This is a genomic window from Agrobacterium tumefaciens, assembly GCF_009649785.1.
In the GTDB taxonomy this organism is placed as follows: Bacteria; Pseudomonadota; Alphaproteobacteria; order Rhizobiales; family Rhizobiaceae; genus Agrobacterium; species Agrobacterium tumefaciens.
Genome location: NZ_WJOK01000019.1, coordinates 56,409 through 103,233 on the forward strand (window position 1 = coordinate 56,409; position 46,825 = coordinate 103,233).

Sequence of the window (46,825 nt, forward strand, 5' to 3'; positions counted from 1 at the left end):
GCCGAGCGGAGTCTTGTTGACGATGTACCAGAAGGCGAACAGCAGCACCGACGTCACCGCCATGATGATGAACTGCTTCAGCGAGACGGTGATGGAGCCGAAATGGTAGCTGTCCGTCACCATTGACGGGATCGGCTTGTTACGCGGACCCTGTGTCACCTGGATGAAGTTGGACAGCGCGATCGACATGCCGATGGCGGTGATCAGCGGCGCAAGGCGGAACGAGCCTCTGAGCGGACGGTAGGCCACGCGCTCGATCACCCAGTTCCACAGGCCGGTCATCAGCATGGCGACGACCATCATCAAAATCAGAAGAAGCGCCACCGGAATACCGGCAAAAAACGATGTTGCGATCAGAAAAACGATCAGCGCGGCGAAACCGCCAAGCATGAAAATATCGCCGTGAGCGAAGTTGATCATGCCGATGATGCCGTAGACCATCGTATAGCCAATTGCGATGAGGCCGTAGATCGATCCAAGAGTCAGCCCGTTGATGAGCTGCTGGATAAAATACTCCATGTCTTTCCCCTGGGCATGACCTCTAATGAGCCACGCCTCGTTTATGTTAATTATAGGGAGAACCTTTTCGATTAGCCCCCACCTGCAAAATGCATATCGTGTTCGCTAAAAATGTGAAGTCAAAAACGGGCGATCCTGCACAAAATTTGGAATTTCCACATTCGTTGCCGTTTTCCCGATCAGAATAGCCAGGATTTCGGCAGTAAGTGCTAAAAAAATGGCGTTCGAATGCTTATTTCAGTGTTGCCTGACGCATTGTTTGACGGGTGGCGGGCAAAAGAGTAGCGAAATAGAGGGGCAAAGGATCCCCGGCACGAAATGGCAACGGCAACAAGATGATCGACATATTGACGAAAGCGGCGCTGGACGCCGGGCAGGCAATCATGGTGGTCCATCGCGCCGGGCCACACGTATCGTACAAGGACGATTGCTCACCCGTGACCGAGGCAGACCAGCGGGCGGAGGTGATCATTCTGCAGGCACTGGCTGCGCATTTTCCCCAAATCCCGGTCATTGCCGAAGAAGCGGTCTCGAACGGCATTCTGCCGGAGACAGGCACGGAATTTTTTCTGGTCGATCCGCTGGATGGGACCAAGGAATTCATTTCCGGCAAGGATGATTTCACCGTCAATATCGCCCTGATCAGAAACGGCGTGCCGGTTGCAGGCGTGGTTTACGCCCCCTGCCGCGGCCAGGCCTGGACCGGCAAGGACAACAGCGCCGAAAAGCTCGCAATATCAGGCGAAGGCGCGATCCTCGCGCGCCACCCCATCCGGGCACGCCAGCGCGGCGCCTCCCCCGTGGCGCTGATCAGCCGCTCGCACTGTACCGCGAAAACGGAAGCCTTCGTGGCCGAACACGGCCTGAAAGACTGCATTTCCGTCGGTTCCTCACTGAAATTCTGCATGCTGGCGGAAGGTGCTGCCGATATCTATCCCCGCTTCAGCCGCACCATGATGTGGGATACGGCGGCAGGCGACGCCGTACTGCGCGCCGCCGGTGGCAGAACGCTGGATTGCGAGGGGCGGCTGCTTGCCTATGAGGTGAGAGGCGATGGTGAAGATGCACTCGCCAACCCGGATTTCATTGCCGAGGGCGCAATGGCAGCGACGGTGGAAATTGCGACATAAGCCTGCGAGGAGACCGCTAGACCTCCTTCGGTGATCAGGCGTTTTTAGGCGTTCGCTGCGGTGTCTGCGGCTTACCCCCCTTTGCCCTGCCGGGCATCTCTCCCACAAGGGTGGAGATCGACTCGTGGCGGGGTCCCGCCAATCTCGACGTTTGAGAACGAAGCGGGGGTAGCGATCTTGCTGATCTCCCTCCTTGTGGGGGAGATGCCCGGCAGGGCAGAGGGGGGTGAAGCCGCAGGCACCTGAGGCCCCTTGCCAACTCATGCCATCTCAGCAACCACGGAATGCACTCCCTACCGAAGCCGCAAAAATAATTTCATCCCCGCTCATCCCCGCCCCGCCGCGCCGCATCACAATCGCCGGCGAACAGCCACGGAGCGCGGAAGAGACATCATGACTGAACAGACGGCGAGACTTAGGCTTCCTTATATCCTGCCCTCGCAGGCACAGAAACACGTCACCCACAACGAGGCGCTGCAGCGGCTGGACGCGATCGTCCAGCTGGTCGTCAAGGACGTGGTCGCCGCCCCGCCCGACAATGCGCCGGAGGGAGACTGCTTCCTGCTCTCGCTTGACGCCGCTGGCGACTGGGCGGGCAAGGGCGGGAAGCTTGCCTTCCGGCAGGACGGTGCATGGCTGCTGATAGCGCCGCAACCCGGCTGGACGGCATGGTTTGCCAGCGAGGGTAAACATCGCGTCCTGCGGGACAGCGCATGGCGGGACGTGCCGCTGCCTGCCGCAGCGACCCTCGAAAGGCTTGGCATTGGCACACAGGCCGATGCCACCAACCGTCTGGCGCTTGCCGCCCCCGCCAGCCTCTTCACCCACACAGAAGAGAACGGCAACCACCGCATGGCGATCAACAAGGCGGCAAAGGCCGATACTGCCTCGCTGCTGTTCCAGTCCGGCTGGAGCGGCCGGGCGGAAATGGGCCTTGCAGGCAATGACGGTTTTTCGATCAAGACCAGCGCCGACGGCATTTCCTGGCACACGGCCCTTTTGTGCAGCGGCGACGGCAGGGTCACGATGCCGAACCGGCCCGTGGTTCTGGCCAGCCTGCCTTCGGGCACGACGAGGCCGGCCAACGGCTCGGCTTCGGGGTTTTCGATGCTCTTCATCGATGAGGGTGGTTTCGTTCTCGGCGACGCGGTCGGCACAGGCGGCGGAAGGGAACTCGTCGTTCCCGTGAAAGGTCTCTATCTGGCCACCCTGTCGCTTGCTGTGGTGTCCTCATCCGGGCACCGGGTTTCGCTTGCCGTCAACGGCGCGGCTGGCGGCCTCACTGTAGCGGGCAACGCCTCCAATGCCGGCACCTCGCAGTCGACGACCCTTATCCTGCCCCTCAATGCCGGCGATCGCCTGCGGCTGGTGCATGAGGGAACCGCGGAATTTGTCCACGGCAGCGGGAAAACGTGCCTTTCGCTTGCGGCGTTGTGAGGAAAACAACCGATGGACGATAAAAAACACGATTTTTGGAAAAATTTTTTCCCGACAAAATAAGGCGACTCGAACAAATCGGGCGAAACCGTTCAAATTCTTAATAAATTGTCACGAACTGCTTAGGCAATTTTTAAAGGTACGGGGCTAAAGTTCCCGTCATATGGTCTTGAGTTTGTATAGAGTGTCCAATGACCGAAATGATACGCCCACGAGTTAAATATGTCATCGGCCCCGATGGCAGCCCTCTGACGATTGCGGATCTTCCGCCGTCAAATACCCGTCGATGGGTTATTCGCAGAAAGGCAGAGGTCGTCGCCGCCGTGCGCGGAGGACTTCTGAGCCTTGAGGAAGCCTGCGAGCGTTATACGCTCACCGTCGAAGAATTCCTGTCCTGGCAGTCGTCGATTGCCGATCATGGCCTTGCAGGCCTGCGCACGACGCGCATTCAGCAATATCGCCACTAAACCAGTGCGCCGGCGCGGCAACGCGCCCAAACCGAACTTCCAAAACGCCCCGTCGCATCGACGGGGCTTTCGGTTTGATTTTGGATTTCCCCTGAAAATTGCCAGACACAGCCGGTGACTGTCACCGGTTTGTGTCCACTGCGTTCGCTATCCCGCTGTTTCAATTCAGGCGCAGGCCGTTACAGTGGAAAAAACGAAAAGCAATGCGAAGGCAGAGATCATGGATATCAAGACAACCGAAACCGGATCGCGCGGCGAATATTCGGCAACCATCGACGGCCACAAGGCCGAGATGACCTATTCGCGCACCTCCCCTTCCCTCATCATCATCGACCATACCGGCGTGCCCGATGCACTGCGGGGCAAGGGTGTCGGCCAGGCGCTCGCCGCCCATGCCATCGATGAAGCGCGCAAGGGCGGCTGGAAAATCATTCCGCTCTGCCCCTTCTTCAAGGCTCAGACGCTACGCCACCCTGACTGGGCAGATGTTATCAAGGGGTAACTAGCCAGACGGGCTGAGGCTTGGGACAAACCTCAAGTTTGTTTTTTAGCGAAAGCGGAGCCCACACGCTCCGTCACCCCGGCCAAGAGCCGGGGTCCAGCCAGCTCAAATTCTTGAGCTTAAGGGAATCTTCCGCCGCGCAGACGCGCGTCGGTTGGATGCCGGATCAGGCCCGGCATGTCGACGGATAGGTTTCAGGCTGCCAGCAATCACGCCACCTTCAGCGGCGGTGTTCCTGCATGTATGCTCCTTCGAACTTCGGCCCGAAATTCCGGCGTATCCTCGGCGCCATGCACTGCCACGGCATGTTGAACCGCCGCTTCCATGAGCTCCTCCGGCGTATCGGCTGAGATGGCGATCGAGCATTTGCTGTCGCTCGGGAATTCGCGGCAATCGATATATTGGCGGGCCATTTGTTTCCTCCCCGCTTCTGGCCCACCCGCGTCCGCGCAGGGCGCGCGTGGGACAAGCCTCCGGCTCTTGGTCGGAACTTCACCAAATTACGCCTTTCCCCGGCCCCGGACAATCGAAAACGCAGGGATTCCCTGCATCCCTGCCGCGCAAGAAACCGACCGGGCAAGGCGCTGCGGTGCGCCAAAGCAAAAGGCCGCCAACGAGGGGCGGCCTTCCAGAAAAAAGCATGGGCATCCCGTCATTGAAAGCCGCCTCCTGATCCACCGGCAGCCGTCAATGAGGACGATCCCTATAAGATCTTGCGCCAATACCTAGGCGCGGGCGCGGATCGCTCCGTCGCGGTTTTCCAGTGCCGCCGCCTTTTCATATTCGGCCTGCACCTCTTCCAGAGAAGCCTCTGCGGCTTCCTGCTGGGTCTTCAGCTCCCGGATCGAGACCTGAAGATTGTCCGCACGCTGACGCGCGGCCTTGGCGAAGGTCGGATATGCGAAGTGGGTCGGATCGGTAATGCCGGACTTGCTCTCTTCCAGCGATATCTGATGCACCAGTTCCTTTGCCATCCGCTCAAACTCGGACATCATCTGCTGCAACTGGCTAAGTTGCCGGCGTTTTTCATTAACCTGAAATTCTTTCAGGCGAACCAGGCTGTCACGCGACTTCATACGCAATACTCCATGGATAGCGAGACCCGGATCAAAAAGGCACTATGCCCCCTCGATCGGCCCGTTTAACCCGCCCGCTCAACCGGCCCGGTTAACCCGTTGTGCCGGAATGATTCCCAAAAGTTACCCGGCGTTAATAAAAAAACGCCGCCGTTAACCTTTCGTTTACGGGCATCGTTAATGATAAACACGATCATTTAAGGGTCGGTAAATGCCAGGTCCAAAAAAACGGGCCCGACGATGTAAGAGTCGATTGAATCACTTAGCGAGATATCCTCACGTTAAGCTTCAATTTTGGCGATGGTGGATTCACGTGCAAAAACAGCGAAATGCCAACTTTGCTTAATAAATTCGATACACCTTGCCAAAGGCAATTAGAATTTGTTAACCATTTGGTGGCAGCCTGCAAATCAGGCAACGTCTGGATCCGCATCGCGCGAGGCAATGATTTACCAATCTGCGGGCGGCAAAGGGGATAATTATGCGGGTTCTACTTATTGAAGACGACAGCGCAACAGCGCAGAGCATCGAACTGATGCTAAAGTCGGAAAGTTTTAACGTCTACACGACCGACCTCGGCGAGGAAGGCGTGGACCTCGGTAAACTCTACGATTACGACATTATTCTTCTCGATCTCAACCTGCCCGACATGTCGGGTTACGAGGTCTTGAGAACCTTGCGCCTTTCCAAGGTCAAGACACCCATCCTCATCCTCTCCGGCATGGCCGGTATCGAGGACAAGGTTCGTGGTCTCGGCTTCGGCGCAGACGACTACATGACGAAGCCGTTCCACAAGGACGAGCTTGTTGCCCGTATTCACGCAATCGTCCGCCGTTCCAAGGGCCATGCGCAATCGGTCATCTCCACCGGCGAGCTGATCGTCAATCTCGATGCCAAGACGGTTGAAGTGGGCGGCCAGCGCGTTCACCTGACCGGCAAGGAATATCAGATGCTTGAGCTGCTTTCGCTGCGCAAGGGCACGACGCTGACCAAGGAAATGTTCCTGAACCACCTTTATGGCGGCATGGACGAACCGGAACTGAAGATCATCGACGTCTTCATCTGCAAGCTGCGCAAGAAGCTCGCAAATGCCGCAGGCGGCGCAAACTACATCGAAACCGTCTGGGGCCGCGGTTATGTCCTGCGCGAGCCTGATGGAGCCACGGAATTTCTCGAAACCGCCTGATCCCCTTCAGGATATGGCAGTTTTTAAAAGACCCGCTGGCGACAGCGGGTTTTTTGTTGCGATTTCATGATTGGATAGTGCCATGGACCATTCTATCCCCACCCTCAGAACGGAACGCCTGATTTTGCGCCCGCAGATCATGGCGGATTTCCCCGCCTATCGCGACTTTATGGCGTCAACCCGCTCCATCGGCGTCGGCGGACCATATGACCTGCCGTCAACCTGGGGCGTTTTTTGTCACGATCTCGCCAACTGGCATTTTTTCGGCCACGGGGCGCTGATGATCGAACTTGGCGAAACCGGGCAATGTATCGGCCAGGTCGGCATCAATCACGGCCCGCTATTTCCCGAAAAGGAACTGGGCTGGCTGCTTTATGGCGGCCAGGAAGGCCACGGTTATGCTGCGGAAGCGGCCTCTGCACTGCGCGACTGGGCATTCGAGACCCTGAAATTGCAGACGCTCGTCAGCTATATCTCGCCGCGCAACAGCAAATCAGCAGCAGTTGCACAGCGCCTCGGCGGTGTTATCGACCCATTGGCACCACGGTCTGATCCCGAAGACCTTGCCTATCGGTATCATCCGCAAAAAGTGACCTGAAGGATCGGGACGTCGCGCAACGGTTCATCGAGACGTCCCGAACACCTGTCTTAATGCATTTCTACGTTCAGGAAGCCGACAATCGCCTCCGCGATCTGCCGGTGGATGGTCAGGCGGCCCCTGCCCCCGCCGTCACGGCAGACGAAACCTTCCTCCGGTGAAAGCTCCTCGACGATTTTTTCGCCGTTTGGCTTGCATATCTGCATGAAGCTGAAATGGCTGGCATCCGGTATTTCGCGATAAACTGTGGTCGCCTTTGGCAGATTGCGGGCGATATATTCCGAATCAGCCTTGATGGCGGCAATCTCGGGCGTTTCCACACCGGCGGCCAGAACCAGAACCGGTACATCGACACGTTTCAGCGTTTCCGGCAGGAAACCGGCAGCCGGGCCAGCGTCGAGCGCAATCACCGCGCGGATGCGAGCATCGCGCAAATCCATCGAAAGGCGTGGATCGGCCTTGCCGCCGTTAACGATTCCGACCTTGGCCAGCAACCGTGGCGCCTTGCATTGCGGCAGAGCCTTCTCCGCATTGCAGTCTTTTAGCGCGAGATCCGCGCTGTAGCGGGCGCCAGTCAGCTCCATGGCGGTCCAGCCGAGAGAATGGCCGATGACCGCGATGCGTGCCCTGTCTATTTTGCCAGCCAGTTGATCGTTATCGAGCAACGCCGTCAACGTTCGGCTGATGTCGCGCGGGCGTTCCCATAACGGCACGATCTCCATCGCATTCTCTTCAGTGAATGATTCGCCCGCGTGATCCGGCGCGGCCACGATATAACCCTGCTGAACAAGCTCACCGGCGATCCAGTTCAGATTGCGCCAGCTTCCGCCAAATCCGTGTGACAGCAACACCAAAGGACGGGAACCGGCCAGAAACGACGCATCAGGTTGAACCTCGAGACCATAAAAGGCAGCGTTTTCGCCCACCGTCTCAGTTTTTCCCGATGGTGCGGACGGATACCACAATGACAGGTTCAGCGTTCGCGTGCCCGAATCATCGGACAATTCCAGCTGTCTGAAACCAATCGCGTTCTCCGCCATCACGGGCGCAGCGGTGGAGAGGATGGCGATGGCGACCACAAGAAAATAGCGCATGTGAAGCTCCAAAAATTGATCTTGGATCAACCCTTGGTTCAAACCGCCACCGTCCGAGACCTCGAACAGGTTTCAGGACGCCCTGAAACGCGATTGAGACGGCACGGTGGGAATGCGCAGTACTAAACCCCCACCACCCGCTCGAAAAGCCGGATGGGATTGCCCCGGAATGTCGAATCGCGAAACAGGCGGAAGCCGAAACGGGCGGCGATGACGAGCGAGGGGGTGTTGAGTGGATCAATCATGCAGACGGTCCGCTGCGAAATTCCGCTGCGATCAAACCACCCTGTTGCCGCCGCCACCGCCTCGGTCGCGACGCCCTTGCCGTTCAGATCAGCATCGATTTTCCACATCGCTTCTGGCACGCCATCGAAATCGGTGCCGTTTCCACGGCGCATATGGGCAAAGCCCACCTCGCCGACGATACGCCCGGAGCTTGCCTCCTCCACGACAAAGGGACCGAAGCCGAAGACCGACCAATGGCCGATGAAGCGCAAAAGACGGGCAAAGGCGATTTCGGGGTCCAGCGGCGTAATCGATGTGACCCCTTCGATGGGCCGGACATCCGCGCTCCAGAACGCACAATAAAGCGCTTCATCCGTGATGGCGTGCGGCCGCAGGACGAGGCGCGCGGTTGTCAGACGTGTCATGAACCTCTTCCCCAAAAGCAAAAAAGGCCGGCGCGTCGGAAAACGCTACCCGGCCCTTTCACAAAACTACCTCTGCAACTGAACGATCACGCGGCAACCGTTTTTACGGTAAACACGATGCGATCCTCATGCACCTTGTATTCCACGGCCATATCGGCCTCCTCCGCCAGAAGCAGCGTGTAATAGGGCTGTACGGAATGGGCGTCGACCGCCTCTTCCAGCCTGCCTTCGTAGATCTCGGCGAATTTGGCCGGAATGCGCATCATCTTGCCCTTGACGGTGATTTCGAATTTCGCGTCACCCTCAGGGTCTTCCAGCACCACATCCACATTACCACCGCGCGGGATCGCGCTGTAGGACACGAGAAAGAGGTTGAGCAAAAGTTTGACACGATTTTTCGCGACGATGGCGCGTGGGCCGTTCCAGGTCACTTCGGCCTTCTTTTCGGCGGCAGCGAAATCCTTGGCGGCTTTTTCAGCCTCGCCGGTATCGATCGAAGCGCCAGCGGAGCCGGACGCGCCGAAAGCAAGGCGGGCGAACTTCAGCCGCACGGATGCGTTAAGAGCGGATGTGCGGATGAGATCCAGCGCATCGTCATCGGTGCCGCCCTCGTCCAGCAATTCGAGGCCGTTATTGATGGCGCCGACAGGAGAGATCACGTCATGGCACACACGACTGCACAGAAGAGCTGCCAGATCGGGGCCGGACAGCGTGATATTGAGTTTGCTCGTCATAAAATTCTCTCCTGCGCAAGGGAGGCGCGGACGGTGTGGAAATTGTTAAGCCATAATGACACCATATTTGGTAAACCGATTGTTAATAGGATGGTTTCAAAATGCCAAATGCCTTAACAGGCCACCCTGGAGCGCCCTGCGTCCGTTCGGACGTATAAAGGATGCTCTGGAACTTTGAATCTTCGCATGGGCCCTGCCGAAAATCGATTCGGATTTTCGGGCTGATGCACCAACGAACAGACGGACGGACATGACGATGCGCCTTACGAAAACCCGCACCATTGCACGCCTCGGACTGGGAAAGATTTTTGCGCTCCTTGCCAGCCTTTTGATGTGGGCCGCACCGGCCTCGGCCCAGAACAGCGATCAATATTCTTTTCAGGAAGTCGTGGATGCAGGCCACGGATTCTTCGGTGAAACCACCGGCGGCCTCGCCAAGGTGGTGGAACGCGCCTTCCAGCAATACGGTCTTCCGAACGGTTATATTCTGGGGCAGGAAGGTTCCGGCGCTTTCGTCGCGGGCCTTACCTATGGCGAAGGCACGCTTTATACCAAGAATGCCGGCCAGCATCCCGTCTTCTGGCAAGGCCCGTCGCTCGGCCTCGATTACGGCGGCCAAGGCACCCGCGCCATGATGCTGGTCTACAATCTGCCTTCGGTCGATTCGCTTTATCGCCGTTACGGCGGCGTCAGCGGCTCGGCCTTCATCGTCGCCGGCGTCGGCATGACCTATCTGAAAAGCAGCGATGTCACGCTGGCACCCATTCGCACCGGCATCGGCGCGCGCCTCGGCATCAATGTCGGCTACCTGAAGCTTACCCAGGAACCGACCTGGAACCCCTTCTGACGCTGAGATGGGGAGGCACTCTTGCGGCTCCCCGCGCAATTGCCTTGGCGATACCCCTCCCAACGGTTGCAATAATAGCGTAACGTGCTCTCGCGCTCCTCTTTCCGAATGCGCGCGTATCTGAGTTTCGGAGACTGTCTCGCGTGATTGAATATGCCATTCTTTTCGGATTGGGTTTTCTCACCGCAACCCTGCTGGCCTTGCTGATCGCGCCCGCGATCCATCGCCGCATCGTTGCCTATACGGAAAACCGGCTGCGCGCGACAATGCCCATCAGCCCCCAGGAAGTTCGCGCCCAGAAGGATATGGCACGCGCGCTCTATGCCGCCGAAAACGCCAAGGTTCGTCAGGAACTGGACACCGAACGGGAAAAGAACACCTCGCTCCGCCTCGCCAACGAGGCAGCATCCAGCGACGCCTATCGCCTCGGCGAGCAGAACCGCGGCCTTTTGCTGAAAATCGAGGAATTGACGCTGGAAATCGGCGAATTGCGAGGCGCACTCGACGCCAGCGAGGAACGCGCGAGCGCAATACAGGCAAACCTTCTGGAGCAGGAACAGGCCGCAAATGCGCGTGCCGGCCAGATGTCTGAGATCACCGCTCGCCTCACCAATCTGACCCGCGAGCTGGATGATTCGAAAATCCTCGCCGCCACCCGCGATCTGGAGGCCGAGCAGGCAAAACAGACCGCCTCGCGTTTCCGCAAGGAGGGCGAAACGGCGACCCGCGAATTGCAGGATGTCGCTGCCCGCAACAAGGAGGCCATGACGGCGGTTGCGCGCGAAAGCCGCAAGGTCACCCGGCTGGAAGAACAGATCGCCAGTGTCATGGCAAAAAATGCCGATCTCGACACAATGCTCACCCTGCGCAATCAGGAGGTTGCCCGCCTGAAGGAACAGCTTGCCGCAACCGGCGGCCGCGCCGACGACATGATCATCCGTCTGCCCAACCCCGCCGTATTGAACGGGGAAACCGCAAGCCAGCCGCAAAAGGCGCCCGTCCTGCCCGAAATCGCGCCCGTGGTCGCGGCAGACATTCCACCGGTCTCAACCGCCATGGAACCGGCAGCGACGCCGCCGGAAGGTCTGGAGCAGGAGATCGAGGATATCCGCAATCAGGGAACGGCACTGACCGAACGCCTGCTGAATGTGCGCGGCACCGGCAACGACGAACCGATCCGTCGCGAAATCGCCCGCATCGCCGCCCAGATGATCGCGCTCACCGCAGCGCAGGAGGGCGAGAAATCGCCGATCCCGGGGCTGCTTGCGAAAGCCACCGCCTCGACCGGCCGTGAGAGCCTTGCGAAGCGGGCGAGTGTGTTGATGGAGAAGCGGAAGGGTTGATACCTCTACGCCTTTGCGTATGCGGCTCACCCCCTTATGCCCGGCAGGGCAGAGGGGGGTAAGCCCCACGCGCAAAGGGTAAACCTAAACCCGCCCTATCGCCCCCGCCATCTGATAAAGCGCCAGCCCCGAAGCCGTCCCCGCATTCAAACTGTCCAATTGCGGCGACTGCGCAATCCGGGCGGTATGGAACCGAGACAATACCGATTGCGGCAACCCCTCACCTTCCGTGCCGATGACCAGCGCCATGCACTCCGAACGTGGAATATCGCGAATCTCGGTCTCGCCATTCGGCGAAAGGCTCCAGATTGCAAAACCGGCCTGCGAAAGCCGCTCCAGCATCTGCACCGCACCACCGCCGCGATGATAGGGAACCGAGAGAACGGAACCGACGGACACCCGGAGCGCCTTGCGATAGAGCGGATCGCATGAAGTCTCGTCCAGAAACACCGCATCGGCATAAAAGGCCGCGGCGTTGCGGAACATCGCACCCAGATTGTCGTGGTTGGAAATGCCGCAGCCCACCAGCACCAGCGACGAGGCGGGAAGCGCTTCCGTCAACCCGTCCAGCGTAATGTCACGCACCCGGCGGCCGAGCGCCAGAATGCCGCGATGCAGGTGAAAACCGACAATGCCATCCAGCACCGGCGCTTCCGCCACATAGACCGGCACATCGGGCGGAAAATCGGCAAGGATATCCGCGACGCCGGAAAGCCGGTTCTTGAGGATGAGAATGCTTTCCGCCGCAAAGGCTCCACCCGCCTTGTGGGCGGCGGCCAGCATGCGCAACACAACCGTGCCTTCCGCGATGAAACGGCCCTGGCGACCGGTGAGATCACGCTCGCGAATATCGCGAAAGGCGGCAATGCGCGGATCGGCCGGGTCTTCGACCGGGATCAAAGCCCGACCGTCCAGGAGCGCATGCGCGCCCGCCGGATCAATATGCTCACTGGGCATCGACCGTCACATCGGCGAGAAACCGGCCGGCCGCGACGTTGAAGACCAGCGCCTTGCGGGTGCCGTTGGCAAGCTTGCCGTAAAACAGCATGTCACCGCCGGAATAGCTGACATTGTCGATTGTAAAGCCCTGCGGCAGGCTGGCGGTCACGGCAAGCGGTCCGTTGCCGGTGGGAACCGCCAGATTTTGCGGTACGCTCTGCGTTACAACGGTTTTCGATGGTCCTACCGCCTTGTAGACAACCGCGCCGAACACAGCCATAAGGCTGATGAACATCACGGAGCCCGACACGATCTGCAAACGGATCATCTTGCGGCGAACTTTATCCATGGCCGGATCAAGCGGCTTGTCTTCCTGTTCGTCTTGCTCGATGTGCGTCATCGGGTTCCCTAGAATGCTGATTGATCGGAAAAATAAGAATGAACGACCCCTTTAAACAAGGCGGAGACGCAAGGAAAGTCCTGATTGCCGGCGAAGACGCCGAAGGCCGCATCGATGTGTGGCTGGCGGGCGAAGTTGGCGGCGATCTGTCGCGCAGCCGCCTGAAAGCCCTGATCGAGCAGGGTGCCGTTTTATTGAACGGCACGCCGGTGACCGAGCCGAAAAAGAAGGTGCACCCGCACGACCGCGTCGAGATCGTCATGCCGGAGCCGGAAGACCCCGAACCCAAGGGCGAGGATATCCCGCTCGATGTGGAATATGAGGACGACGACCTGATCGTGCTCGTCAAACCCGCCGGTCTCGTCGTGCATCCCGGCGCCGGCAACTGGACCGGAACGCTGGTCAACGCCCTCATTTATCATTGCGGTGACAGCCTCTCCGGCATTGGCGGCGTGAAGCGCCCCGGCATCGTGCATCGGCTGGACAAGGAAACCTCCGGCGTCATGGTCGTGGCGAAAAACGACAATGCACACCGCCATCTCGCCGCGCAATTTGCCGATCACGGCCGCACTGGCCCGCTGGAACGCGCCTACAAGGCCGTCGTCTGGGGCCGACCGCGCACGCTGCGCGGCACCATTGACGCCGCACTCGGCCGCGGCGCCGACCGCACCAAACGCGCCGTCAAGCGCGAGGACACGGACGATGCCCGCGAGGCGATAACCCATTACGAGGTTATGGAACGTTTCCATGAAAAGGCGGACGCGTCCTGCCTCGCCTCGATGGTGGAGTGCCGTTTGGAAACCGGCCGCACCCACCAGATCCGCGTGCACATGGCCCATATCGGCCATCCGCTGATCGGCGACCCCGAATATGGCGCGGCCTTCCGCACCAAGGCGAACCTGCTTGAGGAACCGGCAAGAAGCACCGTCAACCGCTTTCCGCGACAGGCGCTGCATGCCTATCTCCTGGCCTTCGAACACCCCCGCACCGGCGAGGTGATGGAATTCGAAACAGACATGCCTGATGATATGGAAGAACTGCTCATCGCCCTGCGGAGCTGAAAATGCCGCACGGCGAGGTCAAAAAAACCACGCCGTGCATCTTGCCGGAAGCCACGGAAAATAAAAAGAGATTAGCGGATAGCGATATTCCCCACATGGTCTTTCTTGTAGACCGCCCCAATTCCGCTTCAATCGTCGCACCTCTTCGAACCCCGGAAAGCTTGAAATCGTCACCGCGAATGCCGTGGCCGGACCTCTGGCTTGCCGAAAGACAGACGTTGCAAGGAACGCCGTTTTATCCGCAGAGCTGAACGGAACCGGCATGACGACGGGATCTATCGCGCATGAACACCGATGAACGCCAGTTTATCTTTCAGGAATTACGAAGCGTCGAAGGCTATATCGACCCACCCGACGCGCTTGTCTTCAAGGCGCTGCTGCAGGCGCAGACAAGGGACGGCCTGAAGGGCGGCATGGCGGAGATCGGCGTCTATTATGGCCGCTCCTATTTTCTGCTGCGCAAATTCGCGCAGCCGCAGGAAAAGGTTCTGGGCGTCGACCTGTTCGAACTCGACCCACCCTCGGACGGAAGCCTCGACCAATATGAGCGCCTGATGGAAAACGGCAGGCGGTTGGGTTTTGCGATGGATGAGGACTTGATCATCAAGGGCGATAGCACCCGGCTCGCACCCACAGATATTACGTCGCGGACCGGTCCCGTCAGGTTCTTCAGCATCGACGGCGGGCACCACCTGCACCATGTGCTGGCGGACGCGAAACTGGCGCTGGAGGTGATCGCCCCGCACGGCGTCATCGTCTTCGACGACACCTTCAACCCCGCATGGCCGGAAGTGACCGTTGGCGTCGCCGATTTTCTGCGCACCCACGGCCACAGCCTCGCCTGCTTCGCCATGACGAAATACAAGACCTATGTCTGCCGCCGCGAATTTCACGCTGTCTACGCGGACGCGATTGCCTCTGGCCCCGACTTGCAGACACTCGATCATGTCGAAACGGAGTTTCTTGGCTCCCGGGTCGTTCGCCTGCACAACCCCACCCGCAGGCGGGTCATGTATGAGTTGATGGTGCGCTCCGGTCTCGGTGGTTTTTCGGAACGAATTTACCGTTCGAAAGTTAAACAGGTCAAAGAAGGTGTCGCCGGGACATAACGCATGTGTGAACGCTGTGTTCGCTTGAAACGCGGCGGGTGCATACATATTTGTTACGTGGGTTCGTGCGGGGTCGGTAACGACCCGCCACTAGCGGTGTGCCTTGGGCGAGTAATCGCCAATCGATGAGGGTGCCGTTCCAGACCATAGATAAGGGGGTGCTTTATGGCCCGCAATAGTTTGCCTACAATTACGGCCGGCGAAGCCGGTCTCAATAGATATCTCGACGAAATCCGTAAATTCCCGATGCTGGAGCCGCAGGAAGAGTACATGCTTGGCAAGCGTTACGCCGAGCATGGCGACCGCGACGCCGCTCACAAGCTCGTCACAAGCCACCTGCGCCTTGTTGCAAAGATTGCCATGGGTTACCGCGGTTACGGCCTCCCGATTGGCGAAGTCGTGTCCGAAGGCAATGTCGGCCTGATGCAGGCGGTGAAGAAGTTTGATCCGGAACGTGGTTTCCGTCTGGCCACCTACGCCATGTGGTGGATCAAGGCTTCGATCCAGGAATATATCCTGCGTTCGTGGTCGCTGGTGAAGATGGGTACGACTGCCAACCAGAAACGCCTGTTCTTCAACCTGCGCCGGCTGAAAGGCCGTATCCAGGCGATCGACGATGGCGATCTGAAGCCGGAACACGTCAAGGAAATCGCCACCAAGCTGCAGGTTTCCGAGGAAGAAGTGATCTCGATGAACCGCCGCCTGCATGGCGACGCATCGCTGAATGCGCCCATCAAGGCATCCGAAGGCGAATCCGGCCAATGGCAGGACTGGCTGGTGGACGACCATGAAAGCCAGGAAGCCGTGCTGATCGAGCAGGACGAGCTGGAAACCCGCCGCCGCATGCTGGCCAAGGCCATGGGCGTGCTGAACGATCGTGAACGCCGCATCTTCGAGGCCCGCCGCCTTGCCGAAGATCCGGTGACGCTGGAAGAACTCTCATCCGAGTTCGATATCAGCCGCGAACGCGTGCGCCAGATCGAGGTTCGCGCCTTCGAGAAGGTTCAGGAAGCGGTGCAGAAGGAAGCCCTCGAAGCCGCCCGCGCGCTGCGCGTGGTGGATGCGTAAGGCTCGGTCTTTTTAAGAGAGCGGGGCTGAACTTATCGGCTACGTCATCCTCGGGCCTGTCCCGAGGATGACGTCGGAGTAATTGGCTCGACTGCCATCCCATCTCACTCCCCTTGGTGTCCGGCGTGACGAGAGAGTGAGATTCGTTGCCAGTAAATTTCTAAGCCCGCAGATCGCGAGATCTGCGGGCTTTTTATTTGCAAGACATAAGGAAGAAATGAGGGGACCGGCTTTAGCCGATCCCCAAGATCATCACTGACCGGTCGCGGGCTTTGCAGCCGCCCATTCGCGCAGCGCCGTGTCGAAGGCGGCGATGCCGTCATTGCCCTTTTGCAAGGTCAGAAGCGCACGGCGGCCGTTGCGGTAGGAAACCGGGATGTCGATCCAGTTGCGGCTCTTCAACAGCTCCAGATTGGTCTTCATCGCATCCGGGAAGTCGTTAAGCGCGATCATGTGGAAATCGTCGGTGATTTTGGCCGGAACCGCGATCAGGGCGTTACCACGATCCTGCTCCGTGCTCTTCATCGCGATACGCTGGACGCTGTCGATCGCGCCGCCTTCGAAGCCGGGCGAAACCGAGAAGACGATCTCGATCAGATGGCTTGCCGGAAGCGAAGGATCGGTGTTGCGCTTGAAGGTGATGAGCGCGCTGAGGCCACGGCCGGGAACCGTGATCTGGCCCTGCACCGTTGCGGACGGACGACCCTCATTGTCGTTTTCCTGCTGCAAGGACCAGGAAACGCTGCCCTGAATGGCGGTCGGAACCGTCTGGCCCAGCACTTCCTCGTAGAGGAACATGCGGTCGCCCGTGGCGGCAGCGGCCGCAGCAGGCGGCTGTGCCGGCGGCGTACCAGCCGGAGTACCCGCAGCGGTATTGGCCGGAGCCTCACCTGCAGGCGGCGGCGCAACATTCTGCTCATAGACCGACTGGCCTTCCGCCGTGACGGGCTGGCCATTGGCGCCCGGCGCCGGCCCCTCGTCGCGCTCGGTTCCGTCGGCCAGAAGCCGCTGGGTGAACTTCGTGCCGGTGACGGACCCGTCATCGGCATGCGGCTGCGCCTGATGATTGGTGGGGCTTGTCGTCGGCTGCTGCCCGCTGGCAGGCGGCTGCTGAGCAGCTGGCGGTGTGGATGTCGGCGTCTGCGCCGTATTGGCTGGAGGCGTCTGGGTGCCGCCATCCTTCTGTGCCGATTGCACCAGGCCGCCGACCATGTCGTTCAGCGCATCACGGTTCAACCAGAGCGCATAACCACCACCGGCAAGAAGCCCGGCGCCCAAAAGCGCAAGTACCAGCGAGGCATAATTCCGGCGCGGCTTCTTCTTGACCATGTAAGCGGGCGTCGCGGCACCAGCACCGAGAGCGGGCATTTCGTTCGTCGTTGCCCGGCTGGAAGATGACGCGCCGTCATAACCGATCAGCTCATCCAGATCGTCCCAGGGCGTGCGCTCCTTATTGTCCTTGGAGGCACGGTCATCGAAGGGATCGTTATCGGCGCGCGGCAACGCAGGCGTGGCCTTCGGCGGGATCGCGAGATCCGTATCCTCGAAATAGGACGAGAAGTCCTCGACGACGGCAGCCTTTTTCGGGGCCGTGTCTTCGGTCTGCCGTGGTTCGGAAAAATCGTCGTGCCCGCCAAAAATCGGATCGTGATCGGCAGCAGCGCGGTAACCGGCATGCTCGTTCCCGTCGCGCCGCTCCGGCTCGAAGCTGACATCCGGGGCCTGATAGTGCTGCGCGGAATAACCGGCGACGGCGGAATGGTCGTCCCTCTCGTGGTGCACTTCGGCCTCGGCAGCCGGGCGAACATCCTCGTCCTGCGCTTCTTCGAGCTTGCGCCAGTCATCCTCGTCAACCGGCTGCGCCCAATGGGGCGGCACAGAATCATCGGCATGGGGGGCCGCCGCTTCAGGCGCGACATCATCAACGCGCTCGTCCTCCGGCTGATAGGCCGGCTCTTCATGCGCGCGGGTGAAATAAGTACCGGCTTCCTCGTGAGGACCGGCTTCATGAACCGGCGCGACACGGGCCGGTTCGGGTGCGTCGTAAAGCTCCTCCGGCTCACGCGCGCCGTAATGCTGCTCCTCATGCGGGATTGAAGCGGCGACGGGTTCCTCGGGGAGAGGCTCCTCTTCGCGGGCCGGTTCTTCATAAACCGGCTCTGGCTGGACAGGATAAACCGGCTCCGAATGTGCGGGCACAACCGGAGCAGGCTCTTCCTCCACCGGCTCGTACCGCTCGGCGGCATGAACGGCAGGCTCTGCGGCAACATCCTGCGGATGATAGGCAGCATCCGCCTCTTCCGCCACGGGGGAGAAAGCATCATCCTCCTCCAGTGCCGGCAAGGCCTCGGCATATTCACTGTCCACCTCGGCTATGGCGGCGTCCAGCTTGGCGATCTGCCGGCGCAACAATTCTTCCGGCGGACGTGGCTTCATATTCTCGAGCTGGCGCACAACCGCACTGCGCGCCTTGTCGTAAACCTTCGCCCGGTTTTCGGGAGTATTGTTCGCCAAGCCATCCACGGCCTTGCGAATGACTGCTACAAAATCCGCCATAAGCACTTTCTCGTCGTGACCGGCGACGTACCGGCCCGATATGGTTTATGAATCTAGATCGCCGAGGACATTAGTCCTCAAACGGATCAGTCACAAGTATGGTGTCGTCACGCTCCGGACTTGTCGACAGAAGCGCGACAGGCGCCCCGATCAGTTCTTCCACCTGACGGACATATTTAATTGCCTGAGCAGGCAAATCCGCCCATTTTCGGGCGCCGACGGTAGATTCTTTCCAGCCTTCCAGCGTGACATAGATCGGCTCGACACGAGCCTGCGCACCCTGGCTTGCGGGAAGATGATCGATTTCCTGCCCGTCGAGCTTGTAACCGACGCAGATTTTCAGCTCGTCCAGACCGTCGAGAACGTCAAGCTTGGTGAGCGCGATGCCGGTGATGCCGTTGGTGGCGACCGACTGGCGCACCAGCGCTGCGTCAAACCAGCCACAACGACGCTTGCGGCCGGTGACAGTGCCGAACTCATGACCCTTTTCGCCCAGGAACTGGCCGATTTCGTCATGCAGCTCGGTCGGGAAAGGACCTTCGCCAACGCGGGTCGTATAGGCCTTGGTGATGCCGAGAATATAACCCAGCGAACCCGGACCCATGCCCGAACCGGCAGCGGCCTGACCGGCAACCGTGTTGGAAGAGGTGACATAGGGGTATGTGCCGTGGTCGATATCGAGCAGCGAGCCCTGCGCGCCTTCGAACAGGATGCGCGCACCGGCGCGGCGCTTCTTGTCGAGCAGCAGCCATACGGTTTCGCTGAACGGCAGGATGCGTTCTGCAACCGAGCTCAACTCTTCCATGATGGTTTCGTGCGAAACTTCAGCAGCGCCGAAGCCGCGCCGCAGCGCATTGTGATGCGTCAGGATGCGATCGACCTTGGCGGACAGCGCCTCCATGTCGGCCAGATCCATGACGCGGATGGCGCGGCGGCCGACCTTGTCTTCGTAGGCCGGGCCGATACCGCGGCGCGTGGTGCCGATCTTGGTGCCGCTGTTGGAGGCGGCGTCTTCGCGCATGCCATCAAGTTCGCGGTGCAGGGAAAGAATGAGCGTGGCATTGTCTGCAATGCGCAGGTTTTCCGGCGTAACCTTTACGCCCTGCACTTCCAGACGGCCGATTTCAGCGATCAGCGCATGCGGATCGACCACGACGCCGTTGCCGATGACGGCGAGCTTGCCAGGACGCACGACGCCGGAAGGCAGAAGCGAAAGCTTGTAGCTGATGCCATCGATGACAAGAGTATGGCCGGCATTGTGGCCGCCCTGATACCGCACGACGACATCTGCCCGCTCGGACAGCCAGTCGACAATCTTGCCTTTGCCTTCGTCGCCCCACTGCGAGCCGACCACCACAACATTCGTCATTTCTTGCTTTCCTGCTCATGGCGCTTGCGCGCCCGATAACCCGATGGGAAACCCAAACCCGCGAATGTATACTGCGTTGTTTTACGGAAAGCGACCCTGTTTCTTATGGTGAATTTTGCTTTTTCCGTGACAAAACGTCGAATTCCGCATTATCTCGCCCCGTGGGGGGACAAGCGCGGACACAAGGCCGCTATTCACCCCTTAGCCTTTTTCCCGCCCCTTGAAGAAGCGAAACATCAGCGTGCCTTCGAAAGCCTATCTCGCCCTCATCATCGCCACGCTCTGCTGGGGTGGCAATACCGTTGCCGGAAAGCTCGCCGTCGGCCACATCAGCCCCATGGCGTTTACCTTCCTGCGCTGGGTTTTGGCCGTCGCCATCATCTTCGCCATTTCCGTGCCGCAGCTCATCAAGGACTGGCCGGTGGTGAAAAAACGCCTGCCTTACTTCTTCGTGCTCGGCAGTGTCGGTTACACCGCCTTCAACGTCTTTCTTTATACCGCGCTTCAGCACACCTCCGCCATCAATGCCGCCGTCATCCAGGCGGGCATTCCCATGGTCATATTCGTGCTGAACTTCATCCTGTTCCGCACTCGCGTGCTGTTCGGCCAGATCGCCGGTTTCTGTCTCACCATTGCCGGCGTGGCGCTTCTCGCCTCGCATGGCGATCCGGTCTCGCTGCTGCAACTGGAGATGAATGCCGGCGACGCCATCATGCTGCTGGCGGTGCTGGTCTATGCCATCTACACCGTCATCCTGCGCTGGAAACCAATCGTGGACTGGCGCACGCTGATGGCGATCCCAGCCTTTTTCGCCCTCCTCACCTCAGTCCCGCTGGTCTTTTGGGAAATCTCACGCGACAACGTCGTCTGGCCCGATCAGAAGGGTTGGGTGCTGGTGGTCTATGCCGCCATCTTCGCGTCGCTCATCGCCCAGATCCTGTACATCAAGGGCGTGGAGCAGATCGGCGCCAACCGCGCCGGCCTTTTCATCAACCTCGTCCCCGTCTTCGGCACGCTTCTCTCCGTCATCGTCCTCAGCGAAACCCTGCATCCCTACCAGATCGCGGCGCTGGTGATGGCGCTGGCCGGCATTGCCGTGGCGGAACGAAAAAAATCGCCGGCTTCCTGATCCCGTAAGGGTCTGGAAAACCGGCGCAGTCTGGCAGGCATGAAAAGTTCGGGTTAGAGCGCGGTTTCGCGCTCAACCGGAGAGAAAGCGGCGTTGCCGAGCACGATATCGCCCTTGTCTGTGGTGACAACAAGCACCTTTTCGAGCGATCCGTCATCATCAAGCAAAAAGGCAAGGCGCAGTGCTGCGGAAGACCAGCCGGCACCGGCCAGTGCCGTGCGCTTGATCGCAGCACAATCGCCACAATCATTGGCGCTTACCGAAGGCGTTGCCGGAACATCGGCTGAAAAGCCGGAGAAATAATAATCGAGTGCGCCCATGGTGGCGTTCACATCGCGGTTGACGCGCAGCAGTTCATCGCGGCGTTCGCCGGTCAGCGGCGCGGCAATCGTCGAAACGCATTGGCCGGCGGACAGAACGCAGCCATCAAAACCGCCGGGCGCCGAAATACCGATCTGTGTTACGGCGCTCTTTTCAGCTGCGGCAAAGCTGCGGGCAAAACCGGCGGCACCAGCCGCATCGGCATGAGTGGACATGGAAGCAATGGCAATTCCGCAGATGGCGGCAGCAATAATCTTCTTCAGCATTTTCATACCCCGTTTGACGATCCGCCGGCTTGTGCCGGTCTCGATTTCTGTTTTCCGCAGCGGCCCCGTCCTTGCAGGTTGTCCGCTCCTTGTCTGTGATCCCACAATGGCACAGCACTGTTTTCAGCCGCTTTAAGCCGATTGCTACAATTTTATCGGTTTTCATTTTTGTACAGGGGGCAGGCTCTCCGGAAACATAGCCCGCGCCCGTCGCCCCGAAACCGAGGCAACGCTTAGAAGCGATAAAGGGGCCGCATCGCTGCGGGAGTATCAAATGGTGTAGTAGGGTTTTGCAGACGATGCGGCCCCGGCTTCAACATGTGACCCGCCCGCCAAACCGGTTCCTGTTTGGAGGATGAGCACATGCCGGCCGCCTCAACCGTGACATCGGGAAACTCCCCGGTTTTGGCCGCCTGCCCCGCCCACCTTGCGCCGCGCGCACGCTGGATGACCGGGATGGGATAAACATAAGCGGCTTTGTGAGACCGGGGATGTGCGGGGATGCCGGCAATGCCATTTCCGGAAAAAAACGCCACTTACCCCATGGTTTTGCCGCATCCCGGACACAGGAATTTTCAGCGGGTTAACAAGCGCTTGATCGGCGGCATTTGAATTAACCTTGTCTTAAAACCCGACGTTAATGGTTAGCAATTTAAGAATAGCGGAACGAAAGGGTTCCGCGATGCGTGGCGTGTTTGCCGTTGTTTTACTGATGACTGTTCTGGCCGGTTGCGCAACCGCACCGTCGCAGGTCACCAATGCCTGTGCGATTTTCGAGCAGCGGAACGGCCTCTTCAACAATTGGCGACGTGACGCGAGGGCAGCCGAACGGGAGTTCGGCGTGCCGGTGCCGGTGATGATGGCAACGATCTACACCGAATCTGCCTTCCGCCCCTATGCCCGCCCGCCGCGCACCAAACTCTTCGGCTTCATTCCCTGGACGCGCCAGTCCACCGCTTACGGTTATGCCCAGGCGCTGGACGGTACATGGGAAGTCTACAAGCGCGAAACCGGCCGCTGGTCGGCCAGCCGCACGGATTTCACAGACGCGATCCATTTCGTCGGCTGGTATCACGCCAAGAGCCGCCGCGAAAACGGCATTGCGCTGAACGATCCCTATAACCTCTACCTCGCTTATTATTCCGGCCATGCCGGTTACGCCAAAGGAAGCTGGCGCAACAATTCCGCCGTCCAGAAAGCCGCCCGCCGCTCCGCCAACATGGCGCTGCGTTACGAGGCGCAGTTGCAGCAATGTGGATATCGCTAAGGCGGGGGTAGCAGGATCGTTCTGCCTGGCTGCGATGCGGAAAGGCGGATCACCTACCCTCACCGTCACCCCGGACTAGATCCGGCATGCCGGTGAGGAAGGAGGCCGGGCAGAAAGCTACCCTCCATAAGGCGCCAGAAACTCCCGCACCGCCTCGATCTCGTTCGAACGGATTTCATGCCCGCCTGGATGCCACACCGTTTTCACCGTGCCGCCCTGCGCTTCAAGGCTCTTTTCCAGCGCCTTCGTCAGCGGCACCGGGCAGATGGGATCGCGTTCTCCGGCCGTGATCAGCACCCGGCGCGAGGATTTGGCCGCAGCCGCCTGCGGCTCGAACGGGATGAGCGGATGCATCAGCACGGCGGCATCAAAAAGCTCCGGCTGTTCGATCAGCACATTTGCGAGAATATTCGCGCCGTTGGAAAAACCGAGACCGATAACCGGACCAGCCTGATAGTGCTCCCGGTTGGCTTTGACGAAATCCGCCAGCTTGGCTGTTGCCCGCTCTAGATCGGCCATGTCGTAAACGCCCTCACCCGTGCGCCGGAAAAACCGCGCAGCGCCATGTTCGGCGACATCGCCGAGCGGCGAGACAATCGTGGCATTCGGCAACAGGCCCGAGCCGAAATCGAAGAACTGGTTTTCATCACCGCCGGTGCCGTGCAGCACGACGAAAAGCGGTGCACCCGCAACGCCGGCACGGGATTTGTGGAAATATGTGTCTTTGGTCATTGGATAATCCTTTCTGAAAGGAGAAATTCAGCGATACCGAACTCACTCTGCCGCAAGGCATTGGGCATCACATGTCGAGCGAAAGGTTTCAGCGTGTCGTCTTCTCCCCGGACGGGGAGAAGAAAAGAGTGGCTAACGTTTCGCCAAAGGATGGCCAGGTCCGATAGGGTTAAACCGCCTTCTCGTCACCCAGCGGCTCCAGCTGCTTTTCCAGCTGGGCGCGCAGATGCGCGTGCTGGGTCGGCAGCTTCAGCGCCTCGCCGAGATGCGCCGTGTCCTCGTCGCGGTCGAAACCGGGCTCGTTGGTGGCCACTTCGAACAGCACGCCGCCGGGCGTGCGGAAATAGATCGCCCAGAAATAATCGCGGTCGATCACCGGGGTCACCTGATAGCCCGTATCCATCAGCGCCTTGCGGACTTCGAGCTGCTTTTCGCGGTTTTCGACCGCAAAGGCGATGTGGTGCACCGAACCCGCGCCGAGGCGCGCGCCGGAGATGTTCGGCATGGTTTCGATGTCGATGACATCAGCACCGTTGCCGCCGGGCATGCCGAGACGCAGCACGCCATCCTGGCGGTCCACTTCCTCATACCCCATGAACTTCAAAAGCTCGGCGGTTGCCCCTTCGTCACGAAGGCGCAAGGAGGCGCCCTGAAAACCGTGGATCGCCTGATCCGCACTGACCCCATTGCCGGTCCACTGCGAGCGGGCATCATCCTTGATCTCGACCAGTGCGAAACCATCACCATCGGGACCTGCAAAATGCAGGCGCTTGTTGCCGAATGCCTCGTCAGCCTTCAGACCGTCCACGCCCGCCTTGGAAAGACGATCCTGCCAGTAGCCGAGCGAGCCTTCCGGGACGGAAAACAGCGTTGTGCCCACTTCGCCGGTGCCGGGACGACCACGGGCAATGTGCGGGAACGGAAAATAGGTCATGACGGAGCCGGGCGTGCCGACCTCATCGCCATAATAGAGATGGTAGACATCCGGCGCATCGAAATTGACCGTCTTCTTCACCCGGCGCAGGCCGAGCGTATCGGTGAAAAAGCCGTTGTTCTGGCGCGCACTACCGGCCATGGAGGTGACGTGGTGCAGGCCCTTGATCTGGTTCAACATGAAAAACCCCTTTTCGCCCTGGCGGCCCGTCAATCGGGCCAGCCGTGTTCATGGCGTGAAGATGGGGTAAGAAGTGCTGCGGGCATAGACCGGCAACAGGAACGGATTGTTCCCGATTGGTGAACGATAAAACCGACTGTTCAACCCAGTCGATAGAGGCATGCCTCAATGATCGTCGGCGAGGCCCATGCTCCAGTAACCGACGGCGCGCAGCGATGCCTTGGGGAAGGCGATCTCATCAGTGAGGAAGGATTTCGCCGCCCTCGCTTCGGACTTCTCGCAGGCAACGAAAACATGCAGGCCGTCATGCTCGCCCGTCCAGGCATGGCCGCGCAACGCCTGTTCGATAAGGCCCGATGTGCCGGCGGGCTTGCCGCGCCGATAAAGCCATGTCCATTCGACATTGGCTGCGCAGACGATCTCCTGCCGCTCCGCCTCGTTGTCGATCTCGGCATAGACGCTGAGCGTCTTGCCAACAGGCATTTCCGCCGCCATGCGCAGCATCACCGGCAGCGCGGTCTCGTCGCCGGCAAAGACGTAACGCTCCGCTTCCGGGCAAGTGCCGCTCGGACCGATGATGCCGAGAACGTCGCCCGGCTTTGCCGTCGCACCGAAATTTGCGCCCGGCATGTCATCGCCCTCATGCATGACGAAATCGATATCCACCTCACCGCGGCCGACATCGCCGGAGCGGATGGTATAGACGCGCCGCGTCAGAAGATCGTCGCCCGCCGGCCAGACGATCGCGCCGGTGGGCGCGAGGTAAGGCCAGACCGCAGCGCGCGCCTGATCGGGAACGAGCAGCAGACGAACATGCATGCCGCCGGTGACAAGCCTTTCAATACCGCTTTCGACGGACACCACGAGACGGCGCATATGCGGCGTCAGATTATAGGCGCGGGCAACCTTGCCGACGAAGAGATTGGGTAGCTCGCGCTGATAGGCGCCGTGTCCGCTCCAACGGAAATCGAGTCCCGTCTTGCCGGAAAACTCAACGATATGCTCAGCCACCATGGCCTTGACCGACGTCAATATATGTTCCGAAACGCAGCTTACCCGGGCGGCGAACCGGCCACCTTCGGCGCTGAAGCTGCCATGGCCATATTCCGCCTTGAAACGCACCGTCGTCCCTTCCCGCTCCATCTCCATATGCTCCGAAAAATGATCCTCGAAAGCATCGACGATCGATGCGGGATCGGGCAGCGAGACAGAGGTTTCTGCAGACAGGAGAGACACGGGCACAAATCCTTCACTTTGTAGTCGAGTATTCTTAAACCGGACCCGACTGCGCTGTAAAGATGTTTGCTGCACTCCCCGTCATGCCCGTCTTGAGCCGGCATGACGGAGGAGGCTGGAAGGTTGCTTAAGCAGTTTCCGGCAATTGCCAGTCGATAGGCTCGCGGCCATGGGATACCAGGAAGGCGTTTGCCTTGGAAAAATGGCCATTGCCGAAAAAGCCGTTATGGGCCGAAAGCGGCGAAGGGTGCGGCGAGCGCAGCACGAGATGTTTTTTCTGGTCCACGAAAGCCGCCTTCTTCTGGGCATAGGAACCCCAGAGCAGGAACACCACATGCTCGCATTCGTCATTGACGGCGCGGATGACGGCATCGGTGAACTTTTCCCAGCCCTGCCCCTGATGCGAGGCAGCGCGCGATTCTTCCACCGTCAGCACGCTGTTGAGCAAAAGCACGCCCTGTTTCGCCCAGCTTTCCAGAAAACCGTGACTGACGGGGCGGATGCCCAGATCGCTCTGCAATTCCTTGTAGATATTGACGAGCGAGGGCGGAATGCGCACACCGGGCTGCACCGAAAAGCAAAGCCCATGTGCCTGGCCAACCCCATGATAGGGGTCCTGCCCCAGAATGACGACCTTGACCCTGTCGAGCGGGGTCAGATCCAGCGCCCGGAAATATTCGGCACCCTTGGGAAAGATGTGCTTGCCAGCAGTTTTCTCGGCAAGCAGGAAATCTTTGAGCTTCTGCATGTAGGGGCTGGCGAATTCGGTGGAAAGAACACGTTTCCAGCTGTCTTCGAGTTTGACGCCTGCCTCTGCCATGTTGTGCCTCTTTGTTACTTGAACCGGTTGCCGCGCTGCAGCACTTCGATCTTGTAGCCATCCGGATCGCAAATGAAGAAATATTTCGCGAAAGGCTGACCTTTATGGTCGGCTTCGATGATCTTGCCCGGAGACAGGCCAAGCTCGATGAAACGCTGATGTTCGGCATCCACATCGGCAACGCTGACCGCGAGATGGCCGTAGCCGTCACCCAGCGCATAGGGCACTTCGCGACCCCGGTTCACAGTCAGCTCCAGCTCGAAATCGCCTTCGGCATTGCTGAGATAGATCAGCGTGAAATTTTCGAACTCGGCACGTTCCGCAATCTCAAGCCCGAAAGCCTGCTTGTAAAACTCCACCGAACGCTTTTCTTCCAGCACCCGGACCATCGAGTGGATCAGCTTGGCCATGGTGTTTTCCTTCTGCTTCTTATCTCGTCGTCGTCCGGTTGTGCTCCGGACATTGCGGACCAAGGGGATAAAGACAGAGGGCCGCGCTTTCAACCCTAAAGACGGATTAAGGAGCAGGGGAAACCGCCCGATCACGGCAAATGTGATGGCGAAACAGTTGGCGCATGACCTGGGCACGCGGGCTTTCCGGTCAAAATGGCCCTCACATTTCGCCCCGCCGCTCTATCCTGAGTAGAGAACTCATGATACCGGCATATCCATGCGCCTTCTGTACCTCTGTCTTGGCTGGCTTATGGTCGCGACCGGCATCGTCGGCGCGTTTCTTCCCGTTTTGCCCACCACGCCTTTTCTGCTGCTGGCGCTCTGGTGCTTTTCCCGCTCCTCACCGAAACTCGAGGCGTGGCTTCTGACCCACCCCCGATTCGGCCCGTCGCTTCGGCAATGGCGCGAACGCGGCGCAATTGCCCGCAAGGCGAAGATTGCGGCCCTGTCGGCCATGTCTGCGAGTTACGCCGCCTTCTGGTTCCTGAGCGACCCGCCGGCTCTGCGCGCGGCAATCGTTGCCGCCGTCATGCTCGGCTCTGCACTCTTCATCGTCACCCGGCCGGAAAGCTGAGGCGACATCACCTTTAGAGCCGCATCGCATTTCCTGACGGAAAACCGGGTTCCACTTTTCCTGGAAATACTCTAGCGATGCCTCGACTGCGGCAGCACATAAGGAATATGCCGCGCCGGCAGCCGTCCGACGACGCCGCCAATGCCATAGACCCTTGCAATCGTCTCGTCGCTGATCGTGTCCAGCGATGGACCGCTCGCCGTTACCCGGCCGCCATGCATGACGATAAGTTGATCGGCAAATTCTGCCGCAAGGTTGAGATCGTGCAGGATGGCAAGCACGAGACCGCCGCCAATAGCGAAATCCCGCGCCGTTTCCAGCACCGCGATCTGGTGGCCGATATCGAGACTGGCCGTCGGCTCATCGAGAAAGAGAGCCCGCACCTCGCCGTTTTCCACGGGATAGGGCACCTGGGCGAGAGCGCGGGCAAATTGCACGCGCTGCTGCTCGCCGCCAGACAGCATGTTGTAGGAGCGCTGCTCGAACCCGCGAAGCCCGGCCCTGGCGAGCGCCCGGCGGGCCTGCTCTTCCGGCGCGCGCGACCCTTGCGCGACAGCGCCCATGCGCACGATTTCGAGCGCGGTGAAAGGAAAGGCAAGCTGGGTATTCTGCGGCAACACGGCGCGGATGCGCGCAAGCTGAACCGGCGTAAACAACGGCAGGGCAACATCATTATAGGTCACTGAACCGGCCTCGGCACGCATCTCGCCGGACAGAACCTTCATCAGCGTCGATTTGCCGGCACCGTTCGGACCGATAATGACGTTGACCTTGCCGGGCTTCAGATCGACGCAGACCTCGTCGAGCAGACGGCGGCCGGAGCGGATGAGGGTGAGGTTTTCGGCCTGGATCATGACATGTTCCGCATGGAAAAACCGCCGCGGCCAAGCAGCAGGAACAGGAAGACCGGCGCGCCGATCAGCGCGGTGACCACGCCGATGGGCAGTTCCGCCGGTGCCGCAACCGTGCGGGCAAAACTGTCGGCGAGAAGCAGAAGTGCGGCCCCGCCAAGTGCAGAGGCCGGCAGCAGGAAGCGGTGCGATGGGCCAATGGCAAGCCGCAGCAGATGCGGCACGACGATACCGACAAAACCGATGGAGCCGGCAGCCGCCACGCTTGCCCCGCAGGCAGCGGCAACGGCCAGAATGACGACTCGCTTCAGCCGCTGCACGGGAATGCCCATGTGAAAGGCCGCCGCATCGCCAAGGATCAGCGCATCCAGCCCCCTTGCGACAAAGGGAATGATGGCAAGCACGACGACGATGAAGGGCAAGGTGGCGAGAACCTTGGCAGGGGTGGCCCCACCAAGCGAACCGAGAGACCAGAAGGTGATGTCGCGGAGCGCCCGGTCATCGGCCACAAAAATCATCAGGCCGGTCAGCGCACCGCTGATCGCCGCAACCGCAATGCCGGCCAGAATAAGCGTCGTCGTGGAGGTGGCGCCATCCCTTGTGGCAATGACGTAAAGCAGCCAGGTGTTCAAAAGCCCGCCGAAAAACGCCATCAGCGGCAGAAAATGGGGGCCGAAAAATACGGCGACCGTTGCAAGCGCACCTTCCCCAAGAGAAATGGCCGCAACCGCAAAAAGTGCTGCACCCGAGGTGACACCGACAATGCCGGGATCGGCCAGCGGATTGCGGAAAAGACCCTGCATCATCGCGCCCGAGACGCCAAGCCCAGCACCGATCAACATGCCGAGCGCCGTGCGCGGCAGTCGCACCGCCTCGAGAATGACTTTATCACGCGCATCGAGTTGATCCGCGCTGCCAGTCAGATAGGCCCAGAGTTCGGAAATGCCGACACCCGTGGGCCCGCTGACGAGCGACACGCCGCAGGCAAACAGCAGGATGCAAACGAGCACGGCAAGGGTAACGACCCCCTGACGGGATCTGTCACCGGCAACCCTGCCCTCCGTGGAACTCAAGGCAGCAAGGCTCACGGCTTCACCACATCAGGGTAGAGCTTGTGCGCCAGTTCACGACCGGCGGCGGGCGTGCGCGGGCCAAAACCGATGAGGTAAAGCCCGTCCATGCTGATCAGCGCCTTCTCCGCAGCAGCCGGCGTGGACTGGAACGCGGGCAGCGCGAAAATCTCATCCGCCTTGCCGGCATGGTCGCCGCGCGCCATGGTCAGCACCACATCGGGCGCGGAGGCGATGACCGCCTCATCCGTCAAAGGCTTGTACCCGCTGATTTCCTGCGCGGCATTGATGCCGCCGGCCATTTCGATGATCGCCGCCGCTTCGGTGCCCTTGCCCGCCGCCATGATGCGACCGCCCGCGCTGGAGAGCACGAAGAGCACACGCTTCCTGTTCTTTTCCGGCACGGCTGAGACGTCCTTGGCGAGCACATCAAGCCCGGCTTTGGTTTCCGCGGCCAATGCCTTTGCCTTGTCGGCAAGACCAACTGCCGCACCGACATCCTCGATCTTCCTGGGGATGGCGTCGCCGCTCGGCGGGGTATCGACGGTGACGAAAGGCACCGCACTGGCCTTGAGGATGGCAACGACATCCGCCGGGCCGGACCCGTCTTCAGACAGGATGAGATCGGGCTTCTGCGACAGAATGCCCTCCGACGAGAGCGCCCGCATATAGCCGATATCGGGCTTGGACAGCACGTCCGCCGGATAGCTGCTGGTGCTGTCACGCGCAACGATGCGGTCGCTCGCGCCAAGCGCATAAAGGATTTCCGTTACCGTGCCGCCGACTGCAACGATGCGTTTCGCCTCCGGATTGCCCTTGTCCGAAGCTCTAGCTCCGGGCGCGGCAACGGCGATGACGGCGGGCACGAGGGCGGCGAAAACGAACGAGCGAAGGCTTAAATTCAACATGACGCTATCCTGAAACACAAGCTGGCACGGGCGGATACGGGATTGCCCATCTTATTTAACTTGAGTTATTTGCACATGTTTATAGAAGGCGCAATCGATAAGTGGAGTAAAATTGTTCGCTTTATCGTCAACCTCTTTCCATCCACGCTTCGGCTGGATATCCTGACTGCAACTGTAAACTTAAAGGGAGATTTCCATGTTTATCGCAATGAACCGTTTTCGCGTCGTACCGGGCTATGAGGATACCTTCGAATCCATCTGGCGCGAGCGCAAATCGCACCTGAGCGAGCTGCCGGGCTATATCGAATTTCACATGCTCAAAGGCCCGAAGGCGGATGACCACACGCTCTATGCCTCGCACACCGTCTGGGCCACCAAGGACGATTTCCTGAGCTGGACCAAATCCGAACAGTTCCGTGCCGCCCATGCCAAGGCCGGTGAGAACCGTGGCAAGGTCGAATATCTTTCCGGCCCGCATTTCGAAGGTTTTGACGTCATCATCCACGAAGACAAGAATGGCGAACGCCGTTCGATTGCCGCCTGAGGCTCGCCGATGAGCATTGCAGCCCAAAAGACCGATGACCGGCAGGCCCGCGCTGCCGCAGCACTTGCCGAAAAGCCTGACGGCATCGTGGAAGCCATTGCCGCCAAGGCAGAGGTGACATCAGCCGAAGTTCTGGCGATCCTGCCGCAAGGTGCGGCCGTTTCGGCTGGTTCCGATCAGTTCGACGCGATCTGGAACGAGATGCGCGGCTGGGGCGAAGTCCTGATGATCGTCCAGACCGGCGATATCGTGCTGGAAGTGCCGGGCGACCTGCCAGAGGGCAGCGAAAGCCACGGCTGGTTCAACATCCACGGTGACAGCCCCATCGGCGGCCACATCAAGAAGGACAATTGCACTGGCATCACCTTCGTCGATCGCGGCTTTCACGGCCGACGCTCCTGTTCCGTCTGGTTCATGAATGCCGCCGGCGGCGCCATGTTCAAGATTTTCGTCCGTCGCGACGAAAACAAGGAACTGCGTGGCGATCAGCTGGCCAAGTTCGAAGCGCTGCGGGACAGTTTCCGTGCCTAAGTGAATGGGAGGCTGCTGGTGGTGGCCTCCCTCCTTTCTCATCAATCCGCGATGGCTCAGCCCCACTCGTGAGGAGACATTCACCGGTTCATCGCCCGTTCAGTGCCGTTTTTTATCATCCGCTGAAATTCGATCAGCAGCACGGAGCAAGCACCATGAACGACCGCCAGCCACTTCTTTCGCGCCGGAATTTCGCAGGGCTCCTCGCGCTTGCACCGCTTTTTGCAGCGGGCGGTGCGGCTGCCGCACCCGCAAGCCTGCGCGGCAGCGTTTCCTATCGCGAGCGGATCGCCCTGCCGCCGGGCGCGACTGTTATAGTGCGCCTCATCGATGTCTCGCTGGCGGACGCGCCTTCGCAGACGATCGCCGAAACCACCATACGCCCGCGTGGGCAGGTGCCGGTACCCTTCGTTTTGCGTTATGACGACCGCGACATCCGTGGCCGCCGCTCCTATGCGCTCAGCGCCGAAATCCGCGAGGGCGACCAGCTGCTCTTCACCACAACGCGCCGTTACTCGGTTCTGGCCGGTGGGCGTGACGACACCGATCTCGTTCTGGAACGGGTGGCGGCGGCTCCAGGCAGGCCGGAGCCGCAGGCTGGCATTGAGGGGCGCTGGCTGGTGCAGGAAATCCGTGGCGAAAGGGTTCGCGGCCGCCGCGAGGCAACGCTGGAAATTTCCCGCGAGGGCCGCGTTTCCGGCAACGCCGGCTGCAACGGCATCGGCGGCGAGGTGAAGATAAGCCGCAACCGCGTCGATTTCGGCCGGATGATTTCCACCCAGATGGCCTGCGCTCCTGACATCATGCGCCAGGAAAGGCAGTTCATCGAAGCGCTGGAAGGTGCCCGCTCCTTCCGGCTCGAGCCGCGCCGCGGCACGCTGGAGTTGATCGACGGCCGCGGCCGCCCGGCCATGCGCCTGCGCCGCGCCTGAGAGTGGTAACGGCAGGCGGCAACGCCTGCCGCCGCCGTGCTGGCCGTGGAACATTCCATGTCGCTTCCGGCACGGCGCGGCCCCTTTTCCCGTCTTATGACTTTGCTGCACTCGTCTTGGCGCTTTGCTCCGCCACAGAGCTGCGCTATGGAACGCGCCAACTGCGCCGGTTCAAAGTCTTTGAGGGAAAACGAATGACAACCTATGTTCTGACAGTAGCCTGCAAATCGACCCGCGGCATCGTCGCCGCGATTTCCGGTTATCTGGCGGAAAAGGGCTGCAACATCGTCGACAGTTCGCAGTTTGACGACCTCGAGACCGGCAAGTTCTTCATGCGCGTTTCCTTCATTTCCGAAGAGGGCGCGACGATGCAGGCCATCACCGAGGGCTTTAAGCCGGTGGCGGAAAAATTCGGCATGGAAGCCCGCATCTATAGCGACGGCCAGCGCATGAAAACACTTCTGATGGTGTCGCGCTTCGGCCATTGCCTCAACGATCTGCTCTACCGCTGGAAGATCGGCGCGCTGCCGATCGATATCGTCGGCGTCGTCTCCAACCATTTCGAATATCAGAAAGTGGTGGTCAACCACGATATTCCCTTCCACCACATCAAGGTAACGAAGGAAAACAAGCCGCAGGCCGAAGCGCAGCTGATGGACCTGATCGAGACCAGCGGCACCGAACTGGTGGTGCTGGCGCGTTACATGCAGGTGCTGTCCGATAACATGTGCCGCAAGATGTCGGGCCGGATAATCAACATCCACCACTCCTTCCTGCCATCCTTCAAGGGCGCCAACCCCTACAAGCAGGCCTATGACCGCGGCGTAAAGCTGATCGGCGCGACAGCCCATTACGTCACCGCCGATCTGGACGAAGGCCCGATCATCGAGCAGGACACGGTGCGCGTCACCCATGCCCAATCTGCCGAAGACTATGTCTCTCTTGGCCGTGATGTGGAAAGCCAGGTACTGGCACGCGCCATCCATGCCCACATCCACCACCGCACTTTCATCAACGGCAACCGCACCGTAGTCTTCCCGCCAAGCCCGGGCAGCTACGCTTCGGAACGGATGGGCTAATACGCCACGAAAACAACGCGGAATTATTTTTACCGACCGGCAACCGAGCATCCCATGTGACCGTTTCTTCACTGTAGCCCAACAGCGAGGTCTCTCACATGAAAAAACTCGTCATTGCCGGCGCCGCGTTTCTCATCGCGGCGGGGTCCAGCTTCGCCCAGCAGCCGCCACCACCGCCGGGACCGGCGGACGCTGGTTCAAGGGCGGATGCGCCGCCGCCACCTCCTCCGCCCGGCCCTGGTGGCCCGAGGGAAGCAGGCTGGCGGGACGGCCCGCATGGCAAGAGAATGCCACCCCCGCCCTCCAAGGCAGCGCATTTCAGGATTGAAGACGGCGAGCGCAAAATCGACGTCAAATGTGCCGATGACGAGCCGATGAAGGCCTGCGCTGACATCATGATGCAGATTATCGACAAGATGAACGAATAGGACCGCGAGTCTCATCCAAGGGGACGGCGCAGCAGTGCCGCCTCAGGAAAACTCCACCCGGGCCCTTAAGCCCCGCCCGCCCGCGCCGTCCTCCAGCATCAGTCGCCCGCCGAACAGCCCGGCGATCTCCTCGATGATCGCAAGGCCGAGGCCGGCGCCGGGGGCGGCGTTGGCTTCGCCGCGGGCGAAGCGCTGGCGCACCATGGCGCGTTTTTCCGTGGGTATGCCGGGGCCGTTATCTTCCACTTCCAGCCAGACGGCGCCCGCTTGCCTGCCGACGCGCACGGTGACTTCCGCACCACGCCCCGCGTAGTTGATGGCATTGGAAACGAGATTGCCGATCAGTTCACCGATAAGGAGCGGCTCGGCGAGAATTGTCGCTTCGCCCTCGCCTTCGAAACCGAGATCGATGCCGGCGTCGGCCGCGCGTGGCACGAAATCTGCCGTCACGTTTTGCGCCACCGCCACGAGGTCGATCTCGGAAAAATCATGTTTTTCGCTCGAACCGGCAGCATCGATATTGGCCATGCGCAGCAACTGGGCGAGGATGTGTTCGGCATGGGCCACCGAAGCGCCGCCCTTGCGCGCCGCCGCCTGCGCGTCTTCGAGACTTGCGGCGCGGGCGGAAAGCGCAAGCTGGGTGCTGATGATGGCAAGCGGCGTGCGCAATTGATGGCTGGCATTACCGGTGAAATGCCTGAGCGCATCGAGCGCCGATTGCAGCCGCACCATGAAGGAATTGACCGTTTCCACCAGATTTTCCACCTCCACCGGCACGGATTGCCGGATTGGATGCAGGTCGTTGGGGCTGCGCTCGGCAATCGCTTCGCTGAGCCGGTAAAGCGGCCGGAGCGAAATCGTCACCGCGATCCAGACAATGATCGCCGCGCCCACGATCATGAACAGCAGGCGCAAGGCCGAGCGCAGGATGATGGCTTGCGCAAGCTGGCTGCGGGCGATCGTCGTTTCAGCCACCGTCACGGAAAAGGGCACGGAATTGATGCCGGTGGAGGCAAAACGGCGGATCGCGGCGATGCGGATCGGCTCGTCACGAAACACTGCGTCGCGATAGGCAGGCGTTTCTCCGGCCGGATTCTCCACCGTCGGCAGGTTCTGGTAACCGGTGAGAAATTGCCCGTTTGGCCCGTCGACACGATAAAACACCCGGTCCTGTGCCGCCGATGTCAGCATTTCCAGCGCAACATAGGGAATATCGACCTCCAGCGAGCCGTCTTCGGCCACCACCACCCGCTCGGCAATCGCAAGCGCGGAACCTGACAGCACCCGGTCGGAGACGACATTGGCCGTATTGACCGCCTCGCGCCAGGTATCAGTGAGCGCAACGCAGCCGATGATGGCGGTGGAGATGAGAAGCCAGCCTAAAAGACGCCGCCTGAGCGAATAGGCGGCCTGTCTCATTCAGCCATCTCCGGCAGCTTTTCCAGATAATAGCCGATGCCACGCGCCGTCTTCACCGTCAGCCCGTGGGGGGCAAGCCGCTTGCGCAGCCGGCTGACATATTGCTCGATGGCGTTGCCTGATATCTCGTCGTCGAAACCGGTCAGCGATTGCACGATCGCCTCCTTGGCAACCACCTTGCCCGCCCGCATGAACAGCACCTCGAGCAGCGCCACTTCACGCGCCGGAATATCGAGCGGGCGCCCATCGGCTGAAAAGGTGCGGGATGTGAGGTCGAACAGGACTTTGCCGAAGCCGAGCGTAGAAGAGCGCAGTCCGGCATTGCGGCGCAGCAGCACCCGCACCCTCGCCTCAAATTCGGTGATGTCGAAGGGCTTGATCATGTAGTCGTCGGCGCCGAGATCGAGCCCCTTGACCTTCTCCTCCGGCGTGCCACGCGCCGTCAGGATCAGCACCGCCGCCTTGTCCTGGCGCGAGCGCATGGAGCGCAGCACCTCGATGCCGTCCATTTCCGGCAGGTTGAGATCGAGAATGACGAGATCGAAATTTTCCGCCGCAATCGCCGCGTCGGCGGAAGCGCCGTCTGAAACGACATCCACCGCATAACCGCTGCCGCGCAGAAGCGCACACAGCCCTTCCGACAGCACCTGATTGTCCTCGACCAGCAAAATACGCAATTCTTCCTCCCGCAACATTGCCGAGCTTATCCAAGCCCTTGGCGCTTGTGAATGGCAAGCGCGTGCGGCATGATCTTTTCCATGCGTATCGCCGTTTTTCTCTGTCTCTGTCTTTGCATGGCCTCACCGGCGCTTGCACAAGTCGCCGTTTTCCCTGCACCATCAGGCAAGGCGGATGCGGAAACGCTCGTGGTTTATTCCTCGCTGGACGAACCGCTGGCCACGCCGATGATCGAGGGTTTCCAGAAGGCCAACCCCGATATCACCGTCCATTACGAGGACATGCTGACCGGCGAAATCTATGATCGCATCGTGAAAGAAACCGATGCGGGCAAAAAGACCGCCGATTTCGCCTTTTCATCCGCCATGGACTTGCAGGTGAAGTTGAGCAATGACGGTTACGCCCAGCGCTCCGACCTTGCCATGAGCGCGCGCTGGCCCACCTGGGCCAACTGGCGCAACACCGCCTATGCGCTGACCTTCGAGCCGGCGGTGTTCGTGTATCACAAGCCGAGCTTTACCACCGAAAAGCCGCCCGCCACCCGTGCCGAATTCGTCGATTATCTTGAGCGCCACGCCAAGGAAGTGCATGGCCGCATCGCTACCTACGACATTGAACGCTCCGGCGTCGGCTTCCTGTTCATGTCGCGCGATCAGGAGCAGTTCGGCGATATATGGAGCGTCATCAAGGCCATGGGCGCGGCTGGCGTGAAGGTCTATTCCACGTCATCCGCCATTCTGGAGCGTGTCTCCGACGGGCGCTTCGTGCTGGGCTACAATATTCTCGGTTCCTACGCGGCCGACTGGGCCTCGCGCCATCCCGATGTCGGCATCGTTCTGCCCAAGGACTATACCGTGGTCATGTCTCGCATCGGGCTGGTGCCGGAAGCCGCCGCCAATCCGGCGCTCGGCCGCCGCTATCTCGAATTCTTCATGTCCAAGGAGGGCCAGACGATCATGGCCCGGCAATTGCAGATCCCCGCCGTCAGCCCTGACGTGGCGGGCGAAAACACCGCCAACACCATGCAGGCGATCCACGGCGCACAATTGCGCCCTGTGCCCGTCAGCCCGGGCCTGATGGTCTATCTGGATCAGGTCAAGCGCAGCCGCCTGATCGAGCGGTGGAACGAGGCGCTACGCTCGCAATAGTAGACGGCAAGCACAAATTAATAGAGAGTAAATGCGCAAGGACTTGCGGTGCGTCAGTTAGATGACAGCTTTTTATGATGCTCTGCAATCCTTCTTCATTCCGTGGAGGCGGAAGAAGATGCGGGAGGAAATCTGAGGACCGTAGAGCTCCGCGCTGCCCTGGCAGCGTCAGGATAAGCACGGCCTGAAACTCCCTTCCGCATAAACGAAAAACGACGCCCAAAAAGGGCATCCTGAGGAGGGTTTTCTAAGTGAAACATTTTCTTATCGGCACATTTCTGGCAGGCGTGATCGCGCTTCCGGCGGTCGCAGCGGACTACACCATCATCGCGCCGGCCAATCCCGGCGGCGGCTGGGACCAGACCGCGCGTTCCCTGCAGACCGTGCTGCAGGAAGAAGGCATTTCCAAGAGCGTTCAGGTGCAGAACGTGCCAGGTGCCGGCGGCACCATCGGTCTTGCACAGTTCGCCAGCCAGCAGAAGGGTAACCCGAACGCCCTCATCGTCGGCGGTTACGTGATGGTCGGCGCGATCATCACCAACAAGGCGCCCGTCACCCTCAAGGAAGTGACGCCAATCGCCCGCCTGACCGGTGAATATGAAGCAATCGTCGTTCCGGCATCTTCGCCGCTGAAAACCATCGGCGACCTCGTCGACCAGCTCAAAAAAGATCCGGGCAGCGTGTCCTGGGGCGGCGGCTCGGCCGGCGGCACCGATCATATCGCTGTTGGCCTGATCGCCAAGGCGGCCGGCGTCGATCCGACCAAGATCAACTACATCGCCTATTCCGGCGGCGGCGAAGCGCTTGCCTCGATCCTCGGCTCGCAGGTAACAGCCGGCATTTCGAGCTACGGCGAATTCGAAAGCCAGGTCAAGGCGGGCACGCTGCGCCTGCTGGCCGTTTCCAGCGAAGAGAAGCTGGAAGGCGTTGACGCGCCGACGCTCAAGGAAAGCGGCCTCGACGTCGTCGTGCAGAACTGGCGCATGGTCGCTGCTCCTCCCGGCCTGACGCCGGAACAGGAAAAGGCCGTCAGCGCCGATATCGAGAAGCTGGCGAAATCCGCAAAGTGGCAGGAAACGCTGAAGACCAAGAGCTGGATGGATACTTATCTTTCCGGTGACGAGTTCAAGGCGCAGCTTGCCAAGGACACCGACGCCACCGCCGCCATCCTCAAAGAAATTGGACTGGTAAAATGAGCCAGGGTTCCAACCCTTCACAACATCAAGAGCGCCGCCCTGACTGGGCGGCGCTGGCGATCGCCGTAGCCCTCGTCCTTATCGCCTGCGTGATCTTCTGGGACAGTGCGCGTCTCGCCAGCGTCACCGGCTACTCGCCGGTCGGTCCGGCAACGGTCCCCTACGCCATCGCCTTCTGTCTTGTCGGCCTTGCGCTCTGGACGGCCATCGAAGCCTGGCGCGGTGATTTTCCTGAACGGGACAAACAGGAAGTCGCCCCGGTCATATGGGTCGTCGCCGGCCTTGCCGCGCAGATGCTGTTGCTGAACGTCGCCGGTTTCTCCATCGCCACCGGTCTCCTGTTTGCGTTTACGGCGCGCGCCTTCGGCAAACGCAAGCTCTGGTATTCGATCCCCATCGGCATCGCTCTGAGCTTCGTCATCTGGATCATCTTTGCGCGGCTGCTGCAGCTTTCTCTGCCTGCCGGGCCTCTGGAACGGCTGTTGTTCTAACAGCCATTCCGACCAAAATTCGAGATCACAGGAAACCGCCGGCGCGCGATGACGCAAACGCCAGCCGTTCCGCCCGCCCATCTGCTCGACTTGGGGGACATCTGTCCATGAGTACGTTTGAATTCCTGCTGCACGGTCTTGAGGTTGCTGCCCAACCCATGAACCTGCTCTATGCGCTGATCGGCGTGACACTCGGCACTGCCGTCGGCGTTCTGCCCGGCATCGGGCCGGCGCTGACGGTCGCTCTGCTTCTGCCCGTTACATATCGGCTTGATCCTGCCGGTTCGCTCATCATGTTCGCCGGCATCTATTATGGCGGCATGTATGGCGGATCGACCACCTCGATCCTGCTCAACACGCCTGGCGAAAGCGCATCGATCGTGACTGCGCTCGAAGGCAACAAGATGGCCCGTGCGGGCCGCGGCGGTCCGGCACTTGCCACCGCCGCCATCGGCTCCTTCGTCGCTGGTCTCATCGCCACCGTCGCTCTCGCCTTTGTTGCACCCTATATCGTCAAGCTGGCGCTGGTTTTCGGCCCGCGCGAATATTTCGCGCTGATGGTGCTCGCTTTTGTCACCGTCTCCTCGGCTTTCGGAGACTCGGCGCTGCGCGGCCTTACCTCGCTGTTCATCGGCTTCGCGCTCGCCATCGTCGGTATCGACCAGTTGACCGGCCAGACCCGCATGAGCTTCGGCATTCCCGACCTTCTCGACGGCGTGGAAGTGACGACGCTTGCGGTGGCCATGTTCGCCATCGGCGAGACGTTGTTCATCGTTGCGCAGGGCCAGAGTGGCGACGAGAAGGTCGAAGCGGTCAAGGGTTCGGTCTGGATGAGTGCGCAGGACTGGGCGCGTTCCTGGAAACCCTGGTTGCGCGGCACATTGATCGGTTTCCCCATTGGCGCCATGCCTGCCGGTGGTGCTGAAATCGGCACTTTCCTTTCCTATGCAACCGAAAAGCGGCTCAGCAAACATCCTGAAGAATTCGGCCATGGCGCCATCGAAGGGGTTGCCGGTCCGGAAGCCGCCAACAATGCCTCCGCTGCCGGTACGCTCGTGCCCCTCCTGACGCTCGGCCTGCCGACGACGGCAACCGCTGCCATCATGCTTGCCGGTTTCCAGCAGTTCGGTCTTCAGCCTGGCCCGCTGCTGTTTGCCACCAATCCGCAGCTGGTCTGGGGCCTTATCGCCAGCCTGTTCATTGCCAACCTGATGCTGCTGGTGCTCAATCTGCCACTCATCGGCCTGTGGGTGAAGCTGCTGACCATCCCGAAACCCTGGCTCTATGCCGGCATCCTGCTATTCGCGACGCTCGGCACCATCGGCGCCAACCCGTCCGTGTTCGAACTCGGCATGCTGCTCGCCTTCGGTATCCTTGGTTACATCATGCGCATCTTCGGTTATCCGATCGCGCCTGCCGTGGTCGGCCTCATCCTCGGGCCGCTTGCCGAACAGCAGCTTCGCCGTGCACTCGCCATCGGCCAGGGCGACCCGACCGTGCTGCTCACCTCACCGATTGCCGTCGGCCTGTTCCTTGTCGCAGCCGCCGCCTTCATCGTCCCGCTCATCATGCGCATCCGCGGCCGCGGCGAGGTGCTGACGCAGCTTGCCGCCAACGAGGACTGATAACAAACAGCCTCCCAAGGCAACTGGCCCCGTCTCCTTCCGGATGCGGGGCCCTTTTTATTCACGGCAACGGGATGTGTGGCGCAGGCACGGCCGTGGTAGTATTCCTGTCCAACGCAGGAGAAAAACATGCGCAAGATCGCGATCATGCTGGTTCTGGGCCTTGCCGGCTGCGCCACCGCGGCACCCGACGTGCAACCCATTCCGGGCAGCATCACCTATGGCGGACAACCCCACACCAAATTGACCAAGTCACCCATCGGCAGCACGCTCAGCCACGAATTCGTCATGGGCGACGGCCGGCTGGCGATTGAAACCTACCGCATCCAGCCTGACCGGTCGCTGAAACTGGAAAGACGCGAGATCGTCGGCGACTGGCCGCCGAATTGAGAAAAGATACGACCCCTGATGTGGCTCCGAGGTTTGCTTCCGGTGCCACACACATTTCCCGCTCACGGCAATTCAGAACTATTCTAAAACATATTTTTGATTTCCGCATACCTTGCCAATAAAGCTGACAGCGAACATCAAGTTACGCCTGCGGGATCCGCTTCCGCAGGGTCCAGAACCATATTGCAAGGGACATATCCGTGGCCATCAACTTCACCTTCCCCGTTCGGCTGCTGGCAGCAGCGGCCTTCAGCCTTGGCGCGATGACCGCAGGCGCTGAGGAAATGACGATCAAGCACGCGCAGGGCGAGACCGTTCTGAAAGCCGCGCCGAAAAAGGTTCTGGTTCTGGATATCCCCTCGCTCGACAATCTCGATGCGATGGGCGTCGAGCCAGCTGGTGTCCTTGGTTCCAACCTGCCGACCTATCTCCAGAAATATGCCGATGGCAAATATCTGAAGGTCGGCACGCTGTTCGAACCCGATTACGAGGCGATCAATGCGGCAGAAGCCGATCTCGTCATCGTCGGCGGCCGTTCGCGGGCGAAATATCCCGATGTTGCGAAGATCACGCCCGCCATCGACATGTCGATCGATTCCAAGGAATTCATCGCGAGCGTCAAAGCCAATATCACCAAGCTCGGCGATATCTTCGGCAAGCAGGAAGAAGCAAAGAAGCTCGACGCCTCCATTGACGAGAAGGTCGCAAAGCTGAAGGCCATCGCGCCGAATTCCGGTACGGCGATGATCCTCGTCACCAATGCCGGCAAGGTCGGTGTTTACGGCCCAAGCTCGCGCACCGGCTGGCTGCACACGGAAATCGGCTTCAAGCCGGTCGCTCCTGATATCGATGACCGCTTCGACCGGGGCGATGTCGTGTCCTTCGAATATCTGGCAGAGGTCAATCCCGAATGGCTGTTCGTGATTGACCGCGATGCCGGCATCGGCCGCGCAACGGACCCAGGCAAGGCCGCCGCCCAGGTGCTGGACAACGAACTGATCCACCAGACCAACGCCTGGAAGAAAAAGCAGATCGTCTATCTCGACCCGCAGGCGGCCTATATCGTCAGCAGCGGTTATACGGCGCTCACCACCTTGCTTGATCAGGTCTACGAGGCCGTGTCCGAGAAGAAGTCGTAAAAACTGCCTTCGCGACGTCATCCCCGGGCTTCTCCCGAGGATGACGAAGGAGAGGTTCAGTCCTCCGGGCAATCTGCGAGGTCGAAGCGAGCCATCACCATTTTCGAAAAACCACTGACGTGAAATCCCTGTCCCTCATCCTCGCCCTCCTTCTGGCGCTGACACTCGCCATCGTCAGCCTGTTCGTCGGCGTGAGCAACGTCTCGCTAGCGACGCTTTTTGCGCCGGATACGAGCGCGGATGCATTGCGCGTGCTCCTAGTCAGCCGCATTCCGCGCACGCTGGCGCTCATACTGGCCGGAAGCTCGATGGCGATTGCCGGTCTCATCATGCAGATGCTGGTGCGCAACCGCTTCGTGGAGCCTTCGACGGCTGGCACCACCGAATCCGCCGGCCTTGGCCTGCTCACCGTCACCCTGCTTGCCCCGGAAACGCCGATCTTCGGCAAGATGTTGGTGGCCGCCGCTTTCGCGCTGGCGGGAACCGCACTTTTCCTTCGTATTCTACGGCAGGTGCCGCTACGCGATGTGCTGCTGGTGCCGCTGATCGGCATCATGCTGGGCGGCGTCATTTCTGCCGTCACCACTTTCTTCGCCTATCGTTTCGATCTGCTGCAATCGCTCGGCGCGTGGATGACCGGGGATTTTTCCGGCGTGCTGCGTGGCCGCTATGAATTGCTGTGGATCGGCTTCGTTTTCGCCATCGCTGCCTATCTAGCCGCCGACCGTTTCACGGTGGCAGGCATGGGGCGCGACTTCACCACCAATCTCGGACTGAACTATCGCCGGGTGATGGCGCTTGGCCTCACCATCGTCTCGCTGGTCAGTGCCGTCGTCGTCGTGACCGTCGGTATGATCCCCTTTCTCGGCCTGATCGTGCCGAATGTGGTCAGCCTGATGATCGGCGACAATATGCGCCGTTCCGTGCCCTGGGTGGCGACGCTTGGCGCGGTCTTCGTTCTTGCCTGCGACATCATCGGCAGAACGGTGCGCGCGCCCTATGAGATACCGATCGGAACCGTGGTCGGCGTCATCGGCAGCGCGTTGTTCCTCTATCTCCTGCTCCGGAAACGCCACCATGCATGAGAGACATCCCGACCGGCGCGCGAAACTCGTGCTGCTGATGCTTCTCGCACTGGCGCTCATCTCCATGGCTGCCTTCATGACGCTCGGTGCAAAGGGCAGTTGGAGCTTCATCCTGCCGTTTCGCGGCATCAAGCTTCTATCGCTGCTGTTGGTGGCCTATGCCATCGCCGTTTCGACGGTATTGTTCCAGACGGTCACCAACAACCGCATTCTCACCCCTTCGGTGATGGGTTTCGATTCGCTCTATGTGCTGGTGCAGACGGCGCTGATCTTCGTATTTGGCTCGGCAACCGTGGTGATGATCGATCCGCAACTGAAGTTTCTTGCCGAAACCGCGCTGCTCGTCACCTTCTCCGCCCTGCTCTACCGCTGGCTTTTCGTCGGCGCGGAACGCAGCCTGCACCTTCTGGTGCTGGTCGGCATCGTCTTCGGCGTGTTCTTCCGCAGCCTCTCGGGCTTCATGCAGCGCGTGCTGGACCCGAATGAATATGCGGTGCTGCAGGATGTGCTGTTCGCCAGCTTCAATTCCATCGATCCCACCCTTCTTGCGGTATCAGCCATCATCGTCGGCGTGGTGACGATTATCGGGTTGCGGCTCCTGCACACGCTCGACGTTCTTTCGCTCGGCCGCGCAACGGCCATCAGCCTTGGCGTGGACTACAAGCGAACGGTGACGATCATCCTCGTGCTGGTCTCCGTTCTCGTTGCCGTTTCCACCGCACTCGTCGGCCCTGTCATGTTCTTCGGGCTGCTGGTTGCGGCGCTGGCCCATTATCTCACAGGCAACGGCAAACATGCCTATGTGCTGCCGGCTGCAATCCTCATCGCCATCATCTGCCTTGTCGGCGGTCAGGTGGTGCTGGAGCGGATCTTCGCCTTCAACACGGCGCTTTCCATCATCATCGAATTTCTGGGCGGCATCGTCTTTATCGGTCTTATTCTCAAGCGGGGTGCGCGATGATCATCGCCAGTCAGATCAGCAAATCCTATGGCGACACGGTTGTTGTCGATGGCGTCTCCGTCGCCATTCCGGCAGGCGGCGTCACCTCCATCATCGGGCCGAACGGGGCGGGAAAATCCACGCTGCTCTCCATCGTGGCACGGCTGATGTCCATGGATGCGGGAACCGTGACTGTGGACGGGCTGGATGTGACCAAGACCCCTTCCGACACGCTGGCAAAACGGCTCTCGATCCTCAGGCAAGACAACCACATCTCGTCACGCCTGACGGTGCGCGATCTCGTCGGTTTTGGACGTTATCCCTATTCCAAGGGCCGTCCCACCATCGAGGACAAGGTCCATATCGACCGGGCGCTGGAATATCTCCATCTCGAAAACCTTTCCGGCCGCTTTCTCGACGAGCTTTCCGGCGGCCAGCGTCAGCGCGCCTTCGTGGCCATGGTCCTGTGTCAGGACACGGACTATGTGCTCCTGGACGAGCCGCTCAACAATCTCGACATGAAACACGCCTCAAGCATGATGAAGATCATGCGTCGCGCCGCCGACGAGCTGAAGAAGACCGTGGTTCTGGTACTGCACGACATCAACTTCGCCTCCTGGTACTCCGACACCATCATCGCCATGCGTGATGGCCGAATCTGCCGCCAGGGACCGGCGGAACAGATTATCCGTCCGGAGGTTCTGCGGGAAATCTACGACATGACCATCAGTGTCAACGACATAGACGGTCGACGCATCTGTCTGTTTTATGAGTGAGATACGACGATTGCAGAGGTTTTTTGCCATTGCCGTCCGAGCGACGGAACAGGGCAACCGGCCAGGGCGTTAATCGGGGGAGATTTTGCCAAACGGCATTCCGTCCGCAACGTCAGGAGACATCGATGAAGACGCACAAGACGAAGAACGACCTGCCTTCCAACGCCAAATCAACGGTGATGGGTATTCTGAACGAATCGCTCGCTTCTGTGATCGACCTTGCACTGGTGACCAAGCAGGCGCACTGGAACCTGAAAGGTCCGCAATTCATCGCCGTGCACGAACTTCTCGACACCTTCCGCGCCCAGCTCGACAATCACGGCGATACAATTGCCGAACGTGTGGTGCAGCTTGGCGGCACAGCGCTCGGTAGCCTGCAATCCGTCTCTTCGACGACCAAGCTCAAGGCCTATCCGACCGATATCTACAAGATCCACGATCATTTGGACGAACTGATCGCCCGTTATGGCGACGTGGCCAACATGATCCGCAAGGCTATCGATGATTCCGACGAGGCCGGCGACCCGACGACAGCGGATATCTTCACCGCCGCCTCGCGCGATCTCGACAAGGCGCTGTGGTTCCTCGAGGCGCACGTTCAGGAAAAGAGCTGAGCCGCAACGCTGCTACTGCCACCACACACACGAAAGCGCCCGAGATGCCCGGGCGCTTTTTTAATGAAATGGCGCAATCAGTGCCGACGTAAAACCGCAAGACCGATGTCGCGCAACATCTCATGATCGAGAATGCCGCGCTGGGCGCTACGGATCAAAACCGCCGCGCACTCGTTGGCGACGTGGCTACAGCGATCTTGAAGGCACTCGAAACATACGCCGTCGAAAATATTCTGCAGATCGGTGATCTGCTGGGGCGACAATTGTGCGCCGACTCTTTCAAAAGCTGCATACGACAAGGCTCATCCTCCCGATGATGACATGCCAAGTATCGTTTCTTTTTTTGTGGACATGAAATTTGTACACCCGAACGAATCACTTGTCGAATCAGATTTTAACCAAATGTAAACAGGTTATTTTTTGGCCATCCGGCCGGTTGTGTGCTTTTACAACCCAAATAAAGGCCAGCCGAAACAATACCTTCGCCCGCCAACACACTTTTTTACGACGCATCGGGCCGGTCGTTTTGAATAAACCCACAGGCCAGACGGATTTCCACCGAAACCGCAAAAGAAACTGTTGCATTCCAAAAACGATTGAGCGATATAGCACCCGTCGCCGCGCTTTGGCGGCCCGCGGTCCAGCGAACTACCCCGGACCAGCGGTTTTTGAGCGGGTGTAGCTCAGGGGTAGAGCACAACCTTGCCAAGGTTGGGGTCGAGGGTTCAAATCCCTTCGCCCGCTCCAGTTTTCCCTGGAAAACGTCGGGAATGTCAAAGCGCTTACAGGCACCGCCCTGATTTTGCCGCCGGTCCCAGATAGCTCCTCTTCAACCGAAGCCTACCCGCATGTTCTGGGCCGATCTGACGCCCAACCATAGTCCCGTGCCCTAGACACCGAACTTATTCGCTTCAGGAAGGCGTTTGCGGACGTGCAAGACATGATAGCCGATTTGGATTCTCATTAGAATTATTTAGTATTAAAT

At 60.0% G+C, this 46,825-nt stretch carries 52 protein-coding genes and 1 tRNA gene (1 of these 53 running past the window's edge); 31 read left to right on the top strand and 22 right to left on the bottom strand.

Features of this window, described 5'->3' with window-relative positions; all coding sequences use genetic code 11:
- On the bottom strand, positions 1-519 hold the 5' portion of the coding sequence (locus GH784_RS19405; RefSeq protein ID WP_003513958.1) for a branched-chain amino acid ABC transporter permease. It extends 384 nt beyond the left edge of the window; 519 of the gene's 903 nt are visible here — the first part of the coding sequence; it begins with the start codon at positions 517-519; its stop codon lies beyond the left edge, outside the window.
- A gap of 335 nt (positions 520-854) precedes the next feature.
- Between GH784_RS19405 and cysQ the strand changes: the two genes are divergently transcribed.
- The 4 genes from cysQ (at position 855) to GH784_RS19425 (ending at position 4,055) form a co-directional block, all read left to right on the top strand.
- Entirely contained in the window at positions 855-1,649 is a 795-nt protein-coding gene (cysQ, locus tag GH784_RS19410) for a 3'(2'),5'-bisphosphate nucleotidase CysQ (RefSeq protein WP_065702614.1), read from the top strand.
- 393 nt (positions 1,650-2,042) lie between these two features.
- Entirely contained in the window at positions 2,043-3,086 is a 1,044-nt protein-coding gene (locus GH784_RS19415; RefSeq protein ID WP_065702613.1) for a DUF2793 domain-containing protein, read from the top strand.
- A 191-nt stretch (positions 3,087-3,277) separates the two neighbouring features.
- Positions 3,278-3,553 carry a CtrA inhibitor SciP gene (sciP, locus tag GH784_RS19420; RefSeq protein ID WP_003513963.1) on the top strand — a complete coding sequence of 92 codons (276 nt, stop codon included), beginning with the start codon at positions 3,278-3,280 and terminating at the stop codon, positions 3,551-3,553.
- Between the two features lie 220 nt (positions 3,554-3,773).
- Positions 3,774-4,055, top strand: coding sequence for a GNAT family N-acetyltransferase (locus GH784_RS19425; RefSeq protein ID WP_003513965.1), 282 nt, complete (start codon positions 3,774-3,776; stop codon positions 4,053-4,055).
- A gap of 209 nt (positions 4,056-4,264) precedes the next feature.
- On the opposite strand, the gene GH784_RS19430 is transcribed toward GH784_RS19425, so the two are convergent.
- The gene (locus tag GH784_RS19430) at positions 4,265-4,468 is read right to left on the bottom strand and encodes a DUF1059 domain-containing protein (protein WP_003513967.1); all 204 of its coding nucleotides are present in this window, start codon (positions 4,466-4,468) and stop codon (positions 4,265-4,267) included.
- 312 nt (positions 4,469-4,780) lie between these two features.
- On the bottom strand, positions 4,781-5,131 hold the full coding sequence (locus GH784_RS19435) for a flagellar export protein FliJ (RefSeq protein ID WP_013636730.1): 351 nt from the start codon (positions 5,129-5,131) through the stop codon (positions 4,781-4,783).
- A gap of 481 nt (positions 5,132-5,612) precedes the next feature.
- Here GH784_RS19435 and ctrA point away from each other — a divergent pair, with 481 nt between their 5' ends.
- Positions 5,613-6,317, top strand: a complete 705-nt coding sequence (gene ctrA / locus GH784_RS19440) for a response regulator transcription factor CtrA (protein ID WP_003491823.1) — start codon at positions 5,613-5,615, stop codon at positions 6,315-6,317.
- Positions 6,318-6,399: 82 nt separating this feature from the next.
- Positions 6,400-6,915, top strand: coding sequence for a GNAT family N-acetyltransferase (locus tag GH784_RS19445; RefSeq protein WP_065702612.1), 516 nt, complete (start codon positions 6,400-6,402; stop codon positions 6,913-6,915).
- A gap of 50 nt (positions 6,916-6,965) precedes the next feature.
- Here GH784_RS19445 and GH784_RS19450 read toward each other — a convergent pair whose 3' ends face one another.
- From GH784_RS19450 to chpT, 3 genes are all read right to left on the bottom strand, one after another.
- Complete coding sequence (locus GH784_RS19450) at positions 6,966-8,009, bottom strand: alpha/beta hydrolase family protein (protein WP_194842980.1); 1,044 nt, start codon at positions 8,007-8,009, stop codon at positions 6,966-6,968.
- A gap of 122 nt (positions 8,010-8,131) precedes the next feature.
- On the bottom strand, positions 8,132-8,659 hold the full coding sequence (locus GH784_RS19455; RefSeq protein ID WP_013636733.1) for a GNAT family N-acetyltransferase: 528 nt from the start codon (positions 8,657-8,659) through the stop codon (positions 8,132-8,134).
- Positions 8,660-8,745: 86 nt separating this feature from the next.
- A complete protein-coding gene (chpT, locus tag GH784_RS19460) occupies positions 8,746-9,393 on the bottom strand; it encodes a histidine phosphotransferase ChpT (RefSeq protein ID WP_065702610.1) in 648 nt (215 codons plus the stop codon).
- Positions 9,394-9,643: 250 nt separating this feature from the next.
- Between chpT and GH784_RS19465 the strand changes: the two genes are divergently transcribed.
- Both GH784_RS19465 and GH784_RS19470 read left to right on the top strand, forming a co-directional pair.
- Complete coding sequence (locus tag GH784_RS19465) at positions 9,644-10,240, top strand: DUF1134 domain-containing protein (RefSeq protein ID WP_003513975.1); 597 nt, start codon at positions 9,644-9,646, stop codon at positions 10,238-10,240.
- Positions 10,241-10,383: 143 nt separating this feature from the next.
- Positions 10,384-11,583 (top strand): coiled-coil domain-containing protein, encoded by a 1,200-nt coding sequence (locus GH784_RS19470; RefSeq protein WP_065702609.1) that lies wholly within the window; start codon positions 10,384-10,386, stop codon positions 11,581-11,583.
- Positions 11,584-11,667: 84 nt separating this feature from the next.
- On the opposite strand, the gene GH784_RS19475 is transcribed toward GH784_RS19470, so the two are convergent.
- Positions 11,668-12,540, bottom strand: coding sequence for a TrmH family RNA methyltransferase (locus GH784_RS19475; protein WP_065702608.1), 873 nt, complete (start codon positions 12,538-12,540; stop codon positions 11,668-11,670).
- Complete coding sequence (locus GH784_RS19480; protein ID WP_003513978.1) at positions 12,530-12,922, bottom strand: hypothetical protein; 393 nt, start codon at positions 12,920-12,922, stop codon at positions 12,530-12,532. The genes GH784_RS19475 and GH784_RS19480 overlap by 11 nt, the downstream gene beginning before the upstream one ends.
- A 38-nt stretch (positions 12,923-12,960) precedes the next feature.
- On the opposite strand from GH784_RS19480, the gene GH784_RS19485 reads away from it, so the two are divergent.
- The 4 genes from GH784_RS19485 (at position 12,961) to rpoH (ending at position 16,160) form a co-directional block, all read left to right on the top strand.
- A complete protein-coding gene (locus GH784_RS19485) occupies positions 12,961-13,983 on the top strand; it encodes an RluA family pseudouridine synthase (protein ID WP_003513979.1) in 1,023 nt (340 codons plus the stop codon).
- 2 nt (positions 13,984-13,985) lie between these two features.
- Positions 13,986-14,234 carry a hypothetical protein gene (locus GH784_RS19490; protein WP_003513980.1) on the top strand — a complete coding sequence of 83 codons (249 nt, stop codon included), beginning with the start codon at positions 13,986-13,988 and terminating at the stop codon, positions 14,232-14,234.
- A gap of 33 nt (positions 14,235-14,267) precedes the next feature.
- Positions 14,268-15,092 (top strand): class I SAM-dependent methyltransferase, encoded by an 825-nt coding sequence (locus GH784_RS19495; RefSeq protein WP_065702607.1) that lies wholly within the window; start codon positions 14,268-14,270, stop codon positions 15,090-15,092.
- 165 nt (positions 15,093-15,257) lie between these two features.
- Positions 15,258-16,160: an RNA polymerase sigma factor RpoH gene (rpoH, locus tag GH784_RS19500; protein WP_003491840.1), complete on the top strand. Its 903-nt coding sequence runs from the start codon at positions 15,258-15,260 to the stop codon at positions 16,158-16,160.
- Positions 16,161-16,412: 252 nt separating this feature from the next.
- Here rpoH and GH784_RS19505 read toward each other — a convergent pair whose 3' ends face one another.
- Both GH784_RS19505 and GH784_RS19510 read right to left on the bottom strand, forming a co-directional pair.
- On the bottom strand, positions 16,413-18,716 hold the full coding sequence (locus GH784_RS19505) for a hypothetical protein (RefSeq protein ID WP_153793682.1): 2,304 nt from the start codon (positions 18,714-18,716) through the stop codon (positions 16,413-16,415).
- Between the two features lie 70 nt (positions 18,717-18,786).
- Entirely contained in the window at positions 18,787-20,085 is a 1,299-nt protein-coding gene (locus tag GH784_RS19510; protein ID WP_003513983.1) for an adenylosuccinate synthase, read from the bottom strand.
- Between the two features lie 241 nt (positions 20,086-20,326).
- Between GH784_RS19510 and GH784_RS19515 the strand changes: the two genes are divergently transcribed.
- Entirely contained in the window at positions 20,327-21,214 is an 888-nt protein-coding gene (locus GH784_RS19515) for a DMT family transporter (RefSeq protein ID WP_026330752.1), read from the top strand.
- Positions 21,215-21,267: 53 nt separating this feature from the next.
- On the opposite strand, the gene GH784_RS19520 is transcribed toward GH784_RS19515, so the two are convergent.
- Positions 21,268-21,801, bottom strand: coding sequence for a transglutaminase-like cysteine peptidase (locus tag GH784_RS19520; RefSeq protein WP_065702636.1), 534 nt, complete (start codon positions 21,799-21,801; stop codon positions 21,268-21,270).
- Positions 21,802-22,483: 682 nt separating this feature from the next.
- Between GH784_RS19520 and GH784_RS19525 the strand changes: the two genes are divergently transcribed.
- On the top strand, positions 22,484-23,068 hold the full coding sequence (locus GH784_RS19525; RefSeq protein WP_013636743.1) for a transglycosylase SLT domain-containing protein: 585 nt from the start codon (positions 22,484-22,486) through the stop codon (positions 23,066-23,068).
- A gap of 117 nt (positions 23,069-23,185) precedes the next feature.
- Here the strand turns inward: GH784_RS19525 and GH784_RS19530 are convergent, their stop codons facing one another.
- The 5 genes from GH784_RS19530 to GH784_RS19550 all read right to left on the bottom strand — a co-directional run bounded on the left by GH784_RS19530 (position 23,186) and on the right by GH784_RS19550 (position 27,380).
- Positions 23,186-23,800 (bottom strand): alpha/beta hydrolase, encoded by a 615-nt coding sequence (locus GH784_RS19530; protein ID WP_065658661.1) that lies wholly within the window; start codon positions 23,798-23,800, stop codon positions 23,186-23,188.
- Between the two features lie 169 nt (positions 23,801-23,969).
- Positions 23,970-24,914 (bottom strand): VOC family protein, encoded by a 945-nt coding sequence (locus GH784_RS19535; RefSeq protein ID WP_003513996.1) that lies wholly within the window; start codon positions 24,912-24,914, stop codon positions 23,970-23,972.
- Between the two features lie 165 nt (positions 24,915-25,079).
- Positions 25,080-26,156 (bottom strand): siderophore-interacting protein, encoded by a 1,077-nt coding sequence (locus GH784_RS19540; protein ID WP_065662147.1) that lies wholly within the window; start codon positions 26,154-26,156, stop codon positions 25,080-25,082.
- Between the two features lie 121 nt (positions 26,157-26,277).
- Positions 26,278-26,970, bottom strand: a complete 693-nt coding sequence (gene ung, locus GH784_RS19545; protein ID WP_025594362.1) for a uracil-DNA glycosylase — start codon at positions 26,968-26,970, stop codon at positions 26,278-26,280.
- A 14-nt stretch (positions 26,971-26,984) separates the two neighbouring features.
- Positions 26,985-27,380, bottom strand: coding sequence for a VOC family protein (locus GH784_RS19550; protein WP_003514001.1), 396 nt, complete (start codon positions 27,378-27,380; stop codon positions 26,985-26,987).
- A gap of 259 nt (positions 27,381-27,639) precedes the next feature.
- On the opposite strand from GH784_RS19550, the gene GH784_RS19555 reads away from it, so the two are divergent.
- Complete coding sequence (locus GH784_RS19555; protein WP_065702605.1) at positions 27,640-27,996, top strand: YbaN family protein; 357 nt, start codon at positions 27,640-27,642, stop codon at positions 27,994-27,996.
- 71 nt (positions 27,997-28,067) lie between these two features.
- On the opposite strand, the gene GH784_RS19560 is transcribed toward GH784_RS19555, so the two are convergent.
- From GH784_RS19560 to GH784_RS19570, 3 genes are read right to left on the bottom strand one after another with little or no spacing between them, the layout of a single operon-like run.
- Positions 28,068-28,850: a heme ABC transporter ATP-binding protein gene (locus GH784_RS19560; RefSeq protein WP_065702604.1), complete on the bottom strand. Its 783-nt coding sequence runs from the start codon at positions 28,848-28,850 to the stop codon at positions 28,068-28,070.
- Positions 28,847-29,935, bottom strand: a complete 1,089-nt coding sequence (locus tag GH784_RS19565) for a FecCD family ABC transporter permease (RefSeq protein ID WP_065702603.1) — start codon at positions 29,933-29,935, stop codon at positions 28,847-28,849. Before GH784_RS19565 ends, GH784_RS19560 begins: the two co-directional genes overlap by 4 nt.
- Positions 29,932-30,825 carry a heme/hemin ABC transporter substrate-binding protein gene (locus tag GH784_RS19570; RefSeq protein WP_003514008.1) on the bottom strand — a complete coding sequence of 298 codons (894 nt, stop codon included), beginning with the start codon at positions 30,823-30,825 and terminating at the stop codon, positions 29,932-29,934. Before GH784_RS19570 ends, GH784_RS19565 begins: the two co-directional genes overlap by 4 nt.
- Positions 30,826-31,021: 196 nt before the next feature.
- Between GH784_RS19570 and GH784_RS19575 the strand changes: the two genes are divergently transcribed.
- The 5 genes from GH784_RS19575 (at position 31,022) to GH784_RS19595 (ending at position 34,339) form a co-directional block, all read left to right on the top strand.
- Positions 31,022-31,369: an antibiotic biosynthesis monooxygenase family protein gene (locus GH784_RS19575; protein WP_003514016.1), complete on the top strand. Its 348-nt coding sequence runs from the start codon at positions 31,022-31,024 to the stop codon at positions 31,367-31,369.
- Between the two features lie 9 nt (positions 31,370-31,378).
- A complete protein-coding gene (gene hutX, locus GH784_RS19580; RefSeq protein WP_065702602.1) occupies positions 31,379-31,900 on the top strand; it encodes a heme utilization cystosolic carrier protein HutX in 522 nt (173 codons plus the stop codon).
- A 155-nt stretch (positions 31,901-32,055) separates the two neighbouring features.
- Entirely contained in the window at positions 32,056-32,832 is a 777-nt protein-coding gene (locus GH784_RS19585) for a YbaY family lipoprotein (protein ID WP_065702601.1), read from the top strand.
- A 194-nt stretch (positions 32,833-33,026) separates the two neighbouring features.
- Complete coding sequence (gene purU, locus GH784_RS19590; RefSeq protein WP_065702600.1) at positions 33,027-33,911, top strand: formyltetrahydrofolate deformylase; 885 nt, start codon at positions 33,027-33,029, stop codon at positions 33,909-33,911.
- A 98-nt stretch (positions 33,912-34,009) separates the two neighbouring features.
- Positions 34,010-34,339: a hypothetical protein gene (locus tag GH784_RS19595; protein WP_003514020.1), complete on the top strand. Its 330-nt coding sequence runs from the start codon at positions 34,010-34,012 to the stop codon at positions 34,337-34,339.
- Between the two features lie 42 nt (positions 34,340-34,381).
- Here GH784_RS19595 and GH784_RS19600 read toward each other — a convergent pair whose 3' ends face one another.
- Together GH784_RS19600 and GH784_RS19605 are read right to left on the bottom strand one after the other, a co-directional pair.
- Positions 34,382-35,758 carry a sensor histidine kinase gene (locus GH784_RS19600; RefSeq protein WP_065702599.1) on the bottom strand — a complete coding sequence of 459 codons (1,377 nt, stop codon included), beginning with the start codon at positions 35,756-35,758 and terminating at the stop codon, positions 34,382-34,384.
- Positions 35,755-36,435, bottom strand: a complete 681-nt coding sequence (locus GH784_RS19605; RefSeq protein WP_025594373.1) for a response regulator — start codon at positions 36,433-36,435, stop codon at positions 35,755-35,757. Before GH784_RS19605 ends, GH784_RS19600 begins: the two co-directional genes overlap by 4 nt.
- A gap of 69 nt (positions 36,436-36,504) precedes the next feature.
- On the opposite strand from GH784_RS19605, the gene GH784_RS19610 reads away from it, so the two are divergent.
- From GH784_RS19610 to dps, 10 genes are all read left to right on the top strand, one after another.
- On the top strand, positions 36,505-37,584 hold the full coding sequence (locus GH784_RS19610; protein ID WP_083211519.1) for an ABC transporter substrate-binding protein: 1,080 nt from the start codon (positions 36,505-36,507) through the stop codon (positions 37,582-37,584).
- A 251-nt stretch (positions 37,585-37,835) separates the two neighbouring features.
- Complete coding sequence (locus tag GH784_RS19615) at positions 37,836-38,780, top strand: Bug family tripartite tricarboxylate transporter substrate binding protein (protein WP_065702598.1); 945 nt, start codon at positions 37,836-37,838, stop codon at positions 38,778-38,780.
- On the top strand, positions 38,777-39,271 hold the full coding sequence (locus GH784_RS19620) for a tripartite tricarboxylate transporter TctB family protein (protein ID WP_013636754.1): 495 nt from the start codon (positions 38,777-38,779) through the stop codon (positions 39,269-39,271). The genes GH784_RS19615 and GH784_RS19620 overlap by 4 nt, the downstream gene beginning before the upstream one ends.
- Before the next feature lie 107 nt (positions 39,272-39,378).
- Positions 39,379-40,896: a tripartite tricarboxylate transporter permease gene (locus GH784_RS19625; protein ID WP_003514036.1), complete on the top strand. Its 1,518-nt coding sequence runs from the start codon at positions 39,379-39,381 to the stop codon at positions 40,894-40,896.
- A gap of 129 nt (positions 40,897-41,025) precedes the next feature.
- The gene (locus tag GH784_RS19630; protein ID WP_003514037.1) at positions 41,026-41,286 is read left to right on the top strand and encodes a hypothetical protein; all 261 of its coding nucleotides are present in this window, start codon (positions 41,026-41,028) and stop codon (positions 41,284-41,286) included.
- A gap of 200 nt (positions 41,287-41,486) precedes the next feature.
- On the top strand, positions 41,487-42,425 hold the full coding sequence (locus GH784_RS19635; protein ID WP_013636756.1) for a siderophore ABC transporter substrate-binding protein: 939 nt from the start codon (positions 41,487-41,489) through the stop codon (positions 42,423-42,425).
- Positions 42,426-42,544: 119 nt separating this feature from the next.
- Positions 42,545-43,510, top strand: a complete 966-nt coding sequence (locus GH784_RS19640; RefSeq protein WP_013636757.1) for an ABC transporter permease — start codon at positions 42,545-42,547, stop codon at positions 43,508-43,510.
- The gene (locus GH784_RS19645) at positions 43,503-44,471 is read left to right on the top strand and encodes an iron chelate uptake ABC transporter family permease subunit (protein ID WP_003514044.1); all 969 of its coding nucleotides are present in this window, start codon (positions 43,503-43,505) and stop codon (positions 44,469-44,471) included. Before GH784_RS19640 ends, GH784_RS19645 begins: the two co-directional genes overlap by 8 nt.
- Positions 44,468-45,226, top strand: a complete 759-nt coding sequence (locus GH784_RS19650; RefSeq protein ID WP_003514045.1) for an iron ABC transporter ATP-binding protein — start codon at positions 44,468-44,470, stop codon at positions 45,224-45,226. Before GH784_RS19645 ends, GH784_RS19650 begins: the two co-directional genes overlap by 4 nt.
- Before the next feature lie 125 nt (positions 45,227-45,351).
- Positions 45,352-45,840: a DNA starvation/stationary phase protection protein Dps gene (gene dps / locus GH784_RS19655; RefSeq protein ID WP_003514046.1), complete on the top strand. Its 489-nt coding sequence runs from the start codon at positions 45,352-45,354 to the stop codon at positions 45,838-45,840.
- A gap of 77 nt (positions 45,841-45,917) precedes the next feature.
- Here the strand turns inward: dps and GH784_RS19660 are convergent, their stop codons facing one another.
- Positions 45,918-46,139 (bottom strand): hypothetical protein, encoded by a 222-nt coding sequence (locus GH784_RS19660; protein ID WP_013636760.1) that lies wholly within the window; start codon positions 46,137-46,139, stop codon positions 45,918-45,920.
- Positions 46,140-46,512: 373 nt separating this feature from the next.
- On the opposite strand from GH784_RS19660, the gene GH784_RS19665 reads away from it, so the two are divergent.
- Positions 46,513-46,587, top strand: a tRNA-Gly gene (locus GH784_RS19665).
- The last annotated feature ends 238 nt before the right edge of the window (positions 46,588-46,825 follow it).

Excerpts from the sequence above, each read along its gene's own strand:
- rpoH (WP_003491840.1), top strand. The coding sequence starts at position 15,258 with ATGGCCCGCAATAGTTTGCCTACAATTACGGCCGGCGAAGCCGGTCTC.
- GH784_RS19585 (WP_065702601.1), top strand. The coding sequence starts at position 32,056 with ATGAACGACCGCCAGCCACTTCTTTCGCGCCGGAATTTCGCAGGGCTC.
- GH784_RS19505 (WP_153793682.1), bottom strand. The coding sequence starts at position 18,716 with ATGGCGGATTTTGTAGCAGTCATTCGCAAGGCCGTGGATGGCTTGGCG.
- GH784_RS19535 (WP_003513996.1), bottom strand. The coding sequence starts at position 24,914 with ATGTTGAACCAGATCAAGGGCCTGCACCACGTCACCTCCATGGCCGGT.
- GH784_RS19510 (WP_003513983.1), bottom strand. The coding sequence starts at position 20,085 with ATGACGAATGTTGTGGTGGTCGGCTCGCAGTGGGGCGACGAAGGCAAA.
- dps (WP_003514046.1), top strand. The coding sequence starts at position 45,352 with ATGAAGACGCACAAGACGAAGAACGACCTGCCTTCCAACGCCAAATCA.
- GH784_RS19485 (WP_003513979.1), top strand. The coding sequence starts at position 12,961 with ATGAACGACCCCTTTAAACAAGGCGGAGACGCAAGGAAAGTCCTGATT.
- cysQ (WP_065702614.1), top strand. The coding sequence starts at position 855 with ATGATCGACATATTGACGAAAGCGGCGCTGGACGCCGGGCAGGCAATC.
- hutX (WP_065702602.1), top strand. The coding sequence starts at position 31,379 with ATGAGCATTGCAGCCCAAAAGACCGATGACCGGCAGGCCCGCGCTGCC.
- GH784_RS19445 (WP_065702612.1), top strand. The coding sequence starts at position 6,400 with ATGGACCATTCTATCCCCACCCTCAGAACGGAACGCCTGATTTTGCGC.
- purU (WP_065702600.1), top strand. The coding sequence starts at position 33,027 with ATGACAACCTATGTTCTGACAGTAGCCTGCAAATCGACCCGCGGCATC.
- GH784_RS19495 (WP_065702607.1), top strand. The coding sequence starts at position 14,268 with ATGAACACCGATGAACGCCAGTTTATCTTTCAGGAATTACGAAGCGTC.
- GH784_RS19620 (WP_013636754.1), top strand. The coding sequence starts at position 38,777 with ATGAGCCAGGGTTCCAACCCTTCACAACATCAAGAGCGCCGCCCTGAC.
- GH784_RS19465 (WP_003513975.1), top strand. The coding sequence starts at position 9,644 with ATGACGATGCGCCTTACGAAAACCCGCACCATTGCACGCCTCGGACTG.
- GH784_RS19550 (WP_003514001.1), bottom strand. The coding sequence starts at position 27,380 with ATGGCCAAGCTGATCCACTCGATGGTCCGGGTGCTGGAAGAAAAGCGT.
- GH784_RS19425 (WP_003513965.1), top strand. The coding sequence starts at position 3,774 with ATGGATATCAAGACAACCGAAACCGGATCGCGCGGCGAATATTCGGCA.
- GH784_RS19455 (WP_013636733.1), bottom strand. The coding sequence starts at position 8,659 with ATGACACGTCTGACAACCGCGCGCCTCGTCCTGCGGCCGCACGCCATC.
- GH784_RS19430 (WP_003513967.1), bottom strand. The coding sequence starts at position 4,468 with ATGGCCCGCCAATATATCGATTGCCGCGAATTCCCGAGCGACAGCAAA.
- sciP (WP_003513963.1), top strand. The coding sequence starts at position 3,278 with ATGACCGAAATGATACGCCCACGAGTTAAATATGTCATCGGCCCCGAT.
- GH784_RS19525 (WP_013636743.1), top strand. The coding sequence starts at position 22,484 with ATGCGTGGCGTGTTTGCCGTTGTTTTACTGATGACTGTTCTGGCCGGT.
- GH784_RS19575 (WP_003514016.1), top strand. The coding sequence starts at position 31,022 with ATGTTTATCGCAATGAACCGTTTTCGCGTCGTACCGGGCTATGAGGAT.
- GH784_RS19650 (WP_003514045.1), top strand. The coding sequence starts at position 44,468 with ATGATCATCGCCAGTCAGATCAGCAAATCCTATGGCGACACGGTTGTT.
- ctrA (WP_003491823.1), top strand. The coding sequence starts at position 5,613 with ATGCGGGTTCTACTTATTGAAGACGACAGCGCAACAGCGCAGAGCATC.
- GH784_RS19530 (WP_065658661.1), bottom strand. The coding sequence starts at position 23,800 with ATGACCAAAGACACATATTTCCACAAATCCCGTGCCGGCGTTGCGGGT.
- GH784_RS19645 (WP_003514044.1), top strand. The coding sequence starts at position 43,503 with ATGCATGAGAGACATCCCGACCGGCGCGCGAAACTCGTGCTGCTGATG.
- GH784_RS19490 (WP_003513980.1), top strand. The coding sequence starts at position 13,986 with ATGCCGCACGGCGAGGTCAAAAAAACCACGCCGTGCATCTTGCCGGAA.
- GH784_RS19630 (WP_003514037.1), top strand. The coding sequence starts at position 41,026 with ATGCGCAAGATCGCGATCATGCTGGTTCTGGGCCTTGCCGGCTGCGCC.
- ung (WP_025594362.1), bottom strand. The coding sequence starts at position 26,970 with ATGGCAGAGGCAGGCGTCAAACTCGAAGACAGCTGGAAACGTGTTCTT.
- GH784_RS19570 (WP_003514008.1), bottom strand. The coding sequence starts at position 30,825 with ATGTTGAATTTAAGCCTTCGCTCGTTCGTTTTCGCCGCCCTCGTGCCC.
- GH784_RS19415 (WP_065702613.1), top strand. The coding sequence starts at position 2,043 with ATGACTGAACAGACGGCGAGACTTAGGCTTCCTTATATCCTGCCCTCG.
- GH784_RS19595 (WP_003514020.1), top strand. The coding sequence starts at position 34,010 with ATGAAAAAACTCGTCATTGCCGGCGCCGCGTTTCTCATCGCGGCGGGG.
- GH784_RS19475 (WP_065702608.1), bottom strand. The coding sequence starts at position 12,540 with ATGCCCAGTGAGCATATTGATCCGGCGGGCGCGCATGCGCTCCTGGAC.
- GH784_RS19560 (WP_065702604.1), bottom strand. The coding sequence starts at position 28,850 with ATGATCCAGGCCGAAAACCTCACCCTCATCCGCTCCGGCCGCCGTCTG.
- GH784_RS19600 (WP_065702599.1), bottom strand. The coding sequence starts at position 35,758 with ATGAGACAGGCCGCCTATTCGCTCAGGCGGCGTCTTTTAGGCTGGCTT.
- GH784_RS19555 (WP_065702605.1), top strand. The coding sequence starts at position 27,640 with ATGCGCCTTCTGTACCTCTGTCTTGGCTGGCTTATGGTCGCGACCGGC.
- GH784_RS19480 (WP_003513978.1), bottom strand. The coding sequence starts at position 12,922 with ATGACGCACATCGAGCAAGACGAACAGGAAGACAAGCCGCTTGATCCG.
- GH784_RS19520 (WP_065702636.1), bottom strand. The coding sequence starts at position 21,801 with ATGCTGAAGAAGATTATTGCTGCCGCCATCTGCGGAATTGCCATTGCT.
- GH784_RS19610 (WP_083211519.1), top strand. The coding sequence starts at position 36,505 with ATGATCTTTTCCATGCGTATCGCCGTTTTTCTCTGTCTCTGTCTTTGC.
- chpT (WP_065702610.1), bottom strand. The coding sequence starts at position 9,393 with ATGACGAGCAAACTCAATATCACGCTGTCCGGCCCCGATCTGGCAGCT.
- GH784_RS19450 (WP_194842980.1), bottom strand. The coding sequence starts at position 8,009 with ATGCGCTATTTTCTTGTGGTCGCCATCGCCATCCTCTCCACCGCTGCG.
- GH784_RS19435 (WP_013636730.1), bottom strand. The coding sequence starts at position 5,131 with ATGAAGTCGCGTGACAGCCTGGTTCGCCTGAAAGAATTTCAGGTTAAT.
- GH784_RS19625 (WP_003514036.1), top strand. The coding sequence starts at position 39,379 with ATGAGTACGTTTGAATTCCTGCTGCACGGTCTTGAGGTTGCTGCCCAA.